The organism is Pseudomonas sp. GW821-FHT01A09, from assembly GCF_058986725.1.
Genome location: NZ_JBYSWB010000009.1, coordinates 1 through 55476, shown reverse-complemented (window position 1 = coordinate 55476; position 55476 = coordinate 1). Strand labels below are relative to the sequence as shown.

Here is a 55476-nt window from a genome sequence, read left to right as displayed (position 1 = left end):
CAGTTCAGCGGCAAGTTCGTCAACGGCCAGTTGGAAGGCCACGGCAACTACAGCAATGCCGACGGCGATCAGTACATCGGCAACTTCCATCAAAACCAGTTGCAAGGCCGCGGGCGCTTTGAAAACAGCGACGGCGATGTGTGGATCGGCGAATTCAAGGCGGGCGCCCTTACCGGTGAAGGCGAATTGCTGGGCAGCGATGGCAGCCACTATGTAGGTGGTTTTGCCGATTGGCACTTTTCTGGCCAGGGCAAGCTGACCATGGCGGACGGCAGCGTGTTCGAAGGCGGCTTCGCCGATGATGCCTATCAGGGTCAGGGCGTACTGACCGCCAAGAGCGGCGCCACACAGAGCGGCTATTGGGTCAACGGCCAGCGCGTTCGCGATGGCAGCGGCCGCCTGCTGCCGGACAGCCTGGAGCAGGGGCTGTTGAACCAGGGCGCCTTGCTGGACAAAGCCCTGGCCGCCGTGCCGCGCTCAACGCCGGCCACCGAATTGTACAGCCTGGTGCTGGGCGGCGACGGCAACCAAAGCGTGTTCCTGCGCGAAGCCGATTACGTCAGCGCCATGCTCGCCAGCCGCTTTGGCGCTGTGGGCCAGATCACCCTGGTCAACCATCGCGACCACCTTGCCGACCGCCCCATGGCCAGCCGCGAAACCCTCAGCCGCGCGGTCAAGACCCTCGCCGAGCGCACAGGCCCGGAAGACCTGATCTTCATCTACCTGACCAGCCACGGCACGCAAAACCACGAACTGGTGCTCGAACAGCCGCGCATGGAGCTCGCCGACCTGCCCGCCGACGAACTGGCCAGCGTGCTCGCGCCGCTCAAGGACCGGGACAAGGTGGTGGTGATTTCATCTTGCTATTCGGGAGGTTTCATCCCCGCCCTCAAGGACGCCCGTACACTGATCATGACCGCCTCCAGGGCCGACCGGGTATCGTTCGGGTGCTCTGAAGAAGCTGATTTCACCTATTTCGGTGATGCCTTGTTCGCCCAGGCACTGAACGCCACCGACGACTTGCAACAGGCATTTGAACAAGCGCGCGCGCATGTTGCCGAAAGGGAGATAGCCGACAACTACGAAGCCTCCGAGCCGCAGATCTGGGCCCCCAAAGGCGTGATCGCGCACTGGCAGCGGTTGCGCCAGCAGCAGGCGCAAAAGGCCCTGCAGAGCGCGGCGGCCGCGGCCAAGGCGGCGCGCAAAGGCGCAGGAGTTGTCGCTCAAGACTAAGCTTTACAGTAGCCATCACCCGGTTGGCACGTGTCGCAAGGAGTAGCACCATGTACCTGACCCCGCAGCATATCCTCCTCGCCGGCGCCACCGGGCTGACCGGCGAACACCTGCTCGACCGCTTGCTCAACGAACCCACCGTCAGCCGCGTACTGGCCCCGACCCGGCGGCAGCTGGCCGAGCATCCGCATCTGGAAAACCCGGTGGGCAACCTCGCCGATCTGCTGCCGCAGCTTCAGGGGCGCGTCGATATCGCCTACTGCTGCCTGGGCAGCACGATCAAGCAGGCGGGCTCGGAGGATGCGTTTCGGGCCATCGATCACGACCTGGTGGCGGCTTATGCGCAGCGCGCCCGTGACCTGGGGGCTCGCCACCTGCTGGTGATCAGTGCCGTCAACGCGGATGAAACATCGTCGATTTTCTATAACCGCGTGAAGGGCGAGACGGAAAAATCCCTGATCGCGCAGAACTGGCCGCAACTGACCATCGCGCGTCCTTCGATCCTCCTCGGCGCCCGCACCGAGCCGCGCTTGAGCGAACAGCTGGCAGGACCATTGTCGCGGCTGATCCCCGGCAAGTATCACGGTATCGAAGCCACGCAACTGGCTCGCGCGCTGTGGCGCCTGGCGCTGGAAGAGCAGGAAGGGGTGCGGGTGGTCGAGTCGGATGAATTGCGCCGGTTGGGCAAATAGGCCGAGCCTACAGCCCGCCCTGGGCGCTGAAGCCGATGCCCGCTGCGGTCAGCAGCGACAACGGCAGCAGCAGGGTATCGAGCAGCGCACTGCCTGGCAGGTCCCAGGCGGGATATTTGGGTCCTTCCGTGCCGAAGCGATCCTGGGGGCAGCAGCCGCCTTGGGTCAGGTATATATCCAGCCGCGTGCCGGCGTACACCACCGGGGCGCCAGGCTTGTTGGCATCCAGAGTGCTGACGGTGGCACAGCCGGTGAGGCTGGCAAGCCAGAACATCCCTGCCATGCCCCGTGCGGCCGTCATCACTCCTCGCCACCAAAGTGATGCTCGCCCCAGCGCGGCAGCATGTCCTGAGGGATATCCAGCAAATTGAGCACCCGTGCGACGACGAAGTCGATCAGGTCGTCCAGCGTCTGCGGCTGATGATAGAAACCTGGAGATGCCGGCAGGATCACCGCCCCCATCTGCGACAGCTTGAGCATGTTTTCCAGATGGATGGTCGAGTACGGCGCCTCGCGAGGCACCAGGATCAACTGCCGACGCTCCTTGAGGGTGACATCCGCCGCCCGCTCGATCAGGTTGTTGCAGGCACCGGTGGCGATCGCCGACAGTGTGCCAGTGGAACAGGGCACCACCACCATCGCCGCCGGCGCGCCGGACCCGGAGGCGACGGGCGACATCCAGTCCTCCTTGCCGTACACCCGAATCTGCCCCGCCGAGGCGCCGGTGTATTCGGTCAGAAACGCCTGCATGCTCTGCGGCTTGGCTGGCAGCAGCACATCGGTTTCGGTGGCCAGCACCAACTGCGCGGCCTTGGAGATGAGGAAATGCACCTCGCGGTCTTCACGCACCAGGCAGTCGAGCAGGCGCAGGCCATATTGCGCGCCCGAGGCGCCGGTCATGGCCAGGGTGATGCGTTCGGGGCCGCTCACTGCAACGCCTCCGCGAGTTTCACGTGCAGGCCGCCAAAGCCGCCGTTGCTCATGATCACCACATGGGTGCCCGGCTGCGCCTGGGCCTTGACCCGGGCAATGATCGCTTCCAGGCTATCGGCCACCAAGGTCGGCACGGTGCTCTGCGCCACGGCTGCAGCCAGGTCCCAGCCCAAGTTCGGCGGCGCATACCAGATCACCTCATCGGCATCGGTCACGCTGCCGGGCAAGCCGTCGCGATGGGCCCCGAGCTTCATCGAATTGGAGCGCGGCTCGATCACTGCGATCAGCGGCGCATCGCCGATCCGCTTGCGCAGACCGTCGAGGGTAGTGGCGATCGCTGTCGGGTGATGGGCGAAGTCGTCGTAAATAGTGATGCCGCGCACTTCGGCGACTTTCTCCATACGCCGCTTGACGTTCTTGAACGCGCCCAGGGCTTCGATCGCCAATGTCGGCACCACGCCCACATGCCGTGCCGCCGCCAGAGTGGCCAAGGCGTTGGCGACGTTATGGCGACCTGTGAGCCCCCAATCGACGATACCTTGGCTGCTACCCTCGAACAGCACCTCGAAGCGCGAACCGTCTTCGCTGAGCAAACGCGCTTGCCACTGGCCATCCGGGCCGGTGGTCTGCACGGGTGTCCAGCAGCCCATGCCGATCACCCGCTGCAGGGCAGGCTCGGTGGTCGGATGAATGATCAGCCCCTGGCTCGGGATAGTACGCACCAGATGGTGGAACTGCCGTTCGATCGCCGCCAGATCAGGGAATATATCCGCATGATCGTACTCAAGGTTGTTGAGAATGGCGGTGCGTGGGCGGTAATGGACGAATTTCGAGCGCTTGTCGAAGAACGCGCTGTCGTACTCGTCGGCCTCGACCACGAAGAACGGCGTATCACCTAGACGCGCCGACACTGCGAAGTTCTGCGGCACTCCACCGATCAGAAAACCCGGGCTCATGCCGGCATGCTCCAGCACCCAGGCCAGCATGCTGCTGGTGGAGGTCTTGCCGTGGGTGCCGGCCACGGCCAGTACCCAGCGGCCCTGCAATACGTGATCGGCCAGCCACTGCGGCCCGGACACATAGGGCAGGCCCTTGTCGAGGACGTACTCGACGGCCGGATTGCCCCGCGACAAGGCGTTGCCGATCACCACGAGGTCGGGCGCCGGGTTCAGCTGCGCGGCGTCGTAGCCTTGGGTCAACTCGATACCCTGAGCCTGCAGCTGGGTGCTCATCGGCGGATAGACGTTGGCGTCCGAACCCGTCACCCGATGCCCCAACTCTTTGGCCAGCACCGCCAGCGAGCCCATGAACGTGCCGCAAATACCAAGAACGTGAATATGCATGATTGACCTCGTAAAACATCGGGGCAGGTTAGCCCAGCGTGGGAAAAATCTCACGTCTTGTATTCAGGCGTCGATGCTGCCCGCAACACTCGGCAACTTATGCTTTAGGCGTAGACGCGGGCACATGCCCTGCCTTTGCTCTAAGCTCAATTGGCCGCCCCGGCGAGCTCTCCCCCCGAATAATTAATAGTCAGGAGATATCCCATGCGTTACGCCCATCCCGGCACCGAAGGCGCCAAGGTTGCCTACAAAAGCCGCTACGGCAATTACATCGGTGGCGAATTCGTAGCCCCGGTCAAAGGTCAATATTTCACCAACTCCTCACCCGTCAACGGCCAGCCGATCGCTGAATTCCCGCGTTCCACTGCCGAAGACATCGACAAGGCCCTCGACGCCGCCCATGCCGCGGCCGACGCCTGGGGCAGCACTTCAGTACAGGCGCGCTCCCTGACCCTGCTGAAAATCGCCGACCGTATCGAACAAAATCTCGAACTGCTGGCCATCACCGAAACCTGGGACAACGGCAAGGCCATCCGCGAAACCCTCAACGCCGACATCCCCCTGGCCGCGGACCACTTCCGCTACTTCGCCGGCTGCCTGCGCGCCCAGGAAGGCAGCGCCGCCGAAATCGACGGCAATACCGTGGCCTACCACATTCACGAACCCCTCGGCGTGGTCGGGCAGATCATCCCGTGGAACTTCCCGATCCTCATGGCCGCCTGGAAACTCGCCCCGGCCCTGGCGGCAGGCAACTGCGTGGTGCTCAAACCAGCCGAGCAGACGCCGCTGGGCATTACCGTATTGCTGGAAGTGATCGGCGACCTGCTGCCGCCTGGCGTGCTCAACGTGGTGCAAGGCTTCGGCAAGGAAGCGGGCGAAGCGCTGGCCACCAGCAAGCGCATCGCCAAGATCGCCTTCACCGGCTCTACCCCGGTCGGCTCGCACATCATGAAATGCGCAGCCGAGAACATCATCCCGTCGACCGTGGAGCTGGGCGGCAAATCGCCGAATATCTTCTTCGAAGACATCATGAATGCTGAACAAAGCTTCATCGAGAAGGCGGCCGAAGGCCTGGTGCTGGCGTTTTTCAACCAGGGTGAAGTCTGCACCTGCCCGTCCCGCGCCTTGGTGCAGGAGTCCATCTACCCAGCCTTCATGAAAGAGGTGATGAAAAAGGTCGAGCAGATCAAGCGCGGCGACCCGCTCGACACCGACACCATGGTCGGCGCCCAGGCCTCCGAACAGCAATTCGACAAGATCCTCTCGTACCTCGAGATCGCCAAGAACGAAGGCGCCGAGCTGCTCACCGGCGGTCAGGTGCAAAAACTCGAAGGCAGCCTGTCGACCGGCTATTACATCCAGCCGACCCTGCTCAAGGGCCACAACAAGATGCGCGTGTTCCAGGAAGAAATCTTCGGGCCGGTGGTCAGCGTCACCACCTTCAAGGACGAAGCCGAAGCCCTGGCCATCGCCAACGACACCGAGTTCGGCCTCGGCGCGGGGGTCTGGACCCGCGACATCAACCGCGCCTGGCGCATGGGCCGCGGCATCAAGGCCGGTCGCGTGTGGACCAACTGCTACCACCTGTACCCTGCTCACGCGGCGTTCGGCGGTTACAAAAAGTCCGGGGTCGGCCGTGAAACCCACAAAATGATGCTCGATCATTATCAGCAGACCAAAAACCTGCTGGTGAGCTACGACGTCAATCCGTTGGGGTTCTTCTAAGTTTTCCTCCGCCCCTGTAGCGAGGGGGCTTGCCCCCGATACGGTGGTTCAGACGCTGCATAAGTGACTGATACACCTTATGGGGAGCAAGCCCCCTCGCTACAAGGTTGCGGACAGACCGCCAGCCATGGCACTCCTCGCCCCGATGCGGTATTAATTGCCCACCGGCCAATACCGATGACATCGCGAGGTTTGTCATGCGAATTATCCAAGCGTCTCTCGAACACCTGGACCTGATTACCCCGCTGTTCGTCAAATACCGCGAGTTCTACGGCGAGTTGCCTTTCCCTGACTCATCCCGCGCCTTCCTCGAAAAACGCCTGCGTCGCAAGGAGTCGGTCATTTACCTGGCCCTGGCCGATAACGACGAAAGCAAGATCCTTGGCTTCTGCCAGCTGTACCCCAGCTTCTCCTCGCTGTCGCTCAAACGTGTGTGGATCCTCAACGACATCTATGTGGCCGAAGACGCCCGGCGCATGCTGGTGGCCGACCACCTGATGCGTACCGCAAAAAAAATGGCCAAGGAAACCCAAGCCGTGCGGATGCGCGTGTCGACCAGCAGCAACAACGATGTGGCGCAAAAGGTCTATGAGTCGATCGGTTTTCGCGAAGATGCCGAGTTCAAGAACTACGTGTTGCCGATTTCCCAGGATTGAACTGCGCGGCAGCTTTGCCGAAGTGGGTGCGTTCAAGGAGTAGCCGCGGCGATATCTATCTGAATTCTGCGGTAACGCTTTTGACGCATTTCCTCATTCACCCGCTCTATAATGCCGCCCACTTCAACCCTCTTGATCCGTAGTTTCGGACCCCACATAGGTAACTCGCATGGAACTCAGCCTACTCAACATCATTTTGCACCTCGATGTGTTCCTCAATGAGTTGGTCAACCAGTACGGCGTCTGGATCTACGCCATTCTCTTCCTGGTGATTTTCTGCGAGACGGGCCTGGTGGTAACGCCCTTCCTGCCTGGCGATTCCCTGCTGTTCATCGCTGGCGCCGTAGCCGCGGGCGGCGGTATGGACCCTATTCTGCTGGCGGCGCTGCTGATGGCCGCGGCGATTCTGGGCGATAGCACCAACTACCTGATCGGTCGATTCGCCGGCGACAAACTATTCCAGAACCCCAACTCGAAGATCTTCCGTCGCGACTATCTTGACCAGACCCACGCGTTCTACGAGCGCCACGGCGGCAAAACCGTTACCCTCGCGCGCTTCCTGCCGATCATCCGCACCTTCGCGCCCTTTGTGGCTGGTGTCGGCAAGATGTCCTATCCGCGCTTCCTCGGCTTCAGCGTGCTGGGCACGATCTTCTGGGTCTGCGGCCTGGTGGCGCTGGGTTATTTCTTCGGCAACGTGCCGTTCATCAAGAAAAACCTCACCCTGATGATCGTCGTCATCATCCTCATCTCCGCCCTGCCCATGATCATCGGCTTCATCCGCAGCCGCATCGGCCGCACGGCCAAAGCCTGACGCCATGTGGTCATGGCGCGCCTGGCGCAGGCGCAAAACCCTCGCCAGGCACGCGTTGGCGCCCGAACTCTGGGCCAGCGTGCGCCAGGCGCTGTCGATGCTCGATGGCCTCGACAGCGCCCAGGACCAGCGCCTGCAGGAGCTCTGCATCCTGTTCCTGATGGAAAAACGCCTGACCGCCCTGCCCGGCGTCGACCTCGACGACCACGGGCGCTTGCTCCTTGCCGCGCAGGCGCAACTGCCGCTGCTGGAGCTGCCTGAAGCCGACTGGTACCGCGGCTTCCACGAAATCGTCCTCTATCCCGACGACTTCCGCAGCCCGCAACGCCATCGCGACGCCAGCGGCGTCGAACACGTATGGGACGACGAACGCAGCGGCGAAGCCTGGCAACAAGGCCCGATCATCCTCGCCTGGCCTGGCGTGCAGGCCAGCGGCGGCTGGGAAGGCTATAACCTGGTGATCCACGAACTCGCGCACAAGCTCGACATGCTCACCGGCGACGCCAACGGCCTGCCGCCCCTGCACAGCCACATGCGCGTGCAAGCCTAGGCCAGCGCCATGCAAAGCGCCTACGATGACCTCGATCGCCAGCTCGATGCCAATCCGGATGCCGAAACCGCCATCGATCCCTACGCGGCCGAAAACCCGGGAGAGTTCTTTGCGGTGACCAGTGAGTACTTTTTCAGTGCGCCTGATCTGCTCAACGAGGCTTACACACAGGTATACGAGCAACTGAAGCTGTTCTATCGGCAGGATCCGTTGGCGCGGCTGCTGCAGCTTCAGGCCAGCGACCCCGAATACCAGCAACCCCATCACCCTTGATCATCAATACCGAGCCGGTAACGCAGGGCTGCCCGGCGGAAAATCCGCCGCGCCCCATAACGTGGCAACACGCTCGGAATATGCCTATAATCCCGACCACTTTTTGGCTAAACCGGCCAATCCATCAGGCCTGACCACGGGGGCAACGCCCAATGAGCTACAGCAAGATTCCGGCTGGCAAAGATCTGCCGAACGACATCTACGTCGCGATCGAGATTCCGGCCAACCACGCGCCCATCAAGTACGAAATCGACAAAGACAGCGATACCCTGTTCGTCGACCGCTTCATGGCCACCCCGATGTTCTACCCAGCCAACTACGGCTTCATCCCCAACACCCTGGCGGACGACGGCGACCCCCTCGACGTGCTGGTCGTGACCCCGTACCCAGTGGCGCCAGGCTCGGTCATCCGCGCCCGTCCGGTAGGCATCCTGCACATGACCGACGACGGCGGCGGCGACGCCAAAGTCATCGCCGTACCGCACGACAAACTGTCGCAGCTGTACGTCGACGTAAAGGAATACACCGATCTGCCACCACTGCTGCTGGAGCAGATCAAGCACTTCTTCGAGAACTACAAGGATCTCGAGAAAGGCAAATGGGTCAAGATCGAAGGCTGGGGCAATGCTGACGCAGCCCGTGCCGAAATCACCAAGTCGGTGGCTGCCTACAAAGGCTGATCCGTACTGCATGTGACTCGAAACCCCAGCCGATGCGCTGGGGTTTTTCGTTTGTGCTGGGCAACCTGCGCCAACTTCAGTATTCTGTGCGCCACCCAAGGCAACCCTTCCCCAGGAAGCGCTGTTGCCTGGCGCCACGGATGACTTTTCCGCGCGCGCCCTCCATACAGTCCTCGCGCTGATGGACTACCTGTTGAAGACGATTGCGGTTTGCCAAAAACAGACCAAGACCGTCCCCGAGAAGCCGGCCACAAGCCGGCTTTTTAATGCCTGCCGCATTTATGCCGCGCCGACCTGAACCCTCGTTGGCAACTGACCCTCCATATCTATGAATCTCATCCTCAAGCAAGGACAAGAACAGTGGATATCGAACAAGGCTGGTGTCGTGGCGAGCGCGAACTGGCACAACTGCGCCGCATCAATAAAGCCCTCGCCTGGCTGCCGCGCTTTCGGATCAGCAATCGCCTGACGCCCCTTGCACTCCAGGCGCTGCTGCGCGCCAGCCAGCTCGGCAATTCCATCAAGACCGCGCAACATGGGCTGCGCATCGAGACCAGCTCGGTAGTGGTGGACGATTGCGTCCCGGTGAACGTGAGAATCATCAGGCCTGAAGGAAAAGCCAAAGGCCTGGTAATCGATTTTCATGGTGGCGGCTGGGTAATCGGCAACGCTCAGATGGATGACGACCGCAATGTCGCCATGGTCAAGGAGTGCGGCGTCACTGTGGTCTCGATCGATTACCGTCTGGCGGTGTCGACGCCGATCGAAGGCATGATGGAAGACTGCCTGTCAGCCACACGCTACTTCCTCAGCGATAGCCGCAAGGAGTTCGCGGACCTGCCGGTGATTATCGTCGGCGAGTCTGCCGGAGGGCATCTGGCCGCAGCCACGCTGATGGCGCTCAAGGCCTGGCCAGACTTGCTGCAGCGCGTTCGCGGGGCGCTTTTGTACTACGGCGTCTACGACCTGACCGGAACGCCGAGCGTGCGTGCCGCCGGCCCTGACACCTTGGTGCTGGATGGGCCAGGCATGGTCGAGGCATTTCGCACCCTTACCCCGGGACTGAGCGACGAAGAGCGCCGACAGCCGCCTCTGTCGCCCCTGCATGGTGATTTCACGGACTTTCCCCCGGCATTGATGTTTGCCGGCGAGATCGATCCACTGCTGGACGATACGGTGCAACTGGCCGATCGCTGGAACGCATCGGCAGATGTCGAAGTGCATCTTCTGCCGGACTCTCCTCACGGATTCATTCACTTCCCGACAGCCATGGCGGCGAGGGTCATGGCGTATAGCCGGGAGTGGGTAACGAGCAAAATTGGAGGTTGATCGGCGACAGGAGCGTGGGGTTGATGGTCTCTTCAGCGGTTAGACTAGCTGCCATCTTGGTCAGGCAGCGATTGAGATTACGGTTCATCCGCCTCTGACGGTTCATGACCTGCCAATTCGCGCTCAATCTCCTCAATACTCGGCAAGCTACTTCGCAACTCGGCAGGTAGCGATTCCACCAACTGATATTCCGCGACGCCCATAGGTCGCGCGTTATCACGCAGGGCATATTCGGCTACGACCTTGTTTTTACTTTTGCACAGGAGCAAGCCAATGGTGGGCGCATCCTGTGGATGCTTGAGCTGGACATCCACAATTGTGCAACAGCCTGTTGCACAAATTCCACGTCCGGCCATGCCTCAGCAAAAGCACGCATGTATTTGAGATTACGTGGCGAAAACCCCTTCATGGCAGGGAAGGCAGAGCGTAGGTCATGCGCCAGGCGCTCGATTACCTTGGCGCCCCAGCCCTGCTCCGACTGCCGAGTCAAAATATCATGGCCGATCTGCCAATAGAGCAACACCAACTCACGATTGACCGAGAGACTGGCACGCTGCTGAGCGTTATGAATGCGGCGCTTGAGATCGACCAGCCAGTTGCTGTAATCCTTGGGCGGCAAGTCCCGGCTGGTAGTGGCTTGGCTCATGCCTTACTCCCTCGCCGCCTTGTTGATTGGACCGTGCAGCACTTCGTGGATTTTAAAGAGGCGTTTCGTTCGGTCACTGGCGTCAGCTCTTTTCTAATTGTTGGCCACGAATGGTACACCTCGCCACACGCAGTTCCGCCCCAAGCAATGAAGAGTAACGAATGAGCGTATCCCATACGCGCTTCTTCACCGCGCCCTCACCCGAACTGGCTCGCCGCCTTCAGGCACGGCTGGGGTAAATGACCACCTGACACCGCAAGTCACATCGCGTCCAACGCCCACCCCTCCGTTCTATGGCAAAATCCCCCTCCTCAACCCACGCGCACCCGGCCCTGTCCCGTGCGCTGCGCACCCCGTCAATAACGTCAGGATCGACATGAACCCTATTGACCCGTCCCCTTCCGAGCCCGCGCAAATCCGCCGCGCTGGCGTCGACCTTTCCGGCGTCATGTCGGTACTGAGCAAGCACCTCTATTCCACCCCCATGGTGGCCCTGCGCGAACTGGTGCAGAACGCCCACGACTCGATCCTGCGCCGTCGTCACGAGCAGCCTGAGTGGCAAGGCCAGAGCCGCATCGAGGTGCTCGGCGACAGCAGCGCCAATACCGTGCGGATCATCGACACCGGGGCTGGGCTGACGGAGTCCGAGATCCACAACTTCCTCGCCACCGTGGGCGTCAGCTATACCCGCACGCTGCGCCAGGACGGCCCGGACGACAGCGGTCTGATCGGCATGTTTGGCCTGGGTTTTCTGTCGGCCTTCGTGCTGGCCAAACGGGTGACCGTGCGCACGACGTCGTATCAGACGCCGGACCTGGGTTTCGTCTACGTCTCGACCAACGCCGAGCAGTACAGCGTCAGCGCAATGCCGGCGCGGCCGGTGGGTACCGAGATCATCCTCGAGTTGCAGGATGATTTCGGCATGCTGACGCGCACCTCCCATCTGCGCGAAATCCTAGGGCGCTATTGCGTGCTGCTGCGCGAACCGATTCATGTCGGCGAGGACGGCCAGGCGATCAACCCGGCACCGCCGCCATGGCGGGACGACACGGCGGCCACGCTGATGCCGCAATTGCAGGTGCGACGCAACCTGGAATTCGCCGCGCGCTTCGAGCATAACTTCGAACCGATCTGCTGCATGCCCGTGCGCCCCGAGGGCGTCAGCGATGCCGTGGGCCTGCTGTGGGTACAGGACGGTGGCACCTATGGCACCACCGATAATCGCAATCTGTCGGTGTTCTTGCGCGGCATGTTGCTCGACGACGACGCCCGCGACCTGCTGCCGCCGTGGGCGGGCTTCATTGGCGGGGTGATCGAGTCCAATCGCCTGACGCCCACCGCCAGCCGCGAGGACTTGCAGCGCGACACTCATTACCACGCCATCCAGCACAGCCTGAGCGAAGCGCTGATCGACGGCCTGGTCACCCTGGGCAAGACGCAGCCACAGGCCTGGCGCCGCGTGCTGCTACGCCATAACGAGGCCCTGCTCGGCGCCTGCCTGAGCGACGAGCGGCTGTTCGGTCTGTTGATGGACAGCGTCAAGGTGCCGACCTCCCAGGGCGATCTACCGGCCAGCGAGCTGCTGTTCAAGGGCGCGCTGTACGTGATCCTCGACAACGAAAGCGGCTTCGAGGAGATGCTGTTCCGCGCCATGGGCGCGCCGGTGGCCTTGGGCAATCGCTATGCCGTGGTGCCCTTCCTGCGGCGCTGGGCCGAGGCGCGCAAGGTACGCCTGATCGAGCTGGGCACCGAGCAAGGCAACCGTCAGCTGTTCCAGCTGGCCGAGCTCGAAGAGCCCGCGCGCCAGTGGCTGCACGATCATCTGGCCAACGAGGAGCGCCTGGTGATCGCCCGCTTCAGCCCGGCCGAGTTGCCGCTGGTGGTGGTGCCCGACCACGAGGCGCAGCTCAAGCAGCGCCTGGAACAGGACCAGAACGACAAGCGCGTCTCCACCTCGGCGTTGCGCCTGGCGCGGCAGTTCACTCGGAAAGTCGATGCCACGTACCTGACCAAGCTGTATGTGAACCTCGACAACGCCGCGATCCAGGCGCTGATCCAGGCCGCGCAAGTCGATAATCCCCGCGCAGGGTATGCCGCGCAGTTGCTCAAGGCCTTCAAGGTGATCATTGCCGGGCAAGGCAACGGCCCAGCCGCCCCCTCTTTGAACCAGGCACTCATAGACCTGGCAGGTGCGGTACAACAACTGCTGAACAAATAACCGTTACCAGCCTGAGAACAGGGAAGAACACACATGAACATTTGGGCCTGGGTAGAAAAACTTCAGGACGACCTGCGCGAAGCTGGCCAAGGGCAAAGCGCAGACAGCATCAACCAGCTGACCAATCACGTCTCCGAGCTCGAGGTCGAACGTGCCGAGGCGCTCTTGCCCGAGGTCAAGGCGATCAACAAGACGCTGGCCAATCCTTGGCTGGACGTGTTCACCCGGCACTGGGAAATGCGCAACCGCCTGGGCAACCAGATGGAGGGCGAAACCGCGCTGGCCGATGCCGTGTCGCTGTTCGAAGCGGCCCATCGTGACAACACCATCGATTGCCCGCAGTCGGTGTGCGTGACTCAGGATCTGGCGACCTGCTACGCCAACATCGACGGTCCGGGCTGGGTGCCGGAGCGCATCGAGGTGTGCGAAGAGACCATGGCCCGTATCGATCCAAGCTGGGCCTGCTATCAGTGCCTGTCGGTGGAAAAAGGCGAAGCCTTGCTCGACGCCAAGCGCTACGACGACGTACTGGCCTATATGGATGAGCAGGAGCAAAAGATCATCGATGCCGGCGAGGAGGACTTTGGCGGGCTGGCCGAAGTCCGTGTCCATGCCTTGTTGGCCATGGGGCATCCGGCCGATGCACTGCTGCTGATCGAAGCGCTGGAAACCAAGGCCGATGGCCCGGAATGGAAAAACACCACCCAACCGCGGGAGCTGGCCAAGGCGCAGGCGTTGGTGGCCCTGGGCCGCGATGACGAAGCCCTGAACATACTGCCGGCGTACAACGACATCGCCCCGCGCTACCGCAAGAACTGGATCCGCATCGTCTACGCGCTGGTGCAGCGCGCGCCCGAGCGCAATACCTGGGGCCTGGGCAGCACGGTCTATCGCACGCTGCTGCAGTACTCGCGCCTAGGCACTCACCGATTGGTCATCGACCTGACCGAACCGGCGGTGCGCATGGCTGTGCAACGGGGCTCGGCCTGGAGCGCGCGCCGCCACCTGGCGCTGGCATTGCCCCATGTCGACAAGCTCAAGGCCGACTGCGGCGCCAGCGCGCTACTTGCCGAACTCTCGGCATTGGTCGACGCCATGCCCGAGCAGGACGCATTGCCGGTGCCCGCCGACGAGTTGCTGAACTGGCTCGACCGCGAAGACCCGGAACGCCCACCGCGCGACCCGGAAGTCGAAGTGCAATGGCTGCTGCGCGCCCTGCAACAACGCCCCGACGACGTCGCGCTACTGGAAAACACCGCCAGCGCGCTGCAGGCCTGCTCGGCGGAAGAACAAGGCATCGCGCTGCTGTGGGATTACGTGCGCGAACACGCCGAGCAGGAAGATCGCATGGCCTATTACCTGCTCGGCCAGTTGCTGGACAGTGGCGAGTACGAACAGGTCAAGCGCCTGATCCAGCTCTATCGCCCCACCGTGCCGCTGACCGCGCTGTGGTGCGAGGCGCGAATGGCCGAGCGGCTGAGCGATTGGCCGGAACTGGAGCGCGCCTGCCGTGGCGTGTTGGCGCTGGACCCTGAACGTCACGGCGCCCGCGACATGCTTGCGCGCGCCTTGATGAAGCAGGAGCGCTTTGCCGAGGCCACCACTTGCTATCGCCAGTTGGTCGAGGTGCTCGAGCAACCCGGGCCGAGCTTGTGGGATCTGATGACGGCCGCCAGTTGCGCCGAGGACTGGGCCAGCGTGCGAGAAGTGGCGCAGCGCCTGGAAATGGAGCTGTCGAGCCAGCAAGGGCCGATCGAAGAGGATTGGGGATGGGCCATCGTGCGCTTCATCGAAAACGGTGAGGCGGTCGACTACTACGCCCGTCGTACCGGTCCGGTGACCGCGCGGATCGTCGAAAACGCGTATCACAAGCATGCCCAGCATGTCGCAGATCGCATCGTGTTCGATGCCTCGATGCTGTTCCAGCCGCCTGAGGACGAGCAGGCGCGCGAGCGTTTCGTGCCCACCTACTTGATGGTTCACGTATTGGAGAGAGGCGGGTTTGGGCCGAGCTGGCTGGCGGACGGTGTGTATGGCGGCGATGAAGCCTTCGAGGCCTTGCGCCAGCACATCGAAGCCAAGGGCTGGCGACTGTGGGTGCACAGCAACAGCGACTATCAGCTCAGCGACGCCGAGCAGCCTGATCAGGGACCGCTGCCGGGGATGTATTTCACGGTAGCGATTCCCGCTCACTTGCCCGCCACCGACCTGCACCACACCTTACGTGCCGCGACGGCGCAATGGCCCCATCAGCTGTGCTGGCTGCATCTGGCCGAACACTGTCAGGTGGATACCCAACCCCATCATCAGGTCATCGAGCGCTATTCGCTCTGAATGGCTGCGTGGGCGGCAAACGCCCCATGCTGCGAATACCGGTCAGAACACCGACCAGCCGATCCGCTCACTGAGCAACTCCAGCGCCGCCATCCCGGCCAGCGAGTTGCCGGCGGCATTGAGCTCCGGCGACCACACGCACACCGTGAATCGCCCAGGCACTATCGCTACTATCCCGCCACCCACGCCGCTTTTGCCGGGCAGGCCGACCCGATAGGCGAAATTCCCGGCCTCGTCATACAGCCCGCTGGTGGCCATGATCGAATTCACCTGCTTGGTCTGGCGTGCCGTCAATATCTGCTCGCCGCTGTGCTTGCAGAAGCCCTCGTTGGCCAGGAAGCAAAAGGCTTTGGCCAGGTCGAGGCAACTCATCTGCAGCGCGCAATAGCTGAAGTAACTGCGCAGCACGGTTTCCACTTCGTTATGGAAGTTGCCGAAGGACTTCATCAAATACGCCATGGCGGCGTTGCGCGAGCGGAATTGATATTCGGAGTCGGCCACCTTGCTATCGATCAAGACCTGCGGATTACCCGACAAGCGCCGAACGAAATCACGCATCGACAAGGTCGGCGCGGCAAAGCGCGACTGGTTGATGTCGCAGATCACCAAGGCGCCGGCATTGATGAACGGATTGCGCGGCCGCCCGCGCTCGAACTCCAGCTGCACCAGCGAGTTGAACGGCTGCCCCGAGGGCTCGTGCCCCAGGCGCTCCCAGATCGTCTCACCGGAATGCCCGATGGCCTGCACCAGGCTGAAGACCTTGGAGATACTCTGGACCGAAAACAGCGTCTGGGCGTCGCCGGCGCAGTAGTAGGTACCGTCATTGCCATACACCGCAATGCCCAACTGCTGCGCCGGCACATCGGCCAGCGCGGGGATGTAATCGGCCACTTTGCCCTGGCCGATCAGGGGACGCACTTCGTCGAGAATCTCGTTCAACAGCGTTTGCATGAAAAGCCCTGTTGTCAGTCCCCCAATGGCGGCGGGGGTTAGCAGTCTTGACGAATGCTGACAGCAGGGCATCACAGTTTCGAGGGGAAATGTTGACTTACTTACTTGAGGGCAAGTGAACAACGTATGCCATCAATCGAGTGTAAACAGCTCATCGAGGGACTGCGCGGTGAGTATTCGCAAGCCAAACGTATCGAATTGCTTTTGGTCGAATTCAGCAAGTCGTTCACGCATCTCCGGCGTCAGTTGCCCGAACCGTTGCTCGGCTTGCCTGCTTAACAAGGCGATCTGGGCCTTGCGGACACCCCGCTCGACACCCTCGTGGATCCCTTCTTCTCGTCCTTCTTCTCGTCCTTCTTCTCGCCCTTCTTCTCGTCCTTGCTCTCGCCCCTCAAGCAAGCCCTTGCGCATTGCCTCGCGCTGGATATCGATACGCCACTGGTCTACCCGTTCTTCTAACACGGTGGTCACCTCTTCGAAGGAGCCAATCTTGGGGATATCTTCTGCCGGAAACAGACGTTTGACCAGCACGGCTTGCACCCATGCCTTGAACGCTTCGGCCAAGGGGCGATGCTCGGGGCGGCTAAGTCTCGCCTTGAGACGCCTGATGATCTTTAAAGCCTCCTCGGATGACTTACTGCATTCGAGGTCGATCAAGTCCGCAGCGAAATTATCACGCTGCTCTTCTCGATCCGTTGCCTGGCAGCTCTCGTCGAGCAGGAAATATGTGAGCTGTGGGCTATAACAAGCCAGATCCCCAGGGACGCTTTCGATCAGCTCGCTGAGGTTAAGCGGCGATCGCCAAGGCTTGAGGCCGTTATGCATCACGATGGGAAAGATCGGAGGCAGCTTGCCGTTCTCGGTCAGCTTTCCATTACGCACAAGGTCCTGATACAGCAAGCCGATATAGGTCATCAGCCGAAGCGCCATCCAGCGCTCATTACTGCTCTGGAATTCGAGCATCACGTAGACATAAAGCCACTTCTCACCGTTAAGACGGAGCCGCCAGACCAGATCGTTCGAACGCCTGAGCAATTCATCGCTGATGTATTCGCTGCCTACCTTTTCCAGCGTATCGAAGTCCAACTGGCCCACCCAATCCTGCGGGACAAAACCTCGAAGCAGGTCTTTGACGAGGACTTGCTGGGAAAAAAGCAGTTTGTAGCTATGGTCATGGGGAGTGATGATCGAATCGTTATTGTTTTTAGCCATTGATACACCTGAGTTGAGTTGCGCCGAATCAAGATCGACAAACACGCGAAATGCCTACTGGTACTACGCGAACCCCGGAATCATCCTCCTCGCGACCATAACTACCAGCGTGAAGCGCTACCCTCTGAAATACGTCCGGGATTTGTGCTATGCCCGCCAAAACCGTGCTGATGAATTCGCAGCAGATAATTAATCGAACCCTGCCTTCTGATGGGTTATCTATACGTACCGACCTGCGTTTGAAGCGGCAAAAGACTCCTGACGTTCTAGCCAGGCCATATGGTCCGCGCCGGGAAGCAGTTCCAATGGAAAAACCCGCTTTCATACGCCGCGCATTTGCCCGCAAGCCCCCGCTCTGCTAGTGTCGCGCCGGTTGAAAACCTATCGAGATAGCCGCCATGGCCCGAAAAAAAGCTTCCGTGGATTTCGAGCAATCCCTCACGGACCTGCAAACGCTGGTCGAGCGCCTGGAAAACGGCGAGCTGTCGCTGGAAGACTCCCTCACTGCCTTCGAACAAGGCATTCGCCTGACCCGCGAGTGCCAAGGCGCATTGGCTCAGGCTGAACAGAAGGTGCAGCTGCTGCTCGAACGTGACGGTGAACTGGTCGAAGAAGCCCTCGACGAGGACCGCGGCGAATGATCGAGCGCTATCAGGACATCTGCCAGCAACGCGTCAATGCGGCGCTGGACACCCTGTTCGCTGCCCCCGCGGAGCCACTCGAACGCCTTTACGCCGCCATGCGCTACAGCGTGATGAATGGCGGCAAGCGCGTGCGCCCCTTGCTGGTGTACGCCAGCTGCGAGGCCTTCGGCAGCGCGGCCGAAGATTCCAACGGCGCCGCCTGCGCCGTGGAGTTGATCCATGCCTATTCACTGGTGCATGACGACCTGCCAGCCATGGACGACGACGACCTGCGCCGCGGCCAGCCGACCACCCACAAGGCGTTCGACGAAGCCTGCGCGATCCTGGCTGGCGACGGCTTGCAGAGCATGGCCTTCAGCGCCCTGCTCGACACCCAACTGAGCCCCCGCCCCAGCGATGCCACGCGCCTGGAAATGGTCCGCACCCTGGCCCTGGCCGCCGGCCCTGCTGGAATGGTCGGCGGTCAGGCCATCGACCTCGGTTCCGTGGGCCTCAAGCTCGACCAGAGCGCCCTGGCCTACATGCATCGCCACAAGACCGGCGCGCTGATAGAAGCCAGCGTACGCCTCGGCGCCCTGGCCAGCGGCCGTGCCGAAAAGGACGAGCTCAAGGCCCTGCAGGTGTACGCCAAGGCGATAGGCCTGGCCTTCCAGGTGCAAGACGACATTCTCGACGTCGAGAGCGATACCGCAACCCTCGGCAAACGCCAGGGCGCCGATATTGCCCGCGACAAACCGACCTACCCTGCGCTGCTCGGGATGGAGGCCGCCAAAGCCTACGCCCTGGAGCTGCGCGACCAGGCTTTGCACGCGCTGCGCCCCTTCGGCGCCGCTGCCGAGCCGCTGCGCGACCTGGCCCGCTATATCGTCGACCGTCGCAGTTGAGCCACCTTTTACCAGCACCGGGCAGCCCCTGCGTGGGCAGCCAGCGCTGCATAAGGTAAACTGCCACCACTTCACACCTATAACGATTCGCCTGATGCCAACGACGTTTCAAGAGTTTCCCCGCGAACGCCCGATGACGCCGCTGCTTGACAGTGCCGCGACTCCGGCAGGCCTGCGCCGTCTTGGCGAAGCCGAACTCGAGACCCTGGCCGACGAGCTGCGCTCGGAGCTGCTGTACACGGTTGGCCAGACCGGCGGTCACTTCGGTGCCGGCCTGGGGGTGATCGAACTGACGATCGCCCTGCATTATGTGTTCGACACCCCCGACGACCGCCTGGTGTGGGACGTGGGCCATCAGGCCTACCCGCACAAGATCCTCACCGATCGCCGCCAGCGCATGGCTACGCTGCGCCAGAAGGCCGGCCTCGCCGCCTTCCCGCGCCGTGCCGAGAGCGAGTACGACACCTTTGGCGTCGGGCATTCCAGCACCTCGATCAGCGCCGCCCTGGGCATGGCCATCGCCGCGCGCCTGCAAGGCAGCGAGCGCAAGTCGATCGCCGTCATCGGTGACGGCGCGCTGACCGCCGGCATGGCCTTCGAAGCGCTGAACCACGCGCCGGAAGTCAACGCCAACATGCTGGTGATCCTCAACGACAACGACATGTCGATCTCGCGCAACGTCGGCGGGCTGTCCAACTACCTGGCCAAGATCCTCTCCAGCCGCACCTACGCCAGCATGCGCGAGGGCAGCAAGAAGGTCCTCTCACGCCTGCCCGGCGCCTGGGAAATCGCCCGTCGCACTGAAGAGTACGCCAAGGGCATGCTGGTCCCCGGCACCCTGTTCGAAGAGCTCGGCTGGAACTACATCGGCCCGATCGACGGCCACGACCTGCCGACCCTGATCGCCACGCTGCGCAACATGCGCGACCTGAAGGGCCCGCAGTTCCTGCACGTGGTCACCAAAAAGGGCAAAGGCTTCGCGCCGGCCGAGGTAGACCCGATCGGCTATCACGCCATCACCAAGCTCGAGCCGGTCGATGCGCCGACCACCACGGCGGTGGTCAAAAAAACCAGCGGCCCGAAGTATTCCGGTGTGTTCGGCCAATGGCTGTGCGACATGGCCGAAGCCGACCCGCGCCTGGTAGGGATTACCCCGGCGATGAAGGAGGGCTCGGACCTGGTCGAGTTCAGCGAGCGGTTCCCCGAGCGCTATTTCGACGTCGCCATCGCCGAGCAGCACGCGGTGACCCTCGCGGCCGGCATGGCCTGTGAAGGCGCCAAACCGGTGGTGGCGATCTATTCGACCTTCCTGCAGCGCGCCTACGATCAGCTGATCCACGATGTCGCCGTGCAGAACCTCGACGTGCTGTTCGCCATCGACCGCGCCGGCCTGGTGGGCGAAGACGGCCCGACGCACGCCGGCAGCTTCGACCTGTCCTACCTGCGCTGCATCCCTGGCATGTTGATCATGACGCCGAGCGACGAGAACGAACTGCGCAGCATGCTCACCACCGGCCATCAGTTCAACGGCCCGGCGGCGGTACGCTATCCACGCGGCACCGGCCCCAACGCGGTGATCACCCAGGCCCTCGAACCGATCGAGATCGGCAAGGGCGTGATTCGTCGCGAGGGCAGCAAGACTGCCCTGCTGGTGTTCGGCGTGCAATTGACCGAGGCGCTGAAGGTGGCGGACAAGCTCGATGCGACCGTGATCGACATGCGCTTCGTCAAGCCGCTGGATGAGGCGCTGGTGCGCGACATCGCCAGTCGCCACGAACTGCTTGTGACGATCGAAGAGAACGCCATCATGGGCGGCGCCGGCTCGGCGGTCAGCGAGTTCCTGGCACGGGAAAACATCCTGCGCTCGGTGCTGCACCTGGGCTTGCCGGACGTCTACGTCGAGCACGCCAAGCCGGCGCAGATGTTGAGCGAGTGCGGGCTGGATGAGGCGGGGATCGAAGCGGCGATCCGGCAGCGGCTGGGCAGCTGAGCCGGCTTACTCTGTAGCGAGGGGGCTTGCCCCCGATAGGCTTGTTCTGACACCACACGGTAAGTCAGCAGCACCCGTCGGGAGCAAGCCCCCTCACCACATTGAACATCGTGCTATGGATCAGACCCGATCCACTTCGCCCTGATGTTCATTGCCCATCATATGCCCCAGCTTGCCGGCCTTGGTGGCCAGGTAGTGCTTATTGTGGGGGTTATGACCGGTGTGCAACGGCACGCGCTCCGCCACATTGATACCCATGCTCGTCAGCGCCTTGACCTTGCGCGGGTTGTTGGTCATCAGCTTCAGCGCCTTGATGCCCAGGTGCTCGAGCATCGGCAGGCAGATGGCGTAATCGCGTTGATCGGCCTTGAAGCCCAGGCGCTCGTTGGCCTCGACCGTGTCGGCACCACCGTCCTGCAGTTCGTAGGCGCGGATCTTGTTCATCAAGCCGATCCCGCGGCCTTCCTGGCGCAGATACAGCAACACGCCGCGGCCCTCATGGGCGATGGCCTGCAGCGCCGCCTCCAGTTGCGAGCCACAGTCGCAGCGCTGACTGAACAGCGCATCGCCGGTCAGGCACTCGGAATGAACACGACCCAATACCGGCGCTCCATCGCTGACCTCTCCCAGCGTCAGCACAACGTGCTCACGGCCGGTCGCCTCCTCCAGGAAGCCATGCATGGTGAATTGGGCAAATGGGGTTGGCAGCTTGGAAGCAGCGACGAAAACGACGGGCACCGTGTGCTCCTGATCAGTCTGGGACGATTTGCAAGGACAGCATTGTATCAGCAGCTTTCAGACTGTGCTTAGGCCGAATTATCGAGTATCAGTATCGAAAAGTTCGATCAGCGCGCCTTGACGGTGGTCTGCGACTCGAAGGGATAGGGCTGATGCCATTTGGCAAAAAGCCCGCGCAACTGCCCGCCAGGTACCAACTCGTCCATGCGCTGATCGAATAACGCGCGCAATCGCTGCCCCTTCGGACTATCGGTAAAACCGATGTACAGCGGCAATTCAGCGACGTGAGTCACCTTGTAGCTGGACTGCCGCGGCGAATCACGCAGCAGTTCCTGAATTTCGTTCAGCGCATCGATGTAGTAATCCGCGCGGCCCAGATCAAGCATCGAGAGAATGCCATTGCGCCGCTGCACCTCGGTGTAGTGCTTGATACTGGGGAGGTAGCGCTGGTATTCGTAACCCCGCACCCAGGCCAGCTTGTACTGCCCCAGCAGATTGAGGTCGGGCGATGGCCGTGACGACAAGCCCAGGGCATAGACGTGATCGACGTCGAAATTCCAGCGCGGGTACAGCGAATCGGCTTCGTCCTTGTAAGAGCCGACCCATACATCCGCTTCGCCTCGCTGTACCAGGCCGACGGCTCGGGTGTAAGGCTCGGCGCGGGTGCTGACCTTGTAGCCGGCAGGCTCGAACACCTTGCGCAGCACGTCCCAGGCCAGGCCCGTGCCATCGGCATTGGTGTAATCGACCCATTCTTCGCTGACGATCGACAGCGGATGCAGCACCGGGGCGGCCTGCGCACTCGACGCCAGCAGCAATATCGCCAGCCATGCGCCATGAAAACCGCGCACCATCATCCTTGAAATCAAGCGTTTCAGGTTGCGCACCAGACCAACCCCTGCATCGCCGCCCAGGCAAAGACCCCAGCCAGCACATCGTCCAGCATGATCCCTACGCCACCGTGAACGTGGCGGTCGATCCAGCGGATGGGCCAAGGCTTGAGGATGTCGAAGAAGCGAAACATCAAAAAGCCCGCGAGGATCCAATACCAACCGTCCGGCACCAGCCAGAGGGTGATCCACATGCCGACCATCTCGTCCCAGACGATGCCTTCGTGGTCATGCACGCGCAGATCGTCGGCCACCTTGCCGCACAGCCAGAAGCCGAACAGCATGGTGATACCCAGCATCAGCCAGTAGCCCCACTCCGGTAGCATCTGCCACAGCGGGATGAACGGAATGGCGACCAACGAACCCCAGGTGCCGGGCGCCTTGGGCAAGGTTCCGGAGCCGAAGCCGAACGCGAGAAAATGCCAGGGGTTTTTCCAGACCGACGGTGGTACGAATTCCACCGGCACCTGCTTGGGATGGTCTGTCACGGTGTCTCCCGAAAATGTTGGTAGCCCCGGATCAACGGGGTGATGTCCTGGCCCTGCGCGTCGACCAGGCTCACGCCGCCACCGGCCTGAACGCTGCCGATGACATGGACCGGCCAGCCGTCGGCCAGCAGCGGCGTCAGGTGAGCGGGCGGCAGGGTGAAGGCGAGGATGTAGTCGTCACCGCCGGTCAGCGCGGCATGGCGAGCATCGGCCTCGCCCAGCCACTGCCGCAAGGCATCTGACAACGGCAGGCGCGATTGTTCGATTTGCAATGCCACCCCGCTTGCCAGCGCGATGTGCCCACAGTCGGCCAGCAGGCCATCGGAGATGTCCAGCGCCGCCGTCGCGCGCCCGCGCAAGGCCTGACCGAGCGCCAGCTGCGGCAGTGGCGACCAGTAGCGATCGAGCAGCGGCTGGCCGAGCGCAGCGGCGGCGGTGCGCTCCCCCAGTACCAGCGGCAAGGCCCCCGCCGCATCACCCAACGGCCCGCCGACGCACAGCAGATCACCGACCTGCGCCCCGGCGCGGGTCAGCGCCTGGCCGGCAGGCACGCTGCCGAACACCGTAACCGTCAGGCTCAAGGGCCCACGCGTGGTGTCACCGCCCACCAGGCGCAGGGTGCAAGCCTCGGCCATGGCGTCGAGGCCAGTGGCGAACGACCGCAGCCAATCCGCCGAAACGCTCGGCAAGGTCAATGCAAGGGTAAAAGCCAGTGGTGCAGCGCCCATGGCGGCGAGGTCGCTGACCGCCACCGCCAAGGCGCGCTGGCCCAACAGGAAGGGATCGGCGGCGGGCGGAAAATGCACGCCTTCGACCAGGGTATCGGTGGACACCGCCAGTTGCTCGCCGGCGGCCACCTGCAGCAATGCGCAGTCATCGCCGATGCCCAGCGCCACGCCCTCCCCGGCCCGCGCGCAGTGCGCGGCCGCGAAGAACTGGCGGATCAGCTCAAATTCGCCCATGAACGGCTCGCTCGCCAATCAGCGCTTGAACGCCTTCACTTCGGCTTCGCGCAGGCGCGGTGCCAGCTTGTCCAGCACGCCATTGACGAACTTGTGGCCGTCGGTCGAACCGAACACCTTGGCCAACTCGATGCCTTCGTTGATCACCACGCGATATGGCACGTCGACGCGCTTGAGCAGCTCCCAGGTGGACAGGCGCAGGACGGCCAGTTCGACCGGGTCGAGTTCGTCGATGGTGATGTCCAGGCAAGGCGCCAGGGCCGCGTCGATCTCGGTCTTGCTGGCCGGCACGCCGTGGAGGATTTCCCGGAAGTAGGCGCTGTCGACATCGGTGAAGTCGTTATCGACGCGGAACTGCGCTTCGATCTCGTTCAACGATTGCTTGGCCATGTGCCACTGATACAGGGCCTGAGTCGCCAGCTGGCGCGCTTCGCGACGCTTGGCGCTCTTGGACGGCTTGCCGGCGTCGGCCGCTTTTGGCTCGCGCGGGTTGAACTGATCGCTGTCGTCGTTGATCACTTGGCCTCCAACTGCGACAGCAGGCTGACCATTTCCAGGGCGGACAGGGCAGCTTCAGCGCCTTTGTTGCCGGCCTTGGTGCCGGAACGCTCGATGGCTTGTTCGATGGAATCGACCGTCAGCACGCCGAAGGCCACCGGCACGCCGAACTCCATGGACACTTGGGACAGGCCCTTCACGCACTCGCCCGCAACGTATTCGAAGTGCGGAGTACCGCCACGAATGACCGCGCCCAAGGCGACGATGGCCGCATATTCGCTTTGCTGGGCGACTTTCTGCGCCACCAGCGGGATTTCAAACGCGCCAGGGGCACGGATGATGGTGATGTCGCTTTCGCTGACACCGTGACGCACCAGGGCGTCGATTGCGCCGCTTACCAGGCTTTCGACGACGAAGCTGTTGAATCGGCCGACCACCAGGGCGTAGCGACCTTTGGGGGCAATGAAGGTACCTTCGATGGTCTTCAGGGTCATTCGAGCGTTCTCATTTTAAAGAGCCAGGCTGCCGAGGTACGGCGACCTGTGGAAATGGGTTTGGGTCACGAAGCAAAACGAGCGCAGGCGCAGGAAACCATAGCCCGAGGCTGGCCTTCCTGCGACTTCACGGCCGCTGATTATTCGGAGGGCACGTATTCTACTACTTCCAGATCGAATCCGGATATCGCATTGAACTTCATTGGCGAACTGAGCAGACGCATCTTGCGCACGCCAAGGTCACGCAGAATCTGCGAGCCGGCCCCGACGATGCTGTAAGTGGTCGGCTTTTTCGGTACGGCATGGTCGGCGCACTCGCGGATATGCGCCAGCAGCACGTCGCCATCGAGCGGGTGTCCGAGCAGCAGCACCACGCCGCAGCCGGCCTCGGCCACCGCGCTCATGGCGGCGCGCAGGCTCCAGCGCCCGGGCTGCTTGACCATCAGCAGGTCGCGCAGCGGATCCATGTTGTGCACCCGCACCAGGATCGGCTCGTCGCCCTGTACGGAGCCCAGGGTCAAGGCCATGTGCACGTCGCCTTCCACCGAATCGCGGTAGGTCACCAGATTGAACTGACCCAGTTCGCTGTCCAGCGGCTGCTCGGCGATCCGCTGAACGGTACGTTCGTGGATCATCCGATAGTGAATCAGGTCGGCGATGGTGCCGATCTTGATGTTGTGTTCGGCGGCGAAGGCTTCGAGTTCGGTGCGACGTGACATGGTGCCGTCGTCGTTCATCACTTCGCAGATCACCCCGCTGGGCTCGAAACCGGCCATGCGCGCCAGATCGCAGGCCGCTTCGGTATGGCCGGCGCGAGCGAGAGTGCCGCCGGCCTGGGCCATGAGCGGGAAGATATGCCCGGGGCTGACGATGTCTTCGGCCTTGGCATCACGGGCGGCAGCGGCCTGCACGGTGCGCGCACGGTCGGCGGCGGAGATGCCGGTGGTGACGCCGGTGGCGGCTTCGATCGACACAGTGAATTTGGTGCCGAAACCGGAGCCGTTGCGCGGCGCCATCAGCGGCAGCTTGAGGGCCTCGCAGCGCTCGCGGGTCATGGGCATGCAGATCAGGCCACGGGCAAAGCGCGCCATGAAGTTGATGTGCTCGGCCTGGCAGCACTCGGCGGCCATGATCAGGTCGCCTTCGTTCTCGCGGTCTTCGTCATCCATGAGGATGACCATCTTGCCCTGGCGAATGTCTTCGACCAGCTCTTCGATACTGTTGAGCGCCACGCGGCACCCCCTTTCAATCAGGATTTGAGGTAGCCGTTGCTGGCCAGAAAGCTTTCGGTGATGCCGCCCTGGCCCACCGCCTCGGCGGCCTTGTCACCCAGCAGCAGGCGCTCCAGATAACGCGCCAGCAGGTCGACCTCAAGATTGACCAGACGCCCCGGACGGTAACTGTCCATGATGGTTTCGGCCAGCGTGTGCGGGACGATGGTCAGTTCGAACTCGGCGCCGTTGACCGCGTTGACGGTCAGGCTGGTGCCATCGACGGTGATCGAGCCCTTGTGCGCGATGTACTTGGCCAGCTCTTTAGGGGCACGGATGCGGAACTGGATGGCACGGGCGTTTTCTTCCCGAGCGACCACTTCGCCGACCCCATCGACATGGCCGCTGACCAGGTGGCCACCGAGGCGGGTGGTCGGGGTCAGGGCTTTTTCAAGGTTGACCGGGCTGCCGACCTTGAGCTGCTTGAACGCGGTGACGTCCAGCGTCTCGCGGCTGACGTCGGCCCAGAAGCCATCCCCCGGCAGCTCCACGGCGGTCAGGCAGACGCCGCTGACGGCAATGCTGTCGCCCAGTTTGACGTCGCTCAGGTCGAGCTTGCCGGTTTCGACGTAAACCCGGACATCGCCGCCTTTAGGGGTGAGCGCGCGGATGCTGCCAATCGATTCGATAATGCCGGTGAACATGGGATCTCCTCAGAGCCGGGTCAGCGCAGGGCGCGGGCGGCGAATTATACGCCTGCCGCAGGGATAGGGACGGCAGTGACCCGCCAGTCATCGCCCACAGCGCGCATTTCGGTGATTTTTAGCGCTGGCGCCTCACGCATGAGGGTCAGCGGCCAGTCGAGCAAGGGGCGCGCCTGGGAGCCCAGGAACTTGGCGGCGATGAATATCTGGTATTCATCCACCAGGCCCTGGCGCGCGAAGGCACCGGCCAGGCGGGCACCGGCTTCGACCAGCACTTCGTTGATGCCACGGCTGGCCAGTTCTGCCAATAGCGCGGGCAGGTCGACATGGCCATCGGTGCCAGGCAAAGCCAGCAGTTCATGGCCAGCCGCGGCGTAACGCGCCTGCTGGCTAGCGTCGCAGGTCACCACCAGCGCCGGGCCGACGGTGAAGAACGGAGCATCGAGGGGCACCCGCAGGCGGCCGTCGATCAACAGACGCAGCATCGAGCGGGCTTCGATCAACTCGGTGGTCGCGGCATCCAGGCCAAGCTCGGCGGCGCGCACGGTCATCCGCGCGCCATCCATCAAGACGCTGTCGGCACCAGTGAGCACTACGCTGGAGCGCGCGCGCAAGCGTTGCACGGCGCTGCGGGCCGGGGCGCCGGTGATCCATTGGCTTTCGCCGCTGGCCATGGCGGTGCGCCCGTCCAGGCTCATCGCCAGCTTGACCCGCACGAACGGCAGGCCGTGCTCCATGCGCTTGATAAAGCCGGGGTTGATGGCCCGCGCTTCGGCCTCCAGCACACCTGCGGCCACGGCGATACCGGCGTGCTGCAAGCGCAACAGGCCATTGCCGGCGACTTGGGGGTTGGGGTCCTGCATGGCCGCGACCACGCGGGCGACGCCGGCCTTGACCAGTGCGTCGGCACAGGGCGGCGTACGCCCGTGATGACTGCACGGCTCAAGGGTCACATAGGCGGTTGCGCCACGGGCCAATTCACCGGCCTGGCGCAACGCGTGCACCTCGGCATGGGGCTCGCCGGCGCGTACATGCCAGCCCTCGCCCACCACCTCGCCGTCGCGCACGATCACGCAGCCGACGCGGGGGTTGGGGTCGGTGGTGTACAGGCCGTTGCGCGCCAGTTCCAGCGCGCGGGCCATGTAATGCCGATCGAGGATGTGTTGTTCGCTCATTTTTCCGATGGCTCGCGAGCCAGGCGATCGATCTCTTCGCGGAACTCGTCGAGGTCCTGGAAGCGGCGATACACCGAGGCAAAACGTATGTAGGCGACTTCATCGAGCTTTTGCAGCTCTTTCATCACCAGTTCGCCCACGATCAGGGACTTGACCTCACGCTCGCCGGTGGCCCGCAGGCGGTGCTTGATGTGCACCAGTGCAGCCTCGAGGCGCTCGACGCTGACCGGGCGCTTTTCCAGCGCCCGCTGCATGCCGGCTCGGAGTTTTTCTTCGTCGAATGGCTGGCGGCTGCCGTCTTGCTTGATCAGCCGGGGCAGTACCAGTTCGGCGGTTTCGAAGGTGGTGAAACGCTCAACGCAGGCCAGGCATTCGCGTCGACGACGCACTTGCTCGCCCTCGGCGACCAGTCGCGAGTCGATGACCTTGGTGTCGTTGGCACCGCAGAAGGGACAGTGCATGGTGGCAGGCAACAAAAAATGGGGAGGGCCATGGTAGCGCATCCCTGCGGCAAGACAAGTCAAAGGCTTTGCGGTATACAGACGATCTCGGTTTTTCTGGATCTGCCCATGTCGTCTCGTCCGTTGTTTTTTGTCGTCCTGGCCACTCTGCTCGCCGCCTGCAGCAGTGAAGCCCCCAAACCGGCCAGCCCGGTTGCCCCGGCCACCACGGCGGTCAGCAGCAAGACCATCGCCGCCCCGGTGCCGCTGGGCCCGCTGCCGGTCTATCAGCGTGAATTGACCGGCCTGTTGCTGGGCGTGCCGAGTGGCGCCGAGGTCGAGCTGGCGGTGCTGGTCATCGACGCGCAGGATCGTCCGCAAAAACTGCTGACCAGCGCCAAGATCACCGGCGATGGCAAGAACCTGCCCCTGCAACTGCGCTTCAATCCGGATGCCTTCCCGCAGGGCGCGCGGGTCGAGTTGCGCGGACGGGTAAGCCAGTCAGGGCAACTGCTGCTGCATCTGTCGCCGGTGCGTATCGAACAGCCGACCACGCAGAACCTCGGGCGATTGCAGTTCGTTCCTGCGCCTTGAGTGCACCTGCGGTTTTACAGAACGCCCTGGACGCGTTGCTCGGCGATGCGCGCCTGACGCCCTGCCTGCTGCCGGGCACTGACCTGACATTGTGGCTGCTCGACGCCGCCAACATGGACCGCGCCTTCAGCCCGGAAGAAACCCGGCGCATCCTCGACGAGCCACCGTACTGGAGTTTCTGCTGGGCCAGCGGCCTGGCGCTGGCGCGGTTTATCGCCGAGCAACCGCAATGGGTGGCCGGCAGACGGGTGCTCGACTTTGGCGCCGGCTCGGGCGTTGCCGCCATTGCTGCGGCCAAGGCAGGCGCGGCTGAAGTGGTGGCCTGCGATCTCGACCCGCTGGCGATCGCCGCCTGTCAGGCCAACGCAGCGCTCAATGGCGTGCAGTTGCAGTACAGCGGTGACTTCTTCGCCGAAGCCGATCGCTTCGACCTGATTCTGGTCGCCGATGTGCTCTATGACCGCGCCAACCTGCCGCTGCTCGATCAGTTCATCAGCCGTGGCCGCGAGGTGCTGGTGGCAGACTCCCGGGTACGCAACTTCCAGCACCCGCTTTATCGGCGCCTCGGCGAGCTGCATGCCTGCACCCTGCCGGACCTGGCCGAACCTCATGAATTCCGGGACGTCGGGCTGTACCACGCACGCCGCCGGTAACGCCCTCGCGACCATGACTTTCAGCCGGCCGACGCAGGCTTTATAGTGGCCGCCATTACCGATTTTTCGAGATTCGCGATGAGCCAGGCTACTCCGTACATCTTCGACGCCACCACGGCCAACTTCGACCAGTTGGTGATCGAGAACTCCTTCCACAAGCCGGTGCTGGTGGATTTCTGGGCCGAGTGGTGCGCACCCTGCAAGGTGCTGATGCCGATGCTGCAGCAGATCACCGAGGGGTATCAGGGCGAGCTGCTGCTGGCCAAGGTCGACTGCGACGCCGAGCAGGATATCGTCGCCCGCTTCGGCATACGCAGCCTGCCCACCGTGGTGCTGTTCAAGGACGGCCAGCCGGTGGATGGCTTCGCCGGTGCGCAGCCTGAGTCGGCTGTGCGCGCCATGCTCGAACCTCATGTGCAGATGCCGCCACCGGCTGCGGCCGACCCGCTGGAACAGGCCGAAGCGGCCTTCGCCGAAAGCCATTTCGCCGAGGCCGAGGCCATCCTGCAAAGCATTCTGGGCGAGGACAACACCAACGCCAAGGCGCTAATCCTGTATGCACGCTGCCTGGCCGAGCGCGGCGAGCTGAGTGAAGCCCGCACCGTGCTCGACGCAGTCAAGACCGATGAGCACAAGGCCGCGCTGGCCGGTGCCAAGGCGCAGTTGACCTTCCTCAGTCAGGCCGCCGACCTGCCAGACGCTGCCGATCTGAAAGCGCGCCTGGCCAAGGACCCTGGCGATGACGAGGCGGTGTACCAGTTGGCGATCCAACAGCTGGCGCGCCAGCAATACGAAGCGGCGCTCGATGCCCTGCTGAAACTGTTCGTGCGCAACCGCGGCTACAGTGAAGGCCTGCCGCACAAGACGCTGTTGCAAGTGTTCGAACTACTGGGCAACGATCACCCGCTGGTGACCACCTACCGGCGCAAGCTGTTTGCGGCGTTGTACTAAGGCTTGATCGGAGGGGGCCAGTGGGGCCTCTTCGCGGGCAAGCCTTGCTCCCACAGTGCAAGCAGCACCTGAGTCATGCCCCTGTGGGAGCAGGGCTTGCCCGCAATGACACCGCAGAAGCCTTGCTCCCACCGTGCAAGCAGATCCCAAGCCATACCTCTGTGGGAGCGAGGCTTGCCCGCGAAGAGGCCAGCACTGGCACCGCAAAACACCCGTATCACCCTGCCCAGCAGTACAGCGGCGCATCCGCGCCGCTTTGCACCTGAATCAACGGGCTATGGCGCAGGCGCACCAGCAGGCGCTTGGCCCCTGCCGTACTCCCCGCCAGGCCCTCGAGCTGCTCCAGCAACGCCGGGCCACTGACCTGCCCGCTCGACTCCACCAACGCCAAGGCATTGCGCCACAAGGCATCGTCCTGAGTTTTCGGCTTGCTGGCAGTGATCGGCGCCGTAGCCGGTGCCTCGCCCGCTGCCGGGGCTTTCAGCTGGGTGCCCAGCAGCGCCCAGTCTTCAGGGTCCATCTCGACGGTCAAGTCAACCGGCAGATCGCCCACGGTGCCGCGAATTCTCAACATGCTGTGCTCCTTCGATAGGCCGGTTTTGTAACAGGTGCCAAGCGCCGTATCAACATCGAGCGATTGTCGACAAGCGCTATATCGTTATAACATCACAGCAATTTCCCCCATCGCCGGAGACTTCATGCGCCGTCTGCTGCTCGCCCTGCCCCTCACCTTCCTGCCGCTCGGCATCGCCCACGCCGCCGAAGCCACTCGGGCGGTCGAACATGCCAGCCTCGGCGCCCACGAACACGGTACCGCACGCCTGAACGCCGCGCTGGACGATGAAACCCTCGAGCTGGAACTCGACAGCCCGGCCATGAATCTGGTCGGCTTCGAACACCCCGCCACCAGCGACGCCGACAAGGCTGCCGTGAGCAGCGTGCGTCAGTTGCTGGAACAGCCCCTGACGCTGTTCGCCATACCGGCGCAAGCCAAATGCATCGTCGCCAGGCAGACCCTCAACAGCCCGCTGTTCGGCGACAAGCCAGACCACGAGGAGCATGACCCCGACGAAGACGCCGAGGATCACCATGCCGACGGCGCCGAACACCACCACGACCACAGCGAAATCCACGCCCACTATCAGTTCCAGTGCGACAACGCCGCCGCGCTCAAGACCCTCGACCTGACCCGACTGTTCAAGACCTTCCCGGCCACCCACAAGGTTCAAGTGCAGCTGATTGCGCCCAATGGCCAGGAAGGCGTGGAGGCCACCCCCGACAACAGCGTGCTGACCTACTGACCATGCCTGAAGCGCTGATCCAACTGACCGATGTGCGTTTCGCCTGGCCGGGCCAGGCGCCGCTGCTGGATATCCCGGCATTCACCCTGCGCAAAGGCGAAAGCCTGTTTCTCAAGGGCCCCAGCGGCAGCGGCAAGACCACCCTGCTGGGCCTGCTCGGCGGTGTGCAGACGCCCGACCACGGCAGCATCCGCCTGTTGCAGCAAGAGATCACCACGCTCAAGCAGGGTCATCGCGATCGCTTCCGGGTCGACCACACCGGCTACATTTTCCAGCAGTTCAATCTGCTGCCGTTCCTCTCGGTACGCGAAAACGTCGAGCTGCCCTGCCGCTTCTCCAAAGCCCGCGCCCAACGCGCCAGCGAGCGACACGGCAGCGTCGAACAGGCGGCGACCGATTTGCTGGCCCAGCTTGGCCTCACCGACAGTGCGCTGATCGCGCGACGTGCCGATACGCTGTCGATCGGTCAGCAGCAACGCGTTGCCGCCGCCCGCGCCTTGATCGGCCAACCGGCGTTGGTGATCGCCGACGAGCCGACCTCGGCGCTCGACACCGATGCGCGTCAGGCCTTCATCGAACTGCTGTTCGCCGAATGCCGCGCCGCGGGCGCCAGCCTGTTGTTCGTCAGCCACGATCAGAGCCTCGCGCCGCTGTTCGATCGCAGCCTGTCGCTGGCCGATCTCAACCGCGCCGCGCGCGTAGGGGGAATGTGATGTACCTGCTGCGTCTCGCCCTGGCCAGTCTGGCCAACCGCCGCTTTACCGCGTTCCTGACCGCTTTCGCCATCGCCCTGTCGGTGTGCCTGCTGTTGGCGGTCGAACGCGTGCGCACCGAAGCCCGTGCCAGCTTCGCCGCCACCATCAGCGGCACCGACCTGATCGTCGGTGCCCGCTCGGGTTCGGTGAATCTGTTGCTGTATTCGGTGTTTCGCATCGGCAACGCCACCAATAACATCCGCTGGGACAGCTTCCAGCACTACGCCAGCGACCCCCGGGTCAAATGGGCTATCCCGATTTCCCTCGGCGACTCGCACCGCGGCTACCGAGTGATGGGCACCGACGCCAGTTACTTCGAGCATTACCAGTACGGCCACCGGCAGAACCTGGCACTGGCGCAAGGGCGGGCGTTCAAGGTCGATCCGTTCGAGGTGGTGCTCGGCGCCGAAGTGGCCGAGGCGCTGCATTACCAGCTCGGTGACAAGCTGGTGCTGGCCCACGGCGTGGCTGCCATCAGCCTGGTCAAGCATGACGACAAACCGTTCACCGTGGTCGGCATCCTCGAACGCACCGGTACCCCGGTGGACCGCACACTGCATATCAGCCTGGGCGGCATGGAGGCCATTCATATCGACTGGCACAACGGCGTGCCCGCCCATGGCGCCGAGCGCATCAGTGCCGATCAGGCGCGTAACATGGATCTCACGCCCTCCGCCATTACCGCCATGCTGGTAGGACTCAACAGTAAGGTGCAGACCTTCGCCCTGCAGCGCGACATCAACGATTTTCGCGGTGAGCCGCTGATGGCGATCCTCCCGGGCGTGGCCTTGCAGGAGCTCTGGAGCCTGATGGGCACGGCGGAGAAAGCGCTGTTCGTGGTCTCGCTGTTCGTGGTGCTGACCGGCCTGATCGGCATGCTCACGGCGATCCTCACCAGCCTCAACGAGCGCCGCCGGGAGATGGCCATCCTGCGCTCGGTGGGCGCGCGGCCATTGCACATCGCCGGGTTGCTGATTCTCGAAGCGCTGGGGCTGGCCGTCGCCGGCATCGTCACCGGGGTAGCGCTGCTGTATGCCTGCATCGCCGGGGCACAGGGCTATGTGCAAGCCAACTACGGGCTGTACTTGCCCTTGTCGGCACCCAGCGCGTATGAATGCAGCCTGCTTGCCATCATCCTCGGCGCGGCCCTGTTGATGGGTACCGTACCGGCCTGGCGGGCGTACCGGCAGTCGCTGGCCGACGGCCTGTCCATCCATTTGTGAGTGCGATCGATGCGTGCTGAACGCTTGTTGTTGTGCCTGCTGCTGGCTTGCGCGGCACCCGCCTGGGCGGTGCCGATCCACGAGTTGACCTGGGACGCGTTGATTCCACCCGACGCGCCCCATCTCAAGCCGCAGATGACGCCACTGCACGACCTGACCAAGCTGGGCAGCGCCATCGAGTCGGCGCCCGCCGCCCAGCAACAGGCGCCCCATGCGCCGGTGGTGCAGGCGCTGGACGGTCAACAGGTGAAGATCCCAGGCTATATCGTGCCGCTGGAAGTCAACGAAGAGGGACGCACCACCGACTTTCTGCTGGTGCCTTACTACGGCGCCTGCATCCACGTACCGCCGCCGCCGTCCAACCAGATCGTGCACGTGACCAGCGAGCTGGGAGTCAAGGTCGAGGAGCTGTATCAGCCCTACTGGATCGAGGGGCCGATGCAGGTCAAGGCCAGCAGCAGCGATCTGGCCGAAGCCGGCTATCAACTCGATGCGCAGAAAATCTACGTCTATGAGCTGCCCGATTGATTAATTGCGCCAGCATTGCGCCAGGTCAACGGATCGTCGGTTAGCACTCCCTACCATTGGCGTCATCACAGATGAACTGCCAATGGAGCCACCATGAACAAGTCTCTGCTCAGCGCTTCGATACTCGCGCTGGCACTCGCCACCCCACTCGCCCAGGCTCACCAGGCCGGTGACATCATCGTCCGTGCCGGTGCCGCGACCACCGCGCCCAACGAAGACAGCGGTAATCTCAAGGTCGACGGCGCACGGGTCTCGGGCACCAAGGCGACCCTGGACAGCGACACGCAGCTGGGCCTGGCGTTCGCCTATATGCTCGACGATCACTGGGGCGTCGAATTGCTGCTGGCCACACCGTTCAGCCACAGCGTCGGGGTCAAGGGCGCCGGGCTGGGCGGCAAGCTGGCGGACATCAAGCAACTGCCACCGACCCTGTCGCTGCAGTACTACCCGCTGGACAAGGACTCGCGCTTCCAGCCCTACGCCGGCGTGGGGATCAACTACACCAAGTTCTACGACGAAGACCTCACCAGCGAACGCAAGGCCCAGGGCTTCAGCAACCTGAGCATGCAGGACTCAGTCGGCTTCGCCGGGCAGATCGGCGCAGACTACATGCTGACCGACAACATCATGCTCAACGCGGCGGTCTGGTACGTGGACATCGACACCAAGGCCAGCGTGGATGGCCCGACAGCGCTGGGCGCCCGCGAGACCAAGGTGAATGTGGATGTCGATCCGTGGGTGTATATGGTGGGGGTTGGGTACAAGTTCTGATCCAGATGCTTCAGTGACCCTGCTGGCCTCTTCGCGGGCAAGCCCTGCTCCCACAGGTGCACTACTCAGGATCGGGTGACACTGTGGAGGCAAGCCCTGCTCCCACAGGTGTACTGCTCAGGATCGGGTGACACTGTGGAGGCAAGCCCTTCTCTTACAGATGCACCGCCCAGGATCGGCTGGCACTGTGGGAGCAGGGCTTGCCCGCGAAGAGGCCTGTGCAGCCACCGCAACTGCAGGGCAATGCTCAACCCGCGATCAAGCGCCGCAGGCCTTCGGTCAGGGGGGTGATGGCTGGCAGCTCGAAGCGTTCGAGCAGGCGAGCGTTATTGGCCCGTGAATGCTTGATGTCCCCAGGCCGCGCCGGGCCGTAGGTCACGGGCGGCAACTCGCCGACCACCGTGCCCAGCGCCTCGAGTAGCTGGTTCAAGCTGGTCACGCCATTGAGGCCGACGTTGATCGCGCCGACATCCACCGCCGGTTTTTCCAGCGCCTGCACCAGCAACGCCACCAGATCCTCCACGTAGAAGAAATCCCGCGTCTGCTCGCCATCGCCGAACAGGCTGATGGGCACGCCCTGCTGCGCGCGTTCGGTGAAGATGCTGATCACCCCGGAGTACGGCGAGGACGGATCCTGGCGCGGGCCATAGATGTTGAAGAAACGGAAGATCACCGGCTCCAGCGCGTGCTGGCGGCGGTAGAAGTCGAAGTAGTACTCGCTGGCCAGCTTGTCCGAGGCGTAAGGGGTCAACGGCGCTTTGGGCGTGTCTTCGTCGATCGCCTGGCCTTCACCATTATTGCCGTATACCGCGGCGCTGGAAGCGAACAGCACGCGACGGATAGCGTGCTCGCGCATGGCCTCGCAGACATTCAGGCTGCCGATGAAATTGCTCTGATGGGTGCTCACCGGGTCATCCACCGAGGCCTGCACCGAAGCCACCGCAGCCAGATGCACCACCGCCTGGCAACCCGCCGCCGCACGGGCCACTAGCGCGGCATCGGCAACGCTGCCCACCAGCAGTTCGACCTTGGGGTTGTCCAGCGGCAGGTTGCTGCGTTTGCCGAACGACAGGTCGTCGAGGACGCGCACCGCGTAGCCCTTGGCCAACAGCGCGTCCACCAGATGGGAGCCAATGAAACCGGCGCCGCCGGTGATCAGAATAGGTGCATCAACCATGACGGTAATATCGATCCAGTAGGCTCGGGAGCCCGGCACGCCAGGCGCGCGGCTTGATCCCGAAGGTGTGGAGAATTTTCTTGCAGGCCAGTACCGCGTGCTGCGGCTCATCGGCGGCATCGGGCCGCGCGGCATGGGCCTGGGCAGTCGGCGACTCGACGGCCAGGCTGTGCAGATGGGCAGCTTCGGTGAGAATCGCCTGGCCCAGCGCCAGCGGCGTGGTGGCCTCGTTGCCGGCGTAGTGGTAGGTGCCCCACAGTGGCGCCTCGCAGTCGAGCTGCTTGAGCACCGAAATGATCACCCGCGCGGCATCGTCCACCGGCGTCGGATTGCCGCGCCGATCATCGGCCAGCATCAACTCCTGAGGCTGCTCGGCACGGCTCAGGAAGCGCCCCAGCACGCCGTCGATACTGTCATCGAGCAGCCAGCCGAAACGCAGCAGCACGTGCTGCGGGCAGGCGGCGCGCACGCTTTGCTCCATGCGCCACAGCGCCTGGCCACGCAGGCCCAGCGGTACCGGTTCGTCTTTTTCGCTGTAAGCAGTGGCCCGCGAGCCATCGAACACCCGATAGCTGGAGGGCTGCACCAGCACGATCTGGTGATGCTGGCACAACTCGGCCAGGCGCTCGACCGAGCGCTCTTGCAGGGTCAGGCGCGCGTCGCTGACGCTTTCGGCCTGGAACCAGTCGAAGTAGTAAGCCAGGTTGATCAACGCATCGGGGCGGGTGTCATCGAGCAGCTGAGTCAGGCTCGCCGCATCCCAACCGTCTTGCGGGGGACGCGGGGCGAGGAAGCCGATGTCCTCTTCCGCTCCGAGGCGAATCAGCGCTTGCCCCAGGGCATTCCCACCGCCCAACAGCATAAGGCGCATTCGCATAGAGTCAGCAGGTCCAGTGTGGTTGAGACCGTGCAGCACGGTCTGTTGACGATGATGCTCACGGTGGCCGACAGACCAAGGCACGCGCGAGACAGAAGGCGGATATTATTGCATTTTGCGTCTTTGTGCTGGACGGATACCCAATAAAGTCCGTTTGACCCCGTAAACCCCGGGCCCTGCGTCACATAACTGCAACACCCCGGTCCTTTTTCTGCCATATCCCCACGCCACAATCGGCGCCGATGAGATCGATCTCAAACAGGCGCCCCATGACAGATCTGAAAGACGTAGCACAGCTGGCCGGCGTTTCTCGCGCCACCGCCGCTCGCGCGTTCGCCACCCCGGATGTGGTCCGCGAGGCGACTCGCGAACAGGTGTTCGCCGCCGCACGAACGCTGAACTTTCGCCCCAATCGGCTGGGCCGCCAGTTCCGCCTGCAAGCCACGCACATGCTCGGCGTGGTAGTGCCCAACCTGCTCAACCCGGTGTTCGCCGAGCAGTTTCAGGCCATGGAACGGGTCGCCCGTCAGCACGGTTATAACCTGCTGCTGGCCACCACCGATTACGACAGCGCGCGCGAGGCCGAAGTGGTCGAGGACCTGCTGCGCCAGCGCGTCGACGGCCTGGTGCTGACGGTCACCGACGCCCAGGACAATCCGCTACTCGATGCCCTCAGCCGTGAAGCCACGCCGTTCGTGCTCGCCTATCACCAACCAAGCCGCGCCGATTTCAGCGCCGTGTCGGTGGACAACCGCGCCGGCATGCAACTGGCCACCGAACACCTGCTGCAACTGGGCCACACCCACATCGGCATGGTCGCCGGCCCGGCGCTGCAATCGGATCGCGCCCGCCTGCGATATCAGGGCTATTGCGACGCTCTTCAGGCCCGCGGCCTGGCGCCCACGGCGGTGATCGAAATGCCCGCCCACACCCGCGCCGACCTCGGCGTGCTGGTGCCCTACCTGCGCGGTCCCGGCGCACCGACGGCGCTGGTGTGTTCCAACGACCTGCTGGCCATCAGCGTCATCGCCGAACTACGCCGCGGCGGCCGCCAGGTGCCACGGCACATGTCGGTGATCGGCTTCGACGGCATCGCCCTCGGCACCCAGATTCACCCATCGCTGTGTTCCGTGGTGCAGCCCATCGAGGCACTGGCCCAGGCCGTGATCGATCAACTGCTCGCCCTGATCGGTGGCGGCGCCCCGGCCTCTATTTGCTTGCCCTGCCACATTCGCCACGGCGACAGCATCGCCCTCACCTGGAGCATCCCCCATGAAAAGGTCCGCTAGTACTCTGGCCGCCGTAGTGTTGCTGGGCATCGCCCGCCTCGCCTCGGCCGCTGAAACCGCCATCTGCTACAACTGCCCGCCAGAATGGGCCGATTGGGGCACGCAGCTGCAGGCCATCGCTGCCGATACCGGCGTGCAGGTGCCGCTGGACAACAAGAACTCCGGGCAGGCGCTCGCGCAACTGGTGGCCGAACAGGCCGCACCGGTGGACGACGTGGTCTATTACGGCGTGACCTTCGGCCTGCAGGCGCAGAAAGCCGGGGTGCTCGACAGCTACAAGCCCAAGGGCTGGGATGACATTCCTGCCGGTTTGAAAGACCCGCAAGGCCACTGGTTCGCGATCCACTCCGGCACCCTGGGCCTGATGGTCAATGTCGACGCCCTGGGCGGCAAACCCGTGCCGAAAAGCTGGGCCGATCTGCTCAAGCCTGAATATCAGGGCATGGTCGGCTATCTGGATCCGTCCAGCGCCTTCGTCGGCTACGTCACCGCAGTCGCGATCAACCGCGCCATGGGCGGCAGCCTCGACAACTTCGAGCCGGCCCTGGACTACTTCCGCAAACTGGCGAAAAACTCGCCGATCGTGCCCAAGCAGACCGCCTATGCGCGAGTACTGTCAGGCGAGTTGCCGATCCTGGTGGATTACGACTTCAACGCCTACCGCGCTCGCTACAAGGACAAGGCCAACGTGGCGTTCGTGATCCCCAGCGAAGGCACGGTCTCTGTGCCCTATGTGATGAGTATGGCCAAGAACGCGCCGCACCGCGCCAATGCCGAGAAGGTCCTGGACTACGTGCTCTCGGACAAGGGCCAGGCACTCTGGGCCAACGCCTACCTGCGCCCGGTGCGCCCCGTGCAGATGCCGGATGAGGTCGCCAGGCGTTTCTTGCCAGAAGCCGACTATGCCCGTGCCGGCACAGTGAATTACGAGCAGATGGCGGCCGCCCAGGAAGCCTTCAGCGCGCAGTATCTGCGAGAGGTCAAATGATGAGTGCAGGCGCCCTGCCGGTCGTGGCGACCCGTCGCCGAGCATGGCGCTTGCCGGTGCCCGCGACCCTGGCGCTGGTCCCGGCGCTGGCGGTGTTGAGCGCGTTCTGGCTGCTGCCGCTGGTGCAACTGATCGGCCTTGGCCTGCAACGCCGCGACGGCCATGACAGCGCCTATTGGCAGGTGCTGAGCAGCGCACAATACCTGAGCAGCCTGGCGCAGACCTGCGCGCTGGCCATCGCGGTGACCGCCGCCGCGCTGCTGATCGGCGCGGTGGTGGGCTGCTTTCTGGCCCGCCAGCGCTTCTTCGGGCGTTCGGCGCTGGTGGCCTTGCTGACCTTCCCGCTGGCTTTCCCCGGCGTGGTGGTGGGTTTTCTGGTGATTCTGCTGGGCGGCCGCCAGGGCCTCGCCGCCAGCCTGTTCGGCGTGCACTGGGTGTTCGCCTATTCGTTGATCGGGCTGTTTGTCGGCTATCTGTATTTCTCCATTCCACGGGTGATCCTGACGGTCATGGCCGCCTGCGAAACCCTCGACACCAGCCTTGAAGAAGCCGCCCGCTCGCTGGGCGCCAGGCCATGGCGCGTGGTGCTCGACGTGATCGTGCCCGGCCTGGCCCCCGCATTGGTGTCCTGCGGCGCCATCTGTTTCGCCACCGCCATGGGCGCCTTCGGCACCGCGTTCACCCTCGGTACCCAGCTGAACGTCACGCCCGTGGCGATCTACAACACCTTCACCAATTACGCCAACTTCGCCATGGCCGCGGCCTTGTCGGTGGTGCTCGGGGCGATCACCTGGATCGCCCTGCTGCTGGCGCGACGCTTGATTCGGCAAACGGGAACCAACCTATGAAACGCGGTATCGGGTTCTACAGCCAACTGCTGTTCGTGATGCTCATCTGCGCGTTCATGCTGGTGCCGGTATTGATGTCACTGCTCGCCGGCCTGACGCGCAATTACTTTCAGGGTGTGGTCGCCAGCGGCCTGACGCTGGTGTGGTTGGGGCAGGTCTGGAACGCCTATGCCGATACCGTCTGGCTGTCGCTGCAACTGGCCGTGGCCTGCGCCGCCTGTGTGGTGGTGATCGGCGTGCCGGCGGCTTACGCCCTGGTGCGCATGAACAACCGCTGCAGCCGTGCCTTCGAGGAACTGATGGTGCTGCCCGTGGCCATGCCCGGGCTGGCCAGCGCCCTGGCGTTGTTGCTCACCTACGGCCAGTACGGCGCCTTTCGCGGCAGCCGGCTGTTCATTCTGGTGGGGCATGTGATCTTCACCCTGCCGTTTCTGGTGCGCCCGGTGATGGCGGTGATGCAGCGCCAGCAATTGCCCTTCCTCGAAGAGGCCGCCGCCAGCCTCGGCGCCGGCCCGCTGGAGCGCTTTTTCACCATCGTGGTGCCCAACTGCCGCACCGGCATCCTCGCCGGAGTGCTGATGGTGGTGACCCTGTCGCTGGGCGAATTCAACCTGACCTGGATGCTCCACACGCCCATGACCAAGACGCTGCCGGTGGGCCTCGCCGACAGCTACGCCTCGGCCCGGCTCGAAGTCGCCAGCGCCTACACCCTGATTTTCCTGTTGCTGATCGTGCCTTTATTGATTGCCCTGCAAACCGTCAGCAACCACCTCGCCCGTGGAGACCGTCGATGACCGGCACCCCTATTCGCCTTGAAGGTTGCCGCAAGACCTTCACCAACGGCACTGTCGCCCTGCACTCGCTGGACCTGGAGATCCATCCTGGCGAGACCCTTGCCATTCTCGGCCCCTCAGGCTGTGGCAAGACCACCACCCTGCGCCTGATCGCCGGCCTGGAGCGCCCCGACAGCGGTCGCGTAGTGTTCGGCGAGCAGGACGTCACTGCCCTGCCCATCGAACGCCGCGACGTCGGCATGGTGTTCCAGAACTACGCGCTGTTCCCCAACCTGGATGTCGCCGGCAACATCGTCTACGGTCTGAAGATCCGCGGTATCCCCAAAGCCGAACGCACGGCCCGCTGCGCTGAATTGCTGGAGTTGGTCGGCCTCAAGGATCTTGGCCGGCGCGCCATCAATGAACTGTCCGGCGGCCAGCGCCAGCGCGTGGCCCTTGCCCGCGCCCTGGCGCCACGCCCACGGGTGTTGCTGCTCGACGAGCCGCTCGCGGCGCTGGATGCGCAGTTGCGCGAACGCTTGCGCAGCGAGCTCGATCAACTGCTGCGCCACCTCGGTATCACTGCGGTGTTCGTCACCCACGATCAGGGCGAAGCCATGGCCCTGGGGCATCGGATTCTGGTCATGGAGCAAGGCCACGTCGCGCAGCTGGCCACGCCGCAAACCATCTACCAGCAACCGGCCAGTGCCTTTGTCGCCGGCTTCGTCGGCAACCTCAACGCTTTTGCCGTGCTGGAGCGCAGCCAAGGCGGGCTCAAGGTGCAAGGTGGCGAGCTGCCCTGGAGCGCGGGCGACTTCCCCGAGACGCTGTATTGCCGCCCTGAACATCTGCAGGTCGCGACTGGTAACGGTCATCTGCACGGGCGCTTGCTGGCGCAGTTCTTCCAGGGTGCCCACAGCCGCTTGCTGGTGGACGTCGGCGCCGGGCAACCGCTGCTGGTGGACTGCACAGCAACCCGGCATCAGGTGGGCGACAGCGTTGCCCTGAGCGTGGCGCCTCAGCATCTGTTTCGCCTGACGCGCAACGGGGTGGCGGCATGAGTCGGGCGTTTCTGATCGCGCAGATCAGCGATCCCCATCTCAAGGCCGGCGGCAAATTCAGCTATGGCGTGGTCGATACCCTCGGCGCCTTGCAGCGCATGGTCGAGCATCTGAATGCCAGCGTGCCGCGCCCGGATATCGTGGTGATAAGCGGCGATCTGGTGGACTTTGGCCGCGCCGATGAATATGCGGTGCTCGCACCGGTGTTGAATGAGCTGACCATGCCGTTTTACCTGGTGCCCGGCAATCACGATGATCGCGAGCAGATGCGGGCGGCGTTTGCCGGCCAGTCATGCTTGCCAGTGACGGGTGACACGCTTGATTGGGTCGAAGAGACCTGGCCGGTGCGGCTCATCGGGCTCGACTCGACCATCCCTGGCGCTCACGGCGGTAAGTTGAGCGACGGGCAACTGGCCTGGCTCGAGCAGCGCCTCGGCGAACGGCCCGACACACCAACGGTGTTGATCCTCCATCACCCGCCCTTCATCACCGGCATCGGTCACATGGACCGCGAACCCTTCGCCAATGCCGCTGCGTTCGAGCGCCTGGTAGCGCGCCATCCGCAGGTCGAGCGTTTGCTCTGCGGGCATCTGCATCGCCCGATCCAGAAGCGCTTTGGCGGCAGCCTGGTGAACGTGTGCCCGGGGACTTCTCATCAGATCGTGCTGGATCTGCAAGAGCAGGCCCCGGCGCATTTCGGCCTGGAACCGGCGGGGTATCTGCTGCACTGGTGGCATCCGCAACAGGGGCTGGTGACCCATACCGGCGTGGTGGGGAATCATCCTGGGCCTTACCCGTTTTATGACGCGCAGGGGTTGATCGACTGATACAGAAATAAAAATCTACCCCCTTACATTTTCAAATAAAAACCCATTCCAAGGGAGAGTTTCCTTCTGTACTTCGACTGCCGGGGGATCGATTCTAGGGATGCTTCACCACAATAAAAACAACACCTGGAATGGAATCGTCCCATGCAACCGTCTGAATACCTGTCGGTGGCCACCGACCTTGAATATGAACAACTGCCTCTCAACCCCATTCAGGCAAGGCTGCTGTCGCATAGCGCCGACCGCATCGCCGACGCCGGAGGGCCTGAGTCGCCGGGGGCCCTTGCACTTGCCAATGCTGCGGCCCAGCGCCTCTATCGCAGCCTTGACGTTGACCAGCAGCGCCTGTCACGGCGCTACGCCGACGGCCACCTCGCCGTGCTGGAGTTCTCCGGGCTGACACCCCCTGCGCAAGATCCACCGCCCAGCGAGCTGCCGTCGCCGCACGTTCTGGAAGGCGCCCCAGAATGTCTGCACCTGGCATCACGCAATCAGATATTGCTCCACCTGGTTCAGCATCGGGCGTTCGCCTTTGATCTGGACAACAACGCTCGGCTGATTCGCCTGGTCGGCAACTTCTGCGGTGGCGGCCTGCAACCGCGTGATGATGAACCCGCGGGCAACAGCGTCGAGCTCAGCTCACATGCTGGCTTGCCCCTCGGTCCGCACACCGAGGCGCCTTACCACTGCGCCGTGGAGCCGGTCGACGGGCATTCCCCCGCGCCCTCCGCGCTCATTCTCACAGCGCGCTGGAACCCTCTGAGCGAGCCCACCTGCATCGTTCCAATGACGCCGGTCATCGAGCGCATCGGTGCCAGAGCCGCACTGGCTTTGACCTCACCATCCTTCGACTACACCCGCAGCGACTCCTTCGTCGCGGGCGTCGGCGCCAGTGGCCGCGCGGTCTCCATCCTGCAGTTCGATGCCAATGGCGGCTACGCGCTGCGCTACAACAGTTATCGCTATTCGTTGAACGAAAACGCCAGCCCGGCGGCAATCGCCGCCTTTGAAGAGCTGAACAGCGAGGTGCGCGGCGGTGAAGTCATCAAGATCGCCCTGAGTCCGAGCAACGCCGTGTTGATCAACAACTACCGCGCCCTGCACTGTCGAGACATCATCCGCGACAACCGCCGCCTGTTGATTCGCCTGTTTGGTTACTCGCGTTTCGTCTCCCCCATTGTCCTCAATGAAGACCCTTTGACCGTCAAGGGTTGAAGGTCCACAAGGAAATCCACCGTTGGAAATCGAACTCTCAATGATCCTGATCTTGGCAGGCGTTGCGCTGCTGGCCGGTTTTTTCGACGCCATCGCGGGCGGTGGCGGTCTGATTACCCTGCCCGCCCTGCTGCTGGCAGGGATAGACCCGCTGATTGCCCTCGCCACCAACAAATTTCAGGCGGCGTCGGCGACGGTATCGGCCACCGTGGCCTTTGCCCGCAAAGGCATGATCGAGTGGCGCAGCGGCCTGCCCATGGCGGCAATGGCGTTCATGAGCGGGGCGCTGGGAGCCTTGTCGGTCAACCTGGTGCCGAGGGCGGTGCTGGAAGCCTTGGTCCCGGTATTGTTGATCGGCGTCGCGATCTACTTCGCGCTGAGCCCCAGACTCAACAACGATGAGCGCCGCGCCAGACTGCCGGTCGTGGCGTTCTGCTTGACGCTGGCGCCATTGATCGGCTTCTACGATGGCGTGTTCGGCCCTGGCGTCGGGTCGTTCTTCATGGTCGCCTTCGTCCTTGTGATGGGCCAGGGCATTTTGCGCGCTGTGTGCAACAGCAAGCTGCTCAATGCCTCCTGCAACCTGGGCTCATTGATGGTATTCGCGATGATGGGCAACATTTTGCTGCCGCTGGCGTTGGCCATGGCCGCGAGCGCCTTCGTCGGCGCACAGCTGGGCGCGGGGTGTGCGGTGCGCTTCGGCCCGAGGCTGATCAAGCCATTGTTGATCGGCGTGTGCTGCCTGATGGCGGGCAAGCTGCTGATGGCCCCCGGTGGCCTGTGGCATGGCTTGATCTTTGGCTGAGCAGATCCGCAACCTTGCCCTACACTCTGCGGCTGAACAGCATCACGACTCGGAGCAACGACAATGGATATAAAAGAAGACCTGAGGCGTATCGCCCTGCAGGAGCAGACCATCCGGTTCGAGCATTTCGACAAGGCCACCGCTTGGGAGCTGGGTAATCGCCTGAAGCTGGCGTGCGAGGCGCGGCAGGCGGCGGCCACAATCGAGGTGCGAATCGCCCGCGACACGGTGTTTCTGTACGCCATGCCAGGAACCGTCGCGGTCAATGCCGAGTGGGTGCGGCGCAAGCGCAACGTCACCGAGCTGCTGGAGCAAAGCTCCTATGGCGTGGGTCTGACCCTGGAGCGCGATGGGCAGACGCTGCAGGATCCGTTGGGGTTGCCACTGGCCGATTTTGTGCCACACGGCGGGTGTTTTCCGATCGCGCTGCGCAAGGGCGGGTTTATCGGTGCGGTGACGGTTTCCGGGCTGCCCCAGCGCGAAGATCATGCGTTGGTGGTGGAAGTGCTGGCGCAGATGTGTGGGGTCAGTCTGGAGGGGCTGGCGCTGGATGAGTGATTCTTCATGCGGCGGGTGTCACCTGGCCGCAGCTGTTCGAGACCAGGCTTGCTAAGCTGTCTGAACTTCGCCGCAACGATTGCTCAGGAGCCGTACATGCAAGGGATCATCGATATTCGCTCGCTACAGGCGTTCATCGACACCGGCGCCGAGCCAAACTATCTGTTTTTTTGGGGACACACGCCCCGCCATCCCAATGCCGTGGACCGCAGCTGCCTGAGCCAGTGGTACCCGGCCAGCTTTACCCTGGACGGCAATGAGTACGCCACCGCCGAGCATTACATGATGGCCGAAAAGGCCCGTCTGTTTGGCGATCCCGAACTGGCCGAGCGGATCATCAGGATTGAAACACCCGCGCAGGCGAAAAAACTCGGGCGTGAAGTCCAAGGCTTCGATCAGCAGCGATGGGAAGGGGCCCGTTGCGCGATCGTGTTTGCCGCCAACCTGGCCAAGTTCGAACAGAATCTGGGGTGTCGGGCGTTTCTGCTGGCGAGCCATGACCGGGTGCTGGTGGAAGCCAGCCCGGTGGATGATATCTGGGGCATCGGCCTGGCGATGGACGATCCTCGCGCCGAGTCGCCGGGAGAGTGGCAAGGCCTGAATCTGTTGGGCTTCGTGCTGATGCGGGTCCGGGACAGGCTGTTCGCGCGGCAGCAAGCGGGTCTGGAAAAGCTGAACGCCGAGCTTTCGGATATGACGGGGTGATCCGATCTTCGGGCGTTATATGTAACGCCGGCTAAACGATATTTCACGGAACAAAGCCGCCGCGTGATGTTTCCATAGGCGTAACGGGGCCCTTCATGGGCTTTTTTTGAAGCTCGGACTGAAACCGGTTTCAGGCTCGCTACGTGTCATATCTGCCTAGGAGGCGCCGCTATGCTTCACACCCAGGAACAGCCCTTCCACCCCAAGCGCTTGCGCGCTCTGGCACTGGCCATCGCTTGCGCCGCCAGCCCGGTCTTCGCCACGCCCAGCGCCCCGGCTGCCAACGTGCAAGTTGCTGTGTCTCTGCAGAAGAATGAAGCTTCAGGGGTGGTAGTCACTCCCGATGGCCGGATGTTTTTGACCATCCCGCGGGCCGGGGTCAACCACAGCGACCCGTCCCTGGTGGAGATCGTCAACGGCCAGCCGGTGGCCTTCCCGGACACCGCCCACACCGTGCCATCAGACAAGCCGATGGCCGACTGGCTGGTATCGCCCCTGGGCCTGACCCTGAGCGGCAATACCCTCTGGGTGCTGGACGAAGGCAAGCGTGCGGGCATCGACGCCATCCCCCGTGACAGCGCCAAGCTGGTGGCCATCGACATCCCCACCCGCACCGTGCGCAAGACCATCCTGATCAACAAGCCGCAACTGCGTGATACCGAACAGCTCAACGATCTGCGTGTCGACCTGAAACATGGCGCCCAAGGCACCATTTACATCTCCAACAATGGCTTCTCCAAGCCAGACAGCTCGCTGCTGGTGGTCGACATCGCCAGCGGCAAGGTGCGCGAACTGTTCAAGGATCAACCCCCAGGTTTCCGCTGCGCCGGGGTTCATGACCTGGGTCGAGGGTAAACCTCACGCCTACAGCGTCGATCACGCCACCATGCCTCAGGGCGGAGTGAACGGTATCGAGCTGTCGCCGGATGGCAAGACCCTGTACTGGACCATCCCCACCAACCCCAATACCTACAGCCTGCCGACCGCGCTGCTGAGCGACCCCAAGCAGAGCGAAGCGCAACTGGCCAAGGCCGTGCACTTCGAGGGGCAGGCGGCATCCAACGGCGGTATCACCGTGGACGAGCATGGCACCCTGTATTACGGCGACGCCTCGCACCATGCCATCGTCGCCAAGGACACCAAGGGGCAATTCAGCCTGGTGGCTCAGGATCCTCGGTTGATCTGGCCGGATGGGCTGTATTACCGCGATGGCTATCTGTACGTGAGCGTTGGCCAGTGGCAACGGGCGCCGGGGTTGAACGGCGGGAAGGATCTGCGGGCGGCGCCTTATGATGTGTTGAAGATCAAGGTGGTTGGGGATGAATCCCAGTAGCGGGTATTCGGTGTCGAGATAGCTCACAAAATAAAAAACCCGCAGAGGCGATCTGCGGGTTTTTTTAATTCAAACAGCTGCGGCAGCGAATCCGTCAGAACGGAATATCATCATCAAAGCTGTCGAAATCCGGAGCCGGTTGCGGCGCGGACTGCTGCGGTGCTGGCGCCGAACGCGATTGCTGCGGTGCGGAGGACTGCTGCGGGCGCGGAGCCTGCTGACGAGGGGCCGACTGCTGGTAGTTGTTGCCGCCGCCACCCTGAGCATTCTGATCGCCCTGCGGACGGCCGCCCAGCAGCTGCATGGTGCCTTGCATGTCGACGACGATTTCAGTGGTGTAGCGCTTGATGCCGTCTTTTTCCCACTCGCGGGTCTGCAGCTTGCCTTCGATGTAGACCTGCGAACCCTTGCGCAGGTATTCGCCGGCGATCTCGGCAACCTTGCCGAACATCGAGACGCGGTGCCACTCGGTGCGCTCGACCTTCTGCCCGGACTGCTTGTCTGTCCACTGTTCGCTGGTGGCCAGGCTCAGGTTGGTCACCGCGTTGCCGTTAGGCAGGTAACGAACTTCAGGATCCTGACCGCAGGTGCCGACCAATATGACTTTGTTAACCCCACGGGCCATAACGTTCTCCTAGGCTTCGCACGCCGCCGAGGCCGGGTTGACCAGGCGCTCCAGGGACGTGCGATCCAAAATTTCTGTGTCCAGTTTGATGTAGATGGCAGCTTCTTCTGCCACCACTACGGCATCCGTCACTCCCGGAACTGCCTTGAGGCGTTCGCTCAGGCCGGTTTCACGCAGCGCCTCGGGCGACAACGGCAGACGCAGGCTGGTGACGTATGGTGGTTCGCGCATAGTAACAGCTATGGCCAACCAAATCGCCAGCAGGCCGGCGCATCCCAGAAATACCACGCTCAAACCGCCGTGCTGAAACAGGAAACCACCGAGAATACCGCCCATCGCCGCGCCCAGAAACTGACTGGTGGAGTACACGCCCATGGCTGTGCCCTTGCCACCGGCCGGAGACACCTTGCTGATGAGCGAAGGCAACGAGGCCTCGAGCAGATTGAACGCGGTGAAAAAGACCACCGTGCCCACCACCAGTTCCGTGAGGCTGTAGCCCCACTCCCAGAAGAACAGCTCCGTCAGCATGAGAACGGCAATAGCCCCGGAGAGGACTTGCTTCATCTTGCGCTTTTTTTCGCTGTAGATAATGAACGGAATCATTGCAAAAAAAGAAATCACCAGCGCCGTCAGGTATACCCACCAGTGCTGTTCTTTAGGCAAGCCCGCCCGTTCCACGTAGGCCAGCGGCAGTGCCACGAAGCTGGCCATCAGTACCGCGTGCAACACGAAGATACCAATGTCCAGGCGCAGCAGATCGGGATGGCGCAAGGTTGCGCCCAGGGCTTTTTTGGCCACGCCCGATTCACGATGGGTGAAGTGTTGCGCAGCCGACGGCACCACGAAGCGGATCAACAGCATGCCCACCAGCGCCAGCACGGCGGTGGCGATGAACAGCCCCGACAGGCCGAACACCCGGGTCAGCAGCGGCCCGACCACCATGGCCACGGCAAAGGACACGCCAATGCTCATGCCAATGGTGGCCATGGCCTTGGTGCGATGCTGTTCGCGGGTCAGGTCCGAGAGCAAGGCCATGACGGCGGCCGAGATCGCTCCGGCGCCCTGCAGGATGCGCCCGGCAATCACGCCCCAGATGGAGTCGGCCTGCGCCGCGAGCACGCTGCCCAGGGCGAAGATCACCAACCCGACATAGATCACCGGCCGCCGGCCGATGCGGTCGGAGATGATCCCGAACGGAATCTGCAGCACCGCCTGGGTCAAGCCGTAGGCACCGATGGCCAGGCCGATCAGCGCTGGAGTGGCACCGGCCAGGTCCATGCCGTAGGTGGCCAGCACCGGCAGCACCATGAACATGCCCAGCATACGAAATGCGAACACCAGGGCCAGCCCACCCGCCGCGCGGGTTTCACTGCCACTCATGCGATCGCTGTATGAATCGTGCATGGATAAACCTCGTGTGAACCGGCGGCGATTCTACCAGTCCCACACTTTTACGGCACATACGGCGACGCTATGCCGCGTTTGTTCATGTTGCTTCATGTTCATCCGGTGCCACCTTGAAGTGCAGTGAGCGGGTCTAGCCCCGTATACTCCTCTGTTTACCGCCTGCCGCGCGAGGCCGCCTTGGACAAGATTCTGGTACGTGGGGCTCGAACCCACAATTTGAAAAACATCGATCTGACCCTGCCACGCGACAAGCTGATAGTGATTACCGGCCTGTCGGGGTCGGGCAAATCCTCTCTGGCATTCGATACGCTCTACGCCGAAGGCCAGCGCCGCTACGTCGAGTCGCTGTCGGCCTACGCTCGGCAGTTTCTGTCGATGATGGAAAAACCCGACGTCGACACCATCGAGGGCCTGTCGCCGGCGATTTCCATCGAGCAGAAATCCACATCGCATAACCCGCGGTCTACGGTCGGCACCATCACCGAGATCTACGACTACCTGCGCCTGCTGTATGCCCGCGTCGGCCAGCCGCGCTGCCCGGACCACGACATCCCGCTGGAGGCGCAGACCGTCAGCCAGATGGTCGACCTGGTACTGGCCCAGCCTGAGGGCAGCAAGTTGATGCTGCTGGCGCCGGTGATTCGTGAACGCAAGGGCGAGCACTTGTCGGTGTTCGAAGAGCTGCGCGCGCAAGGTTTCGTCCGCGCCCGCATCAACGGCAAGCTGCACGAGCTGGACGAATTGCCGAAGCTCGAAAAACAGAAGAAGCACACCATCGAAGTCGTCGTCGACCGCTTCAAGGTACGTGCTGACCTGCAGCAACGCCTGGCCGAATCGTTCGAGACCGCCTTGAAGCTGGCGGACGGCATCGCGCTGGTCGCACCGATGGACGATGAGCCCGGTGAAGAGATCATCTTCTCCGCGCGTTTCGCCTGCCCTATCTGCGGCCATGCCATCAGCGAGCTGGAACCCAAGCTGTTCTCCTTCAACAACCCGGCCGGCGCCTGCCCGACCTGCGACGGCCTGGGGGTGAAGCAGTTCTTCGACGCCAAGCGCCTGGTCAACAGCGAGTTGACCCTCGCGGAAGGAGCGATACGCGGCTGGGACCGGCGCAACGTCTATTACTTCCAGATGCTCGGCTCGCTGGCCTCGCACTACGGCTTCAGCCTCGAAGAGCCCTTCGGCGAGCTGCCGGCCGAGCGCCAGAAGCTGCTATTGCACGGCAGCGGCAAGGACAACGTCGATTTCAAGTACCTGAACGACCGCGGCGACATCGTCAAACGTTCGCACCCCTTCGAAGGCATAGTGCCGAATCTGGAGCGGCGCTACCGCGAAACCGAGTCGGCCACCGTGCGCGAGGAGCTGGCGAAGTTTCTCAGCACCCAGCCATGCCCGGATTGCCGCGGTACGCGCTTGCGGCGCGAAGCACGTCACGTGTGGGTGGGCGAGAAAACTCTGCCGGCGGTGACTGGCTTGCCGATCGGCGATGCCACGGAGTATTTCGGCGGTCTGACCCTTACCGGCCGCCGCGGCGAGATTGCCGACAAGATCCTCAAGGAGATCCGCGAGCGCTTGCAGTTCCTGGTCAACGTCGGCCTCGACTACCTGACACTGGACCGCAGTGCCGACACGCTGTCGGGCGGCGAGGCCCAGCGCATCCGTCTGGCCAGCCAGATCGGCGCGGGCCTGGTGGGTGTCATGTACATCCTCGACGAGCCGTCGATCGGCTTGCATCAGCGCGACAATGATCGCCTGCTGGGCACCCTCAAGCATCTGCGCGACATCGGCAACACAGTGATCGTGGTCGAGCACGATGAAGACGCAATCCGTATCGCCGACTACGTGGTCGACATCGGCCCGGGCGCTGGCGTGCACGGAGGCCATATCGTCGCCGAAGGGACTGCCCAGGAAGTCATGGATCACCCCGATTCGCTGACCGGCAAGTACCTGTCCGGGCGGGTGAAGATCCTCTATCCGGCCAAACGCACGCCGCGCAACAAGAAGCTGTCGCTGACCGTCAAAGGTGCTCGCGGCAACAACCTGCGCAATGTCGATCTGGAAATCCCGATCGGCCTGTTGACCTGCGTGACGGGCGTATCCGGCTCCGGTAAATCGACGCTGATCAACAACACTCTGTTCCCGCTGGCCGCCACTGCGCTCAACGGCGCAACCACGCTGGAGGCGGCCGCACACGATAGCATCGACGGGCTGCAGCACCTGGACAAGGTGGTGGACATCGACCAAAGCCCTATCGGTCGCACGCCACGCTCCAACCCGGCGACCTACACCGGCTTGTTCACGCCGATTCGCGAGCTCTTCGCCGGTGTGCCGGAGGCACGCTCGCGGGGTTACGGCCCGGGGCGCTTCTCGTTCAACGTCAAGGGCGGGCGCTGCGAGGCGTGCCAGGGCGATGGCCTGATCAAGGTGGAGATGCACTTTCTGCCGGACATCTACGTGCCTTGCGATGTGTGCAAGAGCAAGCGCTATAACCGCGAAACCCTGGAGATCCGCTACAAGGGCAAGAGCATCGACGAAGTGCTGCAGATGACGGTCGAAGAAGCTCGGGCGTTCTTCGATGCGGTGCCGGCACTGGCGCGCAAGCTGCAGACGCTGATGGATGTGGGGCTGTCTTATATCAAGGTCGGACAATCGGCGACGACCCTGTCCGGTGGTGAGGCGCAGCGCGTCAAGCTGTCCCGTGAGCTGTCCAAGCGCGACACCGGCAAGACCCTGTACATCCTCGATGAGCCGACTACCGGCCTGCACTTCGCGGATATCCAGCAGTTGCTCGACGTTCTGCACCGCTTGCGTGATCACGGCAATACCGTGGTGGTCATCGAGCACAACCTGGATGTGATCAAGACTGCCGACTGGATCGTCGATCTGGGGCCTGAAGGCGGTTCCAAAGGCGGCATGATCATCGGTTGCGGCACACCCGAGCAGGTAGCGGGAATGAAGCAGTCATATACCGGGCATTATCTCAAGCCGCTGCTGGAGCGCGATAAAGCTTGAGTGTGAATCCTGGATAGCGATGGCGTTACAAAGATCGCTTTCGCAAGCAAGCTTTGCTCCCACAGGGTCAGGCGTACACCTGGGGGAGCAGGGCTTGCCCGCGAAGAGGCCTATCGGATCGTCACCCATTGATGTTCAGGAACAAAAAACCCCGGGCACTTGAGTGGCCGGGGCTTTAGCTGGTCGGTGCAGAAATCAGAACTGCGATTGCAGGTAGTTTTCCAGGCCGATGCTCTTGATCAAGCCCTGCTGCTTTTCCAGCCAGTAGGTATGATCTTCTTCGGTATCCGACAATTGCACGCGCAGGATATCGCGGGTGACGTAGTCGCGATGCTGCTCACACAACGCGATGCCTTTGCACAGCGCAGCGCGCACCTTGTATTCCAGGCGCAGGTCGGCAGCGATCATCTCAGGCACGGTAGTGCCGACGTCGAGATCGTCCGGACGCATGCGTGGAGTGCCTTCAAGCATCAGGATACGGCGCATCAAGGCGTCGGCATGGCCCGCCTCTTCTTCCATCTCGTGGTTGATTCGCTCGTAGAGCTTGGTGAAACCCCAATCTTCATACATCCGCGAATGGATGAAGTATTGATCACGCGCGGCCAGCTCACCGGTCAATAGCGTGTTGAGGTAATCAATAACGTCCGGGTGACCTTGCATCGCCCTGAATCTCCCTACTGTAAAGGCTGCAGTTTGAACCAAGCCATCGCATAGGTCGACACAAAATAGGCAAAAATTGCCGATATTCGGCGAAACGCGAACGATTAACAGCAAAAACCGCCCATCTGAGGGCGGTTCTGCTTCGCATTTAGACTACGTTCAAAATTTAGCCCAGCTGTACGCCCAGCGCTGTCGCGATGCCCTGGCCGTAAGCCGGATCAGCTTTGAAGAAGTGTTGCAACTGACGCTGCACGACATCGCTGCTGACGCCCGCCATCGCACCGGCAATGTTGCTGATCAGCAGGGCTTTCTGATCGGCGCTCATCAAGCGGAACAACGCACCGGCATGGCTGTAGTAGTCGGTGTCTTCGCGGTGATCATAACGATCAGCCGCACCGCTCAATGCCAGCGCCGGCTCAGCATACTGCGGTGCCTGCTTGGGGGCGTCGCTGTAGCTGTTCGGCTCATAGTTCGGGGCGGCGCCACCGTTGCTGCCGAACGCCATGGAGCCGTCACGCTGGTAGCTGTTGACCGGGCTGCGTGGAGCGTTCACCGGCAACTGCTGGTGGTTGGTCCCGACGCGATAGCGGTGAGCATCGGCATAGGCGAACACCCGACCTTGCAGCATGCGATCCGGCGACAGCCCCACACCCGGCACCATGTTGCTAGGGCCGAATGCAGCCTGCTCGACCTCGGCAAAGTAGTTGAGCGGGTTGCGGTTGAGCTCGAGCACGCCGACTTCGATCAGCGGGTATTCTTTCTGCGACCAGGTCTTGGTGACGTCGAAGGGGTTCTCGTGATGCTGGTTCGCTTGCTGCTCGGTCATTATCTGCACGCAAACGGTCCACTTGGGAAAGTCGCCGCGCTCGATGGCCTGGAACAGGTCGCGCTGTGCATAGTCAGGATCGGTGCCAGCAATGCGCGCTGCATCGGCCGGTGCGAGGTTCTTGATGCCTTGCTGGGTCTTGTAGTGCCATTTGACCCAGTGACGCTCACCGGCGGCATTGATCAGACTGTAAGTGTGGCTGCCGAAACCGTGCATGAAGCGGTAGCCGTCGGGAATACCACGATCGGAGAACAGAATGGTGACCTGGTGCGTCGCCTCAGGGGAGTGCGACCAGAAATCCCACATCATCTGTGCGCTTTTCAGATTGCTTTGCGGCAAGCGCTTCTGGGTGTGGATGAAATCCGGGAATTTCAGCGGGTCGCGAATGAAGAATACAGGGGTGTTGTTACCAACGATGTCCCAGTTACCTTCCTCGGTGTAGAACTTGAGGGCGAAACCGCGCGGATCGCGCTCGGTGTCGGCAGAGCCACGCTCGCCCCCTACGGTAGAGAAGCGCAGGAAGGTTGGCGTCTGTTTGCCAACGGTGTCGAACAGCTTGGCGCTACTGTACTGGCTGATGTCACGGGTCACCGTGAAGGTACCGTAAGCGCCCGAGCCTTTGGCGTGCACGCGGCGCTCGGGGATGTTCTCGCGGTTGAAGTGTGCAAGCTTTTCGATCAGATGGAAATCGTCGAGCAACAACGGACCACGGGGGCCTGCAGAGCGGGAGTTCTGGTTGTCGGCGACTGGAGCGCCGCTGGCGGTTGTAAGGGTCTTCTGGCTCATACGATGTCGTCCTCTATCAGGCCTTGTAGTGCCGGGCTAAACGGCTGGTGGCCAGTATTATTGAAAAGCAGGACGAGCTCTAATTTATAGATATTTTGTGCGCGATAGTTTTTAACAATGAAGCAAAGATATCAAAAATCTCGCGATCAAGTAGGAGGCGGGTTCACACCCGCCGTCCTCTCACACCACCGTACGTACGGTTCCGTATACGGCGGTTCAGG

Annotated in this window: 56 protein-coding genes and 2 pseudogenes (1 of these 58 only partly in view); 35 read left to right on the top strand and 23 right to left on the bottom strand. The window is 62.9% G+C overall.

The window, feature by feature from the left end:
• Both AC3WJP_RS12670 and AC3WJP_RS12665 read left to right on the top strand, forming a co-directional pair.
• Positions 1 to 1233: the 3' portion of a C13 family peptidase gene (locus tag AC3WJP_RS12670; RefSeq protein ID WP_493721658.1), read on the top strand. Its footprint begins 507 nt before the window's first position; 1233 of the gene's 1740 nt are visible here — the last part of the coding sequence; its start codon lies off the left edge, out of view; the stop codon is at positions 1231 to 1233.
• Positions 1234 to 1283: 50 nt separating this feature from the next.
• Entirely contained in the window at positions 1284 to 1925 is a 642-nt protein-coding gene (locus tag AC3WJP_RS12665) for an oxidoreductase (RefSeq protein ID WP_493721657.1), read from the top strand.
• Positions 1926 to 1932: 7 nt separating this feature from the next.
• Here the strand turns inward: AC3WJP_RS12665 and AC3WJP_RS12660 are convergent, their stop codons facing one another.
• From AC3WJP_RS12660 to mpl, 3 genes are read right to left on the bottom strand one after another with little or no spacing between them, the layout of a single operon-like run.
• Positions 1933 to 2226 (bottom strand): YceK/YidQ family lipoprotein, encoded by a 294-nt coding sequence (locus tag AC3WJP_RS12660; protein ID WP_493721656.1) that lies wholly within the window; start codon positions 2224 to 2226, stop codon positions 1933 to 1935.
• Positions 2226 to 2855, bottom strand: coding sequence for a flavin prenyltransferase UbiX (gene ubiX / locus AC3WJP_RS12655; protein ID WP_226506287.1), 630 nt, complete (start codon positions 2853 to 2855; stop codon positions 2226 to 2228). Before ubiX ends, AC3WJP_RS12660 begins: the two co-directional genes overlap by 1 nt.
• A complete protein-coding gene (mpl, locus tag AC3WJP_RS12650) occupies positions 2852 to 4201 on the bottom strand; it encodes a UDP-N-acetylmuramate:L-alanyl-gamma-D-glutamyl-meso-diaminopimelate ligase (protein WP_493721655.1) in 1350 nt (449 codons plus the stop codon). Before mpl ends, ubiX begins: the two co-directional genes overlap by 4 nt.
• 204 nt (positions 4202 to 4405) lie before the next feature.
• Between mpl and exaC the strand changes: the two genes are divergently transcribed.
• From exaC to AC3WJP_RS12615, 7 genes and pseudogenes are all read left to right on the top strand, one after another.
• Positions 4406 to 5926 carry an acetaldehyde dehydrogenase ExaC gene (exaC, locus tag AC3WJP_RS12645; RefSeq protein ID WP_493721654.1) on the top strand — a complete coding sequence of 507 codons (1521 nt, stop codon included), beginning with the start codon at positions 4406 to 4408 and terminating at the stop codon, positions 5924 to 5926.
• Between the two features lie 197 nt (positions 5927 to 6123).
• Positions 6124 to 6582 carry a GNAT family N-acetyltransferase gene (locus AC3WJP_RS12640; protein ID WP_493721653.1) on the top strand — a complete coding sequence of 153 codons (459 nt, stop codon included), beginning with the start codon at positions 6124 to 6126 and terminating at the stop codon, positions 6580 to 6582.
• A gap of 169 nt (positions 6583 to 6751) precedes the next feature.
• Positions 6752 to 7396, top strand: coding sequence for a DedA family protein (locus AC3WJP_RS12635; protein ID WP_493721652.1), 645 nt, complete (start codon positions 6752 to 6754; stop codon positions 7394 to 7396).
• Between the two features lie 4 nt (positions 7397 to 7400).
• A pseudogene (locus AC3WJP_RS12630) lies at positions 7401 to 8219 on the top strand (M90 family metallopeptidase).
• 152 nt (positions 8220 to 8371) lie between these two features.
• Positions 8372 to 8899, top strand: coding sequence for an inorganic diphosphatase (gene ppa / locus AC3WJP_RS12625; RefSeq protein WP_493721651.1), 528 nt, complete (start codon positions 8372 to 8374; stop codon positions 8897 to 8899).
• 124 nt (positions 8900 to 9023) lie between these two features.
• On the top strand, positions 9024 to 9197 hold the full coding sequence (locus AC3WJP_RS12620) for a hypothetical protein (protein ID WP_493721650.1): 174 nt from the start codon (positions 9024 to 9026) through the stop codon (positions 9195 to 9197).
• Positions 9198 to 9259: 62 nt separating this feature from the next.
• Positions 9260 to 10228 carry an alpha/beta hydrolase gene (locus AC3WJP_RS12615; RefSeq protein WP_493721649.1) on the top strand — a complete coding sequence of 323 codons (969 nt, stop codon included), beginning with the start codon at positions 9260 to 9262 and terminating at the stop codon, positions 10226 to 10228.
• Positions 10229 to 10305: 77 nt separating this feature from the next.
• Here the strand turns inward: AC3WJP_RS12615 and AC3WJP_RS12610 are convergent.
• Positions 10306 to 10874: pseudogene (locus AC3WJP_RS12610) on the bottom strand (PDDEXK nuclease domain-containing protein).
• A gap of 376 nt (positions 10875 to 11250) precedes the next feature.
• On the opposite strand from AC3WJP_RS12610, the gene AC3WJP_RS12605 reads away from it, so the two are divergent.
• Together AC3WJP_RS12605 and AC3WJP_RS12600 are read left to right on the top strand one after the other, a co-directional pair.
• A complete protein-coding gene (locus AC3WJP_RS12605; RefSeq protein WP_493721648.1) occupies positions 11251 to 13092 on the top strand; it encodes an ATP-binding protein in 1842 nt (613 codons plus the stop codon).
• 33 nt (positions 13093 to 13125) lie between these two features.
• Positions 13126 to 15426: a hypothetical protein gene (locus AC3WJP_RS12600; protein ID WP_493721647.1), complete on the top strand. Its 2301-nt coding sequence runs from the start codon at positions 13126 to 13128 to the stop codon at positions 15424 to 15426.
• Between the two features lie 42 nt (positions 15427 to 15468).
• Here AC3WJP_RS12600 and glsB read toward each other — a convergent pair whose 3' ends face one another.
• Positions 15469 to 16377 carry a glutaminase B gene (gene glsB / locus AC3WJP_RS12595; protein WP_493721646.1) on the bottom strand — a complete coding sequence of 303 codons (909 nt, stop codon included), beginning with the start codon at positions 16375 to 16377 and terminating at the stop codon, positions 15469 to 15471.
• 132 nt (positions 16378 to 16509) lie between these two features.
• The gene (locus tag AC3WJP_RS12590) at positions 16510 to 17634 is read right to left on the bottom strand and encodes an Rpn family recombination-promoting nuclease/putative transposase (protein ID WP_493721645.1); all 1125 of its coding nucleotides are present in this window, start codon (positions 17632 to 17634) and stop codon (positions 16510 to 16512) included.
• A gap of 353 nt (positions 17635 to 17987) precedes the next feature.
• Here AC3WJP_RS12590 and AC3WJP_RS12585 point away from each other — a divergent pair, with 353 nt between their 5' ends.
• From AC3WJP_RS12585 to dxs, 3 genes are all read left to right on the top strand, one after another.
• Positions 17988 to 18230: an exodeoxyribonuclease VII small subunit gene (locus tag AC3WJP_RS12585; protein ID WP_493721644.1), complete on the top strand. Its 243-nt coding sequence runs from the start codon at positions 17988 to 17990 to the stop codon at positions 18228 to 18230.
• The gene (gene ispA, locus AC3WJP_RS12580) at positions 18227 to 19117 is read left to right on the top strand and encodes a (2E,6E)-farnesyl diphosphate synthase (RefSeq protein ID WP_493721643.1); all 891 of its coding nucleotides are present in this window, start codon (positions 18227 to 18229) and stop codon (positions 19115 to 19117) included. Before AC3WJP_RS12585 ends, ispA begins: the two co-directional genes overlap by 4 nt.
• A gap of 94 nt (positions 19118 to 19211) precedes the next feature.
• Entirely contained in the window at positions 19212 to 21107 is a 1896-nt protein-coding gene (dxs, locus tag AC3WJP_RS12575) for a 1-deoxy-D-xylulose-5-phosphate synthase (RefSeq protein ID WP_493721642.1), read from the top strand.
• A 120-nt stretch (positions 21108 to 21227) separates the two neighbouring features.
• Here dxs and ribA read toward each other — a convergent pair whose 3' ends face one another.
• The 10 genes from ribA to nrdR all read right to left on the bottom strand — a co-directional run bounded on the left by ribA (position 21228) and on the right by nrdR (position 28728).
• The gene (gene ribA / locus AC3WJP_RS12570; RefSeq protein WP_493721641.1) at positions 21228 to 21845 is read right to left on the bottom strand and encodes a GTP cyclohydrolase II; all 618 of its coding nucleotides are present in this window, start codon (positions 21843 to 21845) and stop codon (positions 21228 to 21230) included.
• A 107-nt stretch (positions 21846 to 21952) separates the two neighbouring features.
• Positions 21953 to 22699, bottom strand: coding sequence for a substrate-binding periplasmic protein (locus AC3WJP_RS12565; protein WP_493721798.1), 747 nt, complete (start codon positions 22697 to 22699; stop codon positions 21953 to 21955).
• Between the two features lie 20 nt (positions 22700 to 22719).
• Positions 22720 to 23223, bottom strand: coding sequence for a phosphatidylglycerophosphatase A family protein (locus tag AC3WJP_RS12560; RefSeq protein WP_493721640.1), 504 nt, complete (start codon positions 23221 to 23223; stop codon positions 22720 to 22722).
• A complete protein-coding gene (gene thiL, locus AC3WJP_RS12555; RefSeq protein ID WP_493721639.1) occupies positions 23220 to 24185 on the bottom strand; it encodes a thiamine-phosphate kinase in 966 nt (321 codons plus the stop codon). Before thiL ends, AC3WJP_RS12560 begins: the two co-directional genes overlap by 4 nt.
• An 18-nt stretch (positions 24186 to 24203) precedes the next feature.
• On the bottom strand, positions 24204 to 24704 hold the full coding sequence (nusB, locus tag AC3WJP_RS12550; protein WP_493721638.1) for a transcription antitermination factor NusB: 501 nt from the start codon (positions 24702 to 24704) through the stop codon (positions 24204 to 24206).
• On the bottom strand, positions 24701 to 25177 hold the full coding sequence (ribH, locus tag AC3WJP_RS12545) for a 6,7-dimethyl-8-ribityllumazine synthase (RefSeq protein ID WP_493721637.1): 477 nt from the start codon (positions 25175 to 25177) through the stop codon (positions 24701 to 24703). The genes nusB and ribH overlap by 4 nt, the downstream gene beginning before the upstream one ends.
• A 140-nt stretch (positions 25178 to 25317) precedes the next feature.
• Positions 25318 to 26409, bottom strand: coding sequence for a bifunctional 3,4-dihydroxy-2-butanone-4-phosphate synthase/GTP cyclohydrolase II (ribBA, locus tag AC3WJP_RS12540; protein ID WP_493721636.1), 1092 nt, complete (start codon positions 26407 to 26409; stop codon positions 25318 to 25320).
• A gap of 17 nt (positions 26410 to 26426) precedes the next feature.
• Positions 26427 to 27092 carry a riboflavin synthase gene (locus AC3WJP_RS12535; RefSeq protein ID WP_493721635.1) on the bottom strand — a complete coding sequence of 222 codons (666 nt, stop codon included), beginning with the start codon at positions 27090 to 27092 and terminating at the stop codon, positions 26427 to 26429.
• Positions 27093 to 27136: 44 nt separating this feature from the next.
• Positions 27137 to 28267, bottom strand: a complete 1131-nt coding sequence (gene ribD / locus AC3WJP_RS12530; RefSeq protein ID WP_493721634.1) for a bifunctional diaminohydroxyphosphoribosylaminopyrimidine deaminase/5-amino-6-(5-phosphoribosylamino)uracil reductase RibD — start codon at positions 28265 to 28267, stop codon at positions 27137 to 27139.
• Positions 28264 to 28728, bottom strand: coding sequence for a transcriptional regulator NrdR (gene nrdR / locus AC3WJP_RS12525; RefSeq protein WP_493721633.1), 465 nt, complete (start codon positions 28726 to 28728; stop codon positions 28264 to 28266). The genes ribD and nrdR overlap by 4 nt, the downstream gene beginning before the upstream one ends.
• 108 nt (positions 28729 to 28836) lie before the next feature.
• Between nrdR and AC3WJP_RS12520 the strand changes: the two genes are divergently transcribed.
• The 3 genes from AC3WJP_RS12520 to trxA all read left to right on the top strand — a co-directional run bounded on the left by AC3WJP_RS12520 (position 28837) and on the right by trxA (position 30905).
• Positions 28837 to 29301 (top strand): YbaY family lipoprotein, encoded by a 465-nt coding sequence (locus tag AC3WJP_RS12520; RefSeq protein WP_493721632.1) that lies wholly within the window; start codon positions 28837 to 28839, stop codon positions 29299 to 29301.
• A complete protein-coding gene (locus AC3WJP_RS12515) occupies positions 29298 to 29954 on the top strand; it encodes a class I SAM-dependent methyltransferase (RefSeq protein ID WP_493721631.1) in 657 nt (218 codons plus the stop codon). Before AC3WJP_RS12520 ends, AC3WJP_RS12515 begins: the two co-directional genes overlap by 4 nt.
• 78 nt (positions 29955 to 30032) lie before the next feature.
• Entirely contained in the window at positions 30033 to 30905 is an 873-nt protein-coding gene (gene trxA / locus AC3WJP_RS12510; RefSeq protein ID WP_493721630.1) for a thioredoxin, read from the top strand.
• A 217-nt stretch (positions 30906 to 31122) separates the two neighbouring features.
• Here trxA and AC3WJP_RS12505 read toward each other — a convergent pair whose 3' ends face one another.
• Positions 31123 to 31479, bottom strand: a complete 357-nt coding sequence (locus AC3WJP_RS12505; RefSeq protein ID WP_493721629.1) for a hypothetical protein — start codon at positions 31477 to 31479, stop codon at positions 31123 to 31125.
• Between the two features lie 124 nt (positions 31480 to 31603).
• Here AC3WJP_RS12505 and AC3WJP_RS12500 point away from each other — a divergent pair, with 124 nt between their 5' ends.
• From AC3WJP_RS12500 to AC3WJP_RS12480, 5 genes are all read left to right on the top strand, one after another.
• Positions 31604 to 32206: a DUF2796 domain-containing protein gene (locus AC3WJP_RS12500; RefSeq protein ID WP_493721628.1), complete on the top strand. Its 603-nt coding sequence runs from the start codon at positions 31604 to 31606 to the stop codon at positions 32204 to 32206.
• Between the two features lie 2 nt (positions 32207 to 32208).
• Complete coding sequence (locus AC3WJP_RS12495; RefSeq protein ID WP_493721627.1) at positions 32209 to 32919, top strand: ABC transporter ATP-binding protein; 711 nt, start codon at positions 32209 to 32211, stop codon at positions 32917 to 32919.
• Positions 32919 to 34184, top strand: a complete 1266-nt coding sequence (locus AC3WJP_RS12490; protein ID WP_493721626.1) for an ABC transporter permease — start codon at positions 32919 to 32921, stop codon at positions 34182 to 34184. The genes AC3WJP_RS12495 and AC3WJP_RS12490 overlap by 1 nt, the downstream gene beginning before the upstream one ends.
• Positions 34185 to 34193: 9 nt before the next feature.
• Positions 34194 to 34712, top strand: coding sequence for a DUF3299 domain-containing protein (locus AC3WJP_RS12485; protein WP_493721625.1), 519 nt, complete (start codon positions 34194 to 34196; stop codon positions 34710 to 34712).
• Between the two features lie 93 nt (positions 34713 to 34805).
• Positions 34806 to 35483: an OmpW/AlkL family protein gene (locus AC3WJP_RS12480; protein ID WP_493721624.1), complete on the top strand. Its 678-nt coding sequence runs from the start codon at positions 34806 to 34808 to the stop codon at positions 35481 to 35483.
• A 247-nt stretch (positions 35484 to 35730) separates the two neighbouring features.
• On the opposite strand, the gene AC3WJP_RS12475 is transcribed toward AC3WJP_RS12480, so the two are convergent.
• Both AC3WJP_RS12475 and AC3WJP_RS12470 read right to left on the bottom strand, forming a co-directional pair.
• A complete protein-coding gene (locus tag AC3WJP_RS12475) occupies positions 35731 to 36660 on the bottom strand; it encodes an NAD-dependent epimerase/dehydratase family protein (protein WP_493721623.1) in 930 nt (309 codons plus the stop codon).
• Entirely contained in the window at positions 36653 to 37537 is an 885-nt protein-coding gene (locus AC3WJP_RS12470) for a sugar nucleotide-binding protein (protein WP_493721622.1), read from the bottom strand. The genes AC3WJP_RS12475 and AC3WJP_RS12470 overlap by 8 nt, the downstream gene beginning before the upstream one ends.
• 269 nt (positions 37538 to 37806) lie before the next feature.
• On the opposite strand from AC3WJP_RS12470, the gene AC3WJP_RS12465 reads away from it, so the two are divergent.
• The 12 genes from AC3WJP_RS12465 (at position 37807) to AC3WJP_RS12410 (ending at position 47939) form a co-directional block, all read left to right on the top strand.
• Positions 37807 to 38826 (top strand): substrate-binding domain-containing protein, encoded by a 1020-nt coding sequence (locus AC3WJP_RS12465; RefSeq protein WP_493721621.1) that lies wholly within the window; start codon positions 37807 to 37809, stop codon positions 38824 to 38826.
• The gene (locus AC3WJP_RS12460) at positions 38810 to 39814 is read left to right on the top strand and encodes an ABC transporter substrate-binding protein (protein ID WP_493721620.1); all 1005 of its coding nucleotides are present in this window, start codon (positions 38810 to 38812) and stop codon (positions 39812 to 39814) included. Before AC3WJP_RS12465 ends, AC3WJP_RS12460 begins: the two co-directional genes overlap by 17 nt.
• Entirely contained in the window at positions 39811 to 40662 is an 852-nt protein-coding gene (locus tag AC3WJP_RS12455; RefSeq protein WP_493721619.1) for an ABC transporter permease, read from the top strand. Before AC3WJP_RS12460 ends, AC3WJP_RS12455 begins: the two co-directional genes overlap by 4 nt.
• Positions 40659 to 41456: an ABC transporter permease gene (locus AC3WJP_RS12450; protein WP_493721618.1), complete on the top strand. Its 798-nt coding sequence runs from the start codon at positions 40659 to 40661 to the stop codon at positions 41454 to 41456. The genes AC3WJP_RS12455 and AC3WJP_RS12450 overlap by 4 nt, the downstream gene beginning before the upstream one ends.
• On the top strand, positions 41453 to 42496 hold the full coding sequence (locus tag AC3WJP_RS12445; RefSeq protein ID WP_493721617.1) for an ABC transporter ATP-binding protein: 1044 nt from the start codon (positions 41453 to 41455) through the stop codon (positions 42494 to 42496). The genes AC3WJP_RS12450 and AC3WJP_RS12445 overlap by 4 nt, the downstream gene beginning before the upstream one ends.
• Positions 42493 to 43323 (top strand): phosphodiesterase, encoded by an 831-nt coding sequence (locus AC3WJP_RS12440; RefSeq protein ID WP_493721616.1) that lies wholly within the window; start codon positions 42493 to 42495, stop codon positions 43321 to 43323. The genes AC3WJP_RS12445 and AC3WJP_RS12440 overlap by 4 nt, the downstream gene beginning before the upstream one ends.
• Before the next feature lie 144 nt (positions 43324 to 43467).
• Positions 43468 to 44538, top strand: coding sequence for a Fe(II)-2OG oxygenase family protein (locus tag AC3WJP_RS12435; RefSeq protein ID WP_493721615.1), 1071 nt, complete (start codon positions 43468 to 43470; stop codon positions 44536 to 44538).
• Between the two features lie 40 nt (positions 44539 to 44578).
• Positions 44579 to 45343, top strand: coding sequence for a TSUP family transporter (locus AC3WJP_RS12430; protein WP_493721614.1), 765 nt, complete (start codon positions 44579 to 44581; stop codon positions 45341 to 45343).
• 63 nt (positions 45344 to 45406) lie between these two features.
• Positions 45407 to 45901: a heme-degrading domain-containing protein gene (locus AC3WJP_RS12425; RefSeq protein ID WP_493721613.1), complete on the top strand. Its 495-nt coding sequence runs from the start codon at positions 45407 to 45409 to the stop codon at positions 45899 to 45901.
• Between the two features lie 96 nt (positions 45902 to 45997).
• Positions 45998 to 46606: a riboflavin biosynthesis intermediates N-glycosidase gene (ybiA, locus tag AC3WJP_RS12420; RefSeq protein ID WP_493721612.1), complete on the top strand. Its 609-nt coding sequence runs from the start codon at positions 45998 to 46000 to the stop codon at positions 46604 to 46606.
• A gap of 171 nt (positions 46607 to 46777) precedes the next feature.
• Positions 46778 to 47461, top strand: coding sequence for an L-dopachrome tautomerase-related protein (locus tag AC3WJP_RS12415; protein WP_493721611.1), 684 nt, complete (start codon positions 46778 to 46780; stop codon positions 47459 to 47461).
• Positions 47442 to 47939, top strand: coding sequence for an L-dopachrome tautomerase-related protein (locus tag AC3WJP_RS12410; RefSeq protein ID WP_493721610.1), 498 nt, complete (start codon positions 47442 to 47444; stop codon positions 47937 to 47939). The genes AC3WJP_RS12415 and AC3WJP_RS12410 overlap by 20 nt, the downstream gene beginning before the upstream one ends.
• A gap of 94 nt (positions 47940 to 48033) precedes the next feature.
• Here the strand turns inward: AC3WJP_RS12410 and AC3WJP_RS12405 are convergent, their stop codons facing one another.
• On the bottom strand, positions 48034 to 48564 hold the full coding sequence (locus tag AC3WJP_RS12405) for a single-stranded DNA-binding protein (protein ID WP_493721609.1): 531 nt from the start codon (positions 48562 to 48564) through the stop codon (positions 48034 to 48036).
• Between the two features lie 9 nt (positions 48565 to 48573).
• Positions 48574 to 49968, bottom strand: coding sequence for an MFS transporter (locus tag AC3WJP_RS12400; protein WP_493721608.1), 1395 nt, complete (start codon positions 49966 to 49968; stop codon positions 48574 to 48576).
• A gap of 180 nt (positions 49969 to 50148) precedes the next feature.
• On the opposite strand from AC3WJP_RS12400, the gene uvrA reads away from it, so the two are divergent.
• The gene (gene uvrA / locus AC3WJP_RS12395; RefSeq protein WP_493721607.1) at positions 50149 to 52983 is read left to right on the top strand and encodes an excinuclease ABC subunit UvrA; all 2835 of its coding nucleotides are present in this window, start codon (positions 50149 to 50151) and stop codon (positions 52981 to 52983) included.
• A gap of 195 nt (positions 52984 to 53178) precedes the next feature.
• Here the strand turns inward: uvrA and bfr are convergent, their stop codons facing one another.
• A complete protein-coding gene (gene bfr / locus AC3WJP_RS12390; RefSeq protein ID WP_493721606.1) occupies positions 53179 to 53643 on the bottom strand; it encodes a bacterioferritin in 465 nt (154 codons plus the stop codon).
• 166 nt (positions 53644 to 53809) lie between these two features.
• Positions 53810 to 55255 carry a catalase gene (locus tag AC3WJP_RS12385; protein ID WP_493721605.1) on the bottom strand — a complete coding sequence of 482 codons (1446 nt, stop codon included), beginning with the start codon at positions 55253 to 55255 and terminating at the stop codon, positions 53810 to 53812.
• Positions 55256 to 55476: the final 221 nt, after the last annotated feature.

Excerpts from the sequence above, each read along its gene's own strand:
- AC3WJP_RS12665 (WP_493721657.1), top strand. The coding sequence starts at position 1,284 with ATGTACCTGACCCCGCAGCATATCCTCCTCGCCGGCGCCACCGGGCTG.
- AC3WJP_RS12660 (WP_493721656.1), bottom strand. The coding sequence starts at position 2,226 with ATGACGGCCGCACGGGGCATGGCAGGGATGTTCTGGCTTGCCAGCCTC.
- mpl (WP_493721655.1), bottom strand. The coding sequence starts at position 4,201 with ATGCATATTCACGTTCTTGGTATTTGCGGCACGTTCATGGGCTCGCTG.
- exaC (WP_493721654.1), top strand. The coding sequence starts at position 4,406 with ATGCGTTACGCCCATCCCGGCACCGAAGGCGCCAAGGTTGCCTACAAA.
- AC3WJP_RS12640 (WP_493721653.1), top strand. The coding sequence starts at position 6,124 with ATGCGAATTATCCAAGCGTCTCTCGAACACCTGGACCTGATTACCCCG.
- AC3WJP_RS12635 (WP_493721652.1), top strand. The coding sequence starts at position 6,752 with ATGGAACTCAGCCTACTCAACATCATTTTGCACCTCGATGTGTTCCTC.
- ppa (WP_493721651.1), top strand. The coding sequence starts at position 8,372 with ATGAGCTACAGCAAGATTCCGGCTGGCAAAGATCTGCCGAACGACATC.
- AC3WJP_RS12605 (WP_493721648.1), top strand. The coding sequence starts at position 11,251 with ATGAACCCTATTGACCCGTCCCCTTCCGAGCCCGCGCAAATCCGCCGC.
- AC3WJP_RS12600 (WP_493721647.1), top strand. The coding sequence starts at position 13,126 with ATGAACATTTGGGCCTGGGTAGAAAAACTTCAGGACGACCTGCGCGAA.
- glsB (WP_493721646.1), bottom strand. The coding sequence starts at position 16,377 with ATGCAAACGCTGTTGAACGAGATTCTCGACGAAGTGCGTCCCCTGATC.
- AC3WJP_RS12585 (WP_493721644.1), top strand. The coding sequence starts at position 17,988 with ATGGCCCGAAAAAAAGCTTCCGTGGATTTCGAGCAATCCCTCACGGAC.
- ispA (WP_493721643.1), top strand. The coding sequence starts at position 18,227 with ATGATCGAGCGCTATCAGGACATCTGCCAGCAACGCGTCAATGCGGCG.
- dxs (WP_493721642.1), top strand. The coding sequence starts at position 19,212 with ATGCCAACGACGTTTCAAGAGTTTCCCCGCGAACGCCCGATGACGCCG.
- AC3WJP_RS12565 (WP_493721798.1), bottom strand. The coding sequence starts at position 22,699 with ATGGTGCGCGGTTTTCATGGCGCATGGCTGGCGATATTGCTGCTGGCG.
- thiL (WP_493721639.1), bottom strand. The coding sequence starts at position 24,185 with ATGGGCGAATTTGAGCTGATCCGCCAGTTCTTCGCGGCCGCGCACTGC.
- ribH (WP_493721637.1), bottom strand. The coding sequence starts at position 25,177 with ATGACCCTGAAGACCATCGAAGGTACCTTCATTGCCCCCAAAGGTCGC.
- AC3WJP_RS12535 (WP_493721635.1), bottom strand. The coding sequence starts at position 27,092 with ATGTTCACCGGCATTATCGAATCGATTGGCAGCATCCGCGCGCTCACC.
- ribD (WP_493721634.1), bottom strand. The coding sequence starts at position 28,267 with ATGAGCGAACAACACATCCTCGATCGGCATTACATGGCCCGCGCGCTG.
- nrdR (WP_493721633.1), bottom strand. The coding sequence starts at position 28,728 with ATGCACTGTCCCTTCTGCGGTGCCAACGACACCAAGGTCATCGACTCG.
- AC3WJP_RS12520 (WP_493721632.1), top strand. The coding sequence starts at position 28,837 with ATGTCGTCTCGTCCGTTGTTTTTTGTCGTCCTGGCCACTCTGCTCGCC.
- trxA (WP_493721630.1), top strand. The coding sequence starts at position 30,033 with ATGAGCCAGGCTACTCCGTACATCTTCGACGCCACCACGGCCAACTTC.
- AC3WJP_RS12505 (WP_493721629.1), bottom strand. The coding sequence starts at position 31,479 with ATGTTGAGAATTCGCGGCACCGTGGGCGATCTGCCGGTTGACTTGACC.
- AC3WJP_RS12500 (WP_493721628.1), top strand. The coding sequence starts at position 31,604 with ATGCGCCGTCTGCTGCTCGCCCTGCCCCTCACCTTCCTGCCGCTCGGC.
- AC3WJP_RS12495 (WP_493721627.1), top strand. The coding sequence starts at position 32,209 with ATGCCTGAAGCGCTGATCCAACTGACCGATGTGCGTTTCGCCTGGCCG.
- AC3WJP_RS12490 (WP_493721626.1), top strand. The coding sequence starts at position 32,919 with ATGTACCTGCTGCGTCTCGCCCTGGCCAGTCTGGCCAACCGCCGCTTT.
- AC3WJP_RS12485 (WP_493721625.1), top strand. The coding sequence starts at position 34,194 with ATGCGTGCTGAACGCTTGTTGTTGTGCCTGCTGCTGGCTTGCGCGGCA.
- AC3WJP_RS12480 (WP_493721624.1), top strand. The coding sequence starts at position 34,806 with ATGAACAAGTCTCTGCTCAGCGCTTCGATACTCGCGCTGGCACTCGCC.
- AC3WJP_RS12475 (WP_493721623.1), bottom strand. The coding sequence starts at position 36,660 with ATGGTTGATGCACCTATTCTGATCACCGGCGGCGCCGGTTTCATTGGC.
- AC3WJP_RS12470 (WP_493721622.1), bottom strand. The coding sequence starts at position 37,537 with ATGCGAATGCGCCTTATGCTGTTGGGCGGTGGGAATGCCCTGGGGCAA.
- AC3WJP_RS12465 (WP_493721621.1), top strand. The coding sequence starts at position 37,807 with ATGACAGATCTGAAAGACGTAGCACAGCTGGCCGGCGTTTCTCGCGCC.
- AC3WJP_RS12460 (WP_493721620.1), top strand. The coding sequence starts at position 38,810 with ATGAAAAGGTCCGCTAGTACTCTGGCCGCCGTAGTGTTGCTGGGCATC.
- AC3WJP_RS12455 (WP_493721619.1), top strand. The coding sequence starts at position 39,811 with ATGATGAGTGCAGGCGCCCTGCCGGTCGTGGCGACCCGTCGCCGAGCA.
- AC3WJP_RS12450 (WP_493721618.1), top strand. The coding sequence starts at position 40,659 with ATGAAACGCGGTATCGGGTTCTACAGCCAACTGCTGTTCGTGATGCTC.
- AC3WJP_RS12445 (WP_493721617.1), top strand. The coding sequence starts at position 41,453 with ATGACCGGCACCCCTATTCGCCTTGAAGGTTGCCGCAAGACCTTCACC.
- AC3WJP_RS12440 (WP_493721616.1), top strand. The coding sequence starts at position 42,493 with ATGAGTCGGGCGTTTCTGATCGCGCAGATCAGCGATCCCCATCTCAAG.
- AC3WJP_RS12435 (WP_493721615.1), top strand. The coding sequence starts at position 43,468 with ATGCAACCGTCTGAATACCTGTCGGTGGCCACCGACCTTGAATATGAA.
- AC3WJP_RS12430 (WP_493721614.1), top strand. The coding sequence starts at position 44,579 with ATGATCCTGATCTTGGCAGGCGTTGCGCTGCTGGCCGGTTTTTTCGAC.
- AC3WJP_RS12425 (WP_493721613.1), top strand. The coding sequence starts at position 45,407 with ATGGATATAAAAGAAGACCTGAGGCGTATCGCCCTGCAGGAGCAGACC.
- ybiA (WP_493721612.1), top strand. The coding sequence starts at position 45,998 with ATGCAAGGGATCATCGATATTCGCTCGCTACAGGCGTTCATCGACACC.
- AC3WJP_RS12415 (WP_493721611.1), top strand. The coding sequence starts at position 46,778 with ATGCTTCACACCCAGGAACAGCCCTTCCACCCCAAGCGCTTGCGCGCT.
- AC3WJP_RS12410 (WP_493721610.1), top strand. The coding sequence starts at position 47,442 with ATGACCTGGGTCGAGGGTAAACCTCACGCCTACAGCGTCGATCACGCC.
- AC3WJP_RS12405 (WP_493721609.1), bottom strand. The coding sequence starts at position 48,564 with ATGGCCCGTGGGGTTAACAAAGTCATATTGGTCGGCACCTGCGGTCAG.
- AC3WJP_RS12400 (WP_493721608.1), bottom strand. The coding sequence starts at position 49,968 with ATGCACGATTCATACAGCGATCGCATGAGTGGCAGTGAAACCCGCGCG.
- bfr (WP_493721606.1), bottom strand. The coding sequence starts at position 53,643 with ATGCAAGGTCACCCGGACGTTATTGATTACCTCAACACGCTATTGACC.
- AC3WJP_RS12385 (WP_493721605.1), bottom strand. The coding sequence starts at position 55,255 with ATGAGCCAGAAGACCCTTACAACCGCCAGCGGCGCTCCAGTCGCCGAC.